Source organism: Flavobacterium sp., assembly GCF_027484945.1.
Classification (GTDB): Bacteria; Bacteroidota; Bacteroidia; order Flavobacteriales; family Flavobacteriaceae; genus Flavobacterium.
The window spans coordinates 1-51,013 of record NZ_JAIXRZ010000033.1 but is presented as its reverse complement, the minus strand read 5'-3'; the positions used below and the strand labels follow the sequence as shown (position 1 = coordinate 51,013).

At 38.1% G+C, this 51,013-nt stretch carries 45 protein-coding genes; 21 read left to right on the top strand and 24 right to left on the bottom strand.

Features of this window, described 5'->3' with window-relative positions; all coding sequences use genetic code 11:
- The 3 genes from Q0039_RS05560 to Q0039_RS05550 form a co-directional block, all read left to right on the top strand.
- Positions 1–1,888 (top strand): gliding motility-associated C-terminal domain-containing protein (locus Q0039_RS05560; protein WP_297510347.1); only part of this gene is annotated, 1,888 nt, incomplete at its 5' end.
- A gap of 32 nt (positions 1,889–1,920) precedes the next feature.
- Entirely contained in the window at positions 1,921–2,844 is a 924-nt protein-coding gene (locus tag Q0039_RS05555; protein ID WP_297510344.1) for a type IX secretion system membrane protein PorP/SprF, read from the top strand.
- A gap of 22 nt (positions 2,845–2,866) precedes the next feature.
- On the top strand, positions 2,867–4,735 hold the full coding sequence (locus tag Q0039_RS05550; RefSeq protein WP_297510341.1) for an OmpA family protein: 1,869 nt from the start codon (positions 2,867–2,869) through the stop codon (positions 4,733–4,735).
- A gap of 214 nt (positions 4,736–4,949) precedes the next feature.
- On the opposite strand, the gene Q0039_RS05545 is transcribed toward Q0039_RS05550, so the two are convergent.
- The 3 genes from Q0039_RS05545 to Q0039_RS05535 form a co-directional block, all read right to left on the bottom strand.
- The gene (locus tag Q0039_RS05545) at positions 4,950–5,357 is read right to left on the bottom strand and encodes a hypothetical protein (RefSeq protein WP_297510338.1); all 408 of its coding nucleotides are present in this window, start codon (positions 5,355–5,357) and stop codon (positions 4,950–4,952) included.
- Between the two features lie 113 nt (positions 5,358–5,470).
- A complete protein-coding gene (gene pheS / locus Q0039_RS05540) occupies positions 5,471–6,490 on the bottom strand; it encodes a phenylalanine--tRNA ligase subunit alpha (RefSeq protein ID WP_297510335.1) in 1,020 nt (339 codons plus the stop codon).
- Positions 6,491–6,645: 155 nt separating this feature from the next.
- Positions 6,646–7,002 (bottom strand): hypothetical protein, encoded by a 357-nt coding sequence (locus Q0039_RS05535; RefSeq protein ID WP_297510332.1) that lies wholly within the window; start codon positions 7,000–7,002, stop codon positions 6,646–6,648.
- A gap of 101 nt (positions 7,003–7,103) precedes the next feature.
- On the opposite strand from Q0039_RS05535, the gene Q0039_RS05530 reads away from it, so the two are divergent.
- Positions 7,104–7,604, top strand: a complete 501-nt coding sequence (locus Q0039_RS05530; RefSeq protein WP_297510329.1) for a CvpA family protein — start codon at positions 7,104–7,106, stop codon at positions 7,602–7,604.
- Here Q0039_RS05530 and Q0039_RS05525 read toward each other — a convergent pair.
- The 8 genes from Q0039_RS05525 to Q0039_RS05490 form a co-directional block, all read right to left on the bottom strand.
- On the bottom strand, positions 7,601–8,350 hold the full coding sequence (locus tag Q0039_RS05525) for a tetratricopeptide repeat protein (protein ID WP_297510326.1): 750 nt from the start codon (positions 8,348–8,350) through the stop codon (positions 7,601–7,603). The genes Q0039_RS05530 and Q0039_RS05525 overlap by 4 nt on opposite strands.
- On the bottom strand, positions 8,347–10,098 hold the full coding sequence (locus Q0039_RS05520) for a BatD family protein (protein WP_297510323.1): 1,752 nt from the start codon (positions 10,096–10,098) through the stop codon (positions 8,347–8,349). Before Q0039_RS05520 ends, Q0039_RS05525 begins: the two co-directional genes overlap by 4 nt.
- Positions 10,099–10,112: 14 nt before the next feature.
- On the bottom strand, positions 10,113–10,847 hold the full coding sequence (locus tag Q0039_RS05515) for a tetratricopeptide repeat protein (protein WP_297510320.1): 735 nt from the start codon (positions 10,845–10,847) through the stop codon (positions 10,113–10,115).
- Positions 10,834–11,880, bottom strand: a complete 1,047-nt coding sequence (locus Q0039_RS05510; RefSeq protein WP_297510315.1) for a VWA domain-containing protein — start codon at positions 11,878–11,880, stop codon at positions 10,834–10,836. Before Q0039_RS05510 ends, Q0039_RS05515 begins: the two co-directional genes overlap by 14 nt.
- 1 nt (position 11,881) lies before the next feature.
- A complete protein-coding gene (locus Q0039_RS05505; RefSeq protein ID WP_297510312.1) occupies positions 11,882–12,883 on the bottom strand; it encodes a VWA domain-containing protein in 1,002 nt (333 codons plus the stop codon).
- Positions 12,876–14,543: a hypothetical protein gene (locus tag Q0039_RS05500; RefSeq protein WP_297510308.1), complete on the bottom strand. Its 1,668-nt coding sequence runs from the start codon at positions 14,541–14,543 to the stop codon at positions 12,876–12,878. The genes Q0039_RS05505 and Q0039_RS05500 overlap by 8 nt, the downstream gene beginning before the upstream one ends.
- Positions 14,544–15,413, bottom strand: a complete 870-nt coding sequence (locus Q0039_RS05495; protein WP_297510305.1) for a DUF58 domain-containing protein — start codon at positions 15,411–15,413, stop codon at positions 14,544–14,546.
- Between the two features lie 97 nt (positions 15,414–15,510).
- A complete protein-coding gene (locus tag Q0039_RS05490) occupies positions 15,511–16,515 on the bottom strand; it encodes a MoxR family ATPase (protein WP_297510303.1) in 1,005 nt (334 codons plus the stop codon).
- 163 nt (positions 16,516–16,678) lie between these two features.
- On the opposite strand from Q0039_RS05490, the gene Q0039_RS05485 reads away from it, so the two are divergent.
- Genes Q0039_RS05485 through Q0039_RS05465 form a run of 5 tightly spaced genes read left to right on the top strand, consistent with a single transcriptional unit; the run spans position 16,679 to position 20,614 of the window.
- Positions 16,679–17,548 carry an aldo/keto reductase gene (locus Q0039_RS05485; protein WP_297510301.1) on the top strand — a complete coding sequence of 290 codons (870 nt, stop codon included), beginning with the start codon at positions 16,679–16,681 and terminating at the stop codon, positions 17,546–17,548.
- A 51-nt stretch (positions 17,549–17,599) separates the two neighbouring features.
- Positions 17,600–18,748, top strand: coding sequence for an ATP-binding protein (locus Q0039_RS05480; RefSeq protein ID WP_297510299.1), 1,149 nt, complete (start codon positions 17,600–17,602; stop codon positions 18,746–18,748).
- Positions 18,745–19,485 carry a metallophosphoesterase family protein gene (locus Q0039_RS05475; protein ID WP_297510297.1) on the top strand — a complete coding sequence of 247 codons (741 nt, stop codon included), beginning with the start codon at positions 18,745–18,747 and terminating at the stop codon, positions 19,483–19,485. The genes Q0039_RS05480 and Q0039_RS05475 overlap by 4 nt, the downstream gene beginning before the upstream one ends.
- A 58-nt stretch (positions 19,486–19,543) precedes the next feature.
- Positions 19,544–20,038, top strand: coding sequence for a DUF6646 family protein (locus tag Q0039_RS05470; protein WP_297510295.1), 495 nt, complete (start codon positions 19,544–19,546; stop codon positions 20,036–20,038).
- A 3-nt stretch (positions 20,039–20,041) separates the two neighbouring features.
- Entirely contained in the window at positions 20,042–20,614 is a 573-nt protein-coding gene (locus Q0039_RS05465) for an alkylphosphonate utilization protein (RefSeq protein WP_297510293.1), read from the top strand.
- Positions 20,615–20,700: 86 nt separating this feature from the next.
- Here Q0039_RS05465 and Q0039_RS05460 read toward each other — a convergent pair whose 3' ends face one another.
- The 3 genes from Q0039_RS05460 to Q0039_RS05450 form a co-directional block, all read right to left on the bottom strand.
- Positions 20,701–22,254: an aldehyde dehydrogenase family protein gene (locus tag Q0039_RS05460; RefSeq protein WP_297510291.1), complete on the bottom strand. Its 1,554-nt coding sequence runs from the start codon at positions 22,252–22,254 to the stop codon at positions 20,701–20,703.
- Positions 22,255–22,309: 55 nt separating this feature from the next.
- Positions 22,310–22,843: a 3-hydroxyanthranilate 3,4-dioxygenase gene (locus Q0039_RS05455; RefSeq protein ID WP_297510289.1), complete on the bottom strand. Its 534-nt coding sequence runs from the start codon at positions 22,841–22,843 to the stop codon at positions 22,310–22,312.
- Between the two features lie 62 nt (positions 22,844–22,905).
- The gene (locus Q0039_RS05450; protein WP_297510287.1) at positions 22,906–24,012 is read right to left on the bottom strand and encodes an endonuclease/exonuclease/phosphatase family protein; all 1,107 of its coding nucleotides are present in this window, start codon (positions 24,010–24,012) and stop codon (positions 22,906–22,908) included.
- A 136-nt stretch (positions 24,013–24,148) separates the two neighbouring features.
- On the opposite strand from Q0039_RS05450, the gene Q0039_RS05445 reads away from it, so the two are divergent.
- Genes Q0039_RS05445 through Q0039_RS05435 form a run of 3 tightly spaced genes read left to right on the top strand, consistent with a single transcriptional unit; the run spans position 24,149 to position 28,855 of the window.
- Entirely contained in the window at positions 24,149–27,019 is a 2,871-nt protein-coding gene (locus Q0039_RS05445) for a TonB-dependent receptor (protein ID WP_297510286.1), read from the top strand.
- A 17-nt stretch (positions 27,020–27,036) separates the two neighbouring features.
- Positions 27,037–28,407: a DUF5689 domain-containing protein gene (locus Q0039_RS05440; protein WP_297510284.1), complete on the top strand. Its 1,371-nt coding sequence runs from the start codon at positions 27,037–27,039 to the stop codon at positions 28,405–28,407.
- Position 28,408: 1 nt separating this feature from the next.
- On the top strand, positions 28,409–28,855 hold the full coding sequence (locus Q0039_RS05435; protein ID WP_297510282.1) for a lipocalin family protein: 447 nt from the start codon (positions 28,409–28,411) through the stop codon (positions 28,853–28,855).
- Positions 28,856–28,905: 50 nt separating this feature from the next.
- On the opposite strand, the gene Q0039_RS05430 is transcribed toward Q0039_RS05435, so the two are convergent.
- From Q0039_RS05430 to Q0039_RS05395, 8 genes are all read right to left on the bottom strand, one after another.
- Positions 28,906–29,901, bottom strand: a complete 996-nt coding sequence (locus tag Q0039_RS05430) for an NAD(P)H-dependent glycerol-3-phosphate dehydrogenase (protein ID WP_297510280.1) — start codon at positions 29,899–29,901, stop codon at positions 28,906–28,908.
- A gap of 233 nt (positions 29,902–30,134) precedes the next feature.
- Complete coding sequence (locus tag Q0039_RS05425) at positions 30,135–31,298, bottom strand: iron-containing alcohol dehydrogenase (RefSeq protein WP_297510278.1); 1,164 nt, start codon at positions 31,296–31,298, stop codon at positions 30,135–30,137.
- Positions 31,299–31,681: 383 nt separating this feature from the next.
- Positions 31,682–32,260: a nicotinate (nicotinamide) nucleotide adenylyltransferase gene (nadD, locus tag Q0039_RS05420; protein ID WP_297510276.1), complete on the bottom strand. Its 579-nt coding sequence runs from the start codon at positions 32,258–32,260 to the stop codon at positions 31,682–31,684.
- Positions 32,261–32,338: 78 nt separating this feature from the next.
- Complete coding sequence (gene gmk, locus Q0039_RS05415) at positions 32,339–32,917, bottom strand: guanylate kinase (protein ID WP_297510274.1); 579 nt, start codon at positions 32,915–32,917, stop codon at positions 32,339–32,341.
- A 10-nt stretch (positions 32,918–32,927) separates the two neighbouring features.
- Positions 32,928–33,617 (bottom strand): hypothetical protein, encoded by a 690-nt coding sequence (locus tag Q0039_RS05410; RefSeq protein WP_297510272.1) that lies wholly within the window; start codon positions 33,615–33,617, stop codon positions 32,928–32,930.
- Complete coding sequence (locus tag Q0039_RS05405) at positions 33,618–34,478, bottom strand: YicC/YloC family endoribonuclease (RefSeq protein WP_297510269.1); 861 nt, start codon at positions 34,476–34,478, stop codon at positions 33,618–33,620. It abuts the gene before it with no gap.
- A gap of 306 nt (positions 34,479–34,784) precedes the next feature.
- Entirely contained in the window at positions 34,785–35,660 is an 876-nt protein-coding gene (locus Q0039_RS05400) for a DMT family transporter (protein WP_297510267.1), read from the bottom strand.
- Positions 35,657–36,007 (bottom strand): ArsC/Spx/MgsR family protein, encoded by a 351-nt coding sequence (locus tag Q0039_RS05395; protein WP_297510261.1) that lies wholly within the window; start codon positions 36,005–36,007, stop codon positions 35,657–35,659. Before Q0039_RS05395 ends, Q0039_RS05400 begins: the two co-directional genes overlap by 4 nt.
- Before the next feature lie 292 nt (positions 36,008–36,299).
- Here Q0039_RS05395 and Q0039_RS05390 point away from each other — a divergent pair, with 292 nt between their 5' ends.
- Complete coding sequence (locus tag Q0039_RS05390) at positions 36,300–37,442, top strand: cystathionine gamma-synthase (protein WP_297510256.1); 1,143 nt, start codon at positions 36,300–36,302, stop codon at positions 37,440–37,442.
- Between the two features lie 68 nt (positions 37,443–37,510).
- Here the strand turns inward: Q0039_RS05390 and Q0039_RS05385 are convergent, their stop codons facing one another.
- The gene (locus Q0039_RS05385) at positions 37,511–38,299 is read right to left on the bottom strand and encodes a glutamate dehydrogenase (RefSeq protein WP_297510253.1); all 789 of its coding nucleotides are present in this window, start codon (positions 38,297–38,299) and stop codon (positions 37,511–37,513) included.
- A 254-nt stretch (positions 38,300–38,553) separates the two neighbouring features.
- Between Q0039_RS05385 and gdhA the strand changes: the two genes are divergently transcribed.
- The 6 genes from gdhA (at position 38,554) to Q0039_RS05355 (ending at position 47,993) form a co-directional block, all read left to right on the top strand.
- A complete protein-coding gene (gdhA, locus tag Q0039_RS05380) occupies positions 38,554–39,897 on the top strand; it encodes an NADP-specific glutamate dehydrogenase (RefSeq protein WP_297510250.1) in 1,344 nt (447 codons plus the stop codon).
- Positions 39,898–40,010: 113 nt separating this feature from the next.
- Positions 40,011–42,326, top strand: a complete 2,316-nt coding sequence (locus Q0039_RS05375) for a two-component regulator propeller domain-containing protein (protein ID WP_297510247.1) — start codon at positions 40,011–40,013, stop codon at positions 42,324–42,326.
- A 3-nt stretch (positions 42,327–42,329) separates the two neighbouring features.
- Entirely contained in the window at positions 42,330–43,043 is a 714-nt protein-coding gene (recO, locus tag Q0039_RS05370; RefSeq protein WP_297510244.1) for a DNA repair protein RecO, read from the top strand.
- Positions 43,044–43,425: 382 nt separating this feature from the next.
- Positions 43,426–46,827, top strand: coding sequence for an isoleucine--tRNA ligase (gene ileS, locus Q0039_RS05365; RefSeq protein WP_297510239.1), 3,402 nt, complete (start codon positions 43,426–43,428; stop codon positions 46,825–46,827).
- Between the two features lie 8 nt (positions 46,828–46,835).
- A complete protein-coding gene (locus tag Q0039_RS05360) occupies positions 46,836–47,216 on the top strand; it encodes a TraR/DksA C4-type zinc finger protein (protein ID WP_297510236.1) in 381 nt (126 codons plus the stop codon).
- Between the two features lie 105 nt (positions 47,217–47,321).
- Complete coding sequence (locus Q0039_RS05355; protein WP_297510234.1) at positions 47,322–47,993, top strand: lipoprotein signal peptidase; 672 nt, start codon at positions 47,322–47,324, stop codon at positions 47,991–47,993.
- On the opposite strand, the gene Q0039_RS05350 is transcribed toward Q0039_RS05355, so the two are convergent.
- A complete protein-coding gene (locus Q0039_RS05350; RefSeq protein ID WP_297510231.1) occupies positions 47,978–48,544 on the bottom strand; it encodes a 5-formyltetrahydrofolate cyclo-ligase in 567 nt (188 codons plus the stop codon). The two genes, Q0039_RS05355 and Q0039_RS05350, sit on opposite strands and share 16 nt — an antisense overlap.
- A gap of 268 nt (positions 48,545–48,812) precedes the next feature.
- Between Q0039_RS05350 and uvrC the strand changes: the two genes are divergently transcribed.
- Positions 48,813–50,615 carry an excinuclease ABC subunit UvrC gene (uvrC, locus tag Q0039_RS05345; protein WP_297510228.1) on the top strand — a complete coding sequence of 601 codons (1,803 nt, stop codon included), beginning with the start codon at positions 48,813–48,815 and terminating at the stop codon, positions 50,613–50,615.
- 73 nt (positions 50,616–50,688) lie between these two features.
- The coding region (locus tag Q0039_RS05340) for a patatin-like phospholipase family protein (protein WP_297510350.1) at positions 50,689–51,013 on the top strand (325 nt) is incomplete at its 3' end.

Below are 51,013 nucleotides of genomic sequence, written 5' to 3'. Positions count from 1 at the left end.
GACAGTTCCATCAGGCGCTACAGATCCAGGCAATGTCGCTTCATTTGCAACTCAAATTGTAGGAACGTATAGTGTAGTAATTACGAATACAGCTTCTGGATGTTCAAGTAATGCTGCAAATGGAACAGTTACTGTGAATCCAAATCCAACGGTGACAGTAAATAGTTCAACTATTTGTCAAGGCCAATCGGCAACAGTTACTGCTTCACCGGGAACTAGCGTAAACTACACTTATGTATGGACAGTTCCATCGGGCGCTACAGATCCAGGCAATGTTGCTTCATTTGCCACTCAAATTGCTGGAACGTATAGTGTGGTAATTACAGATACTGCTTCTGGATGTACAAGTAACGCGGCAAACGGAACGGTAACTGTGAATCAAAATCCTTCGGTTACAGTAAACAGCTCAACCGTTTGTCAAGGCCAATCAGCTACTGTAACGGCAACACCTGATACTACAGGTTCTTATACGTATGTTTGGACAGTTCCAACAGGCGTAACCAATCCAGGCAATGTTGATTCATTTACAACAACGATTGCAGGAACGTATAGTGTTATTATTACCAATACAATTTCAGGTTGTACAAGTACAAGCGCTAGTGGCAATGTAACTGTAAATCCAAATCCAACAGTTACTATATCGAATGTTTCTACTTGTAATGGAACCAATGCAACAGTTACTGCTTCACCGGGAACTAGTGGAAACTACACTTATGTATGGACGGTTCCATCGGGCGCTACAGATCCAGGCAATGTAGCTTCATTTGCCACTCAAATTGCTGGAACGTACAGTGTAGTTATTACAGATACTGCTTCTGGATGTTCAAGTAATGCGGCAAACGGAACGGTAACTGTGAATCAAAATCCAACGGTAACCGTAAATAGTTCAACGGTTTGTCAAGGCCAATCGGCTACTATAACTGCAACTCCGGGTACAAGTGGAACTTTCAGCTATGTTTGGACAGTTCCAAACGGTGTAACTAATCCGGGCAATGTAGCTTCGTTTACAACGACAGCTGCGGGTACTTACAGCGTTGTAATTACCAATACGGTTTCGGGTTGTACAAGTACAAGTTCAAGCGGTAATGTAACTGTAAATGCGGCTCCAACAGTTAGCGTTTCCAATGTTTCGATATGTAATGGAACCAATGCAACGGTTACTGCAACTTCAGGAGCAACAGGAACCTATACCTATGTATGGACGGTTCCATCGGGTGCAGCAAATCCAGGCAATGTAGATTCATTTACTACTACTGTTGCTGGAACGTATAGTGTAGTAATTACAGATACTGCTTCAGGATGTTCAAGTTCAAGTGCTTCAGGTTCAGTTGTATTCACTCCATCATTTAGTTTTGATATCGAATCAGGTTGTCAAGGAAATAATTACATGTTAGAAGTAAAACCAATAAATGGTACATTTGACATCGCTACGGCGCAATTCAATTGGGAAATTATCAATGGAACAATTGCTACGCCTGTGGGAACTAATGATGCGACATTCAATGTTACTGACTATTTAAATTCTACACCTTTGGTTGAGAGTTTGCCTTTAACATTTGGTGTAACGGTAACAAATCAAGATGGATGTACACAATACAATACAGTTGTTTTAACTTCAATTTATTGTGGTGTTCAAAAAGGGATTTCACCAAATGGTGACGGCTTAAATGATTACTTTAATTTAGAACAAATGAATGTGAAAAATTTAGGTATCTTTAACCGATTTGGCACAAAAGTGTACAACAAATCTGGGTATACTAACCAATGGATAGGTCAATCCGATGACAATAATGAATTGCCCGACGGAACCTATTTTTACGTAATCGAATTTAATGATAATCAACCTACCAAAACAGGTTGGATTTACATCAACAGAGAGGTGAAATAACAAACAAATAATAAATGATAAATTTCTAAACAATGAAAAAATTATATTTCCTAACCGCTTTTGCTTTCCTGACGTTTTTGGATGTTAGCGCGCAACAAGACCCCAACTACACTCAGTACATGTACAACATGAGTGTGATTAATCCCGCTTATGCCGGCTCTAAAGAATCGATGTCCGGAGGTTTGTTATACAGAAAGCAATGGGTTAACATTGAAGGTTCACCAGAAACCGCAACATTTTTCTTACACACTCCAGCGGGTAAAAATGTTGGATTAGGATTGTCTGCCATCAATGATAAAATTGGTCCAGTTGAGGAAACTAACGTATATGGAGATTTCTCTTATACTTTAAATTTAGGTGGTGAAAATCGTTTGGCCTTTGGTTTAAAAGGAGGTGCTACATTTCACAAAGTAGGATTATATTCTGATATTGGAAATGGTAATGTTCCTGACCCTAACGACCCTGCTTTTAGTCAAAATACCAATCGAACATTTTTAAATATTGGTACAGGGGTATTTTATTACACCAATAAATATTACGTTGCATTATCTATTCCAAATATGTTAAAATCTAAATATTTGGATTTCAATGGTAGACAATTTGGTACCGAAACAATGCACTACTTTTTAACAGGAGGATATGTGTTTGATTTAACAGATAATGTAAAATTCAAACCATTTGCAATGGTGAAAACGGCCTTTAACGCTCCAGTTTCATTTGATTTGTCTACTAACTTTTTGTTTTATCAGAAATTTGAAATTGGCGCTACTTATCGAAAAGAAGATTCTTTTGGCGCAATGGTTAACTATGCAATTACGCCCAATCTAAGAATTGGTTATGCTTACGATCAAGTTGTATCTGATTTGAAAGTAACTACTCCATCTTCACACGAGGTATTTTTATTATTTGACTTGAACTTCCCGAAAAAAGTTTCGCAGTCTCCACGTTATTTCTAATCTAATTAAACCCAATTTCACAATGAGAAATCTATATATAGCATTAAGTTTTGCAGCGATAAGCAGTTCCATTTGTGCGCAAAATAATGATACAAAGGCGGCTGATAAATTGTATAATCGTTTTGAATATGTAAAAGCAGCAGCTGAGTATCAAAAATTAGTTGATAATGGGAAAGCTGATGGTTATGTTTATAAACAATTAGCAGACATTTATTTCAATATGTTCAACACAGCAGAGGCAACTAAATGGTATGCGCGCGCTGTTGAAACCGATCAAGACGCAGAAACCTATTACCGTTATGCACAAATGTTGAAAGCTAATGGGAAATATGAAGATGCCAACAAACAAATGGCTAAGTTTGCTTCATTAGCTCCAAATGATCAGCGAGCAAAGACATTTAAAGAAAACCCTAACTATGTTCCTAAGATTTTAGGAAAACGTGTAGAATATACTGTAGACAACACAACGTTAAGTTCTGACAAATCTGAATTTGCCGCTGTTTTATATACTAATGATGTTTATTTTACAAGTGCACGCAATGGTGCACGCAAAAACTATGGTTGGACAGACGAGCCATTTCTAGACGTTTACAAATCCGTTCGTTCTGACAACGGGACTCTGGCTGAACCAACATTGGTAGCAGAAATAAATACTAAATTCCATGACGGTCCAGTTACAATAAGTGCCGATGGAAACACGATGTATTTTAGTTCGGATTCTTTCCGTGAAAAATCATTTGAAAAAGATAAATCAAACCATTTGAAATTGAGTAGAAATAATTTGTTTATTGCTACAAAGACCGGAGAAACTTGGGGGAATATCAAATCTTTACCTTTCAACAGTAAAGAATATTCTACTAGCAATCCATCGCTAAGCCGTGATGGTAAAACTTTATATTTTTCATCAAACATGCCCGGAAGTATAGGTGGTGTTGATATCTGGAAGGTGGCTGTTAATGCAGATGGGACATTCGGTACTCCTGAAAATTTAGGTGCAAATGTAAATACAGAAGGCAACGAAAGTTTCCCATTTATTGCAGATGATAATACAACATTATATTTTGCTTCTAGCGGAAAACAAGGTTTAGGTGGTTATGATGTATACATGATTGATTTGGCAAAAGGTACTGCTGCCGAAAATATGGGCAAACCAATCAATACCGAAAAAGATGATTTTGCTTTTACATTCAACAAAGACAAAAACACCGGATTTTTATCAAGTAACCGTAATGGAAATGACGATATTTTATCTGTAACACCAATTTGTGGTGTAGATGTTATGGTTGTGGTAACCAATGCAAAAACGGGAGAAATTCTAGCAAATGCTAAAGTTGCAATTTTAGACGATAAAAATAATGTAATTGCTACCGAAATTTCTAATGATAAAGGTGAGGTTTCGTATCGTGTAGAATGTGATAAAACCTATACAATTCAAGCTTCTAAAGATGGATTTGAAGGAAATGCATTTCCTGTTGGGAAAAGCAAAGGACCAAAAACCAACGTAAAAGCACCACTTAACCCAATAGAAGTTATTATTACTGAAACCGAAGTTATTTTAAATCCGATTTTCTTCGAATTTGATAAAAGCAATATTACACAGCAAGGCGCTTTTGAGTTAGACAAATTGGTTCAAGTGATGGTAAATAATCCGAATATGGTTATTTTGGCTAAATCACACACGGACCGTAGAGGAGGTGATAAGTATAACATGATTTTATCTGAGCGTCGTGCACAAGCCACGGTTCAATACATTATCTCTAAAGGTATAGATGCATCGCGTATTTCTGGAAAAGGAATGGGTGAAACAGAACCAAAAGTCGTTTGTGATAAATGTACTCAAGAAGAACACGCACAAAACCGTCGTTCAGAATTCTTGATCGTGAAAAAATAAACAAAAAGACGAATAGTTAAAAAGACAGCTCATAAAGCTGTCTTTTTTGTTTTTAGAAGCTGTTGATGTAAATTCAAGGAAATGCAAGTAACAAAAACAAACGCGCTTAAAACGGCTTAAATTAAGTTTTTTGTTAGCCCTTTGGATTAAAAAAGTTCAATTGGTTATCAACGGTATCTAATTGTTTACAGCCAAAGGTTGTCAGCAGGTTCAATTATTTCACTACCACACCCCGTTTCCATAGAATAGGCACTTCTTCGGTGGCCTTTTCATTAATAGTGTTTTTACGGAATATGAATTTTTTATCATACAGCGTATTCCCAATAAAATAGGTCACCATAAATTCATTATTCAAGGCCAAAACACTTTTTTCTACTAGCTCTATTTTTACAGCAGAAATTGCAGGAATTGTAACATAGGCATGGCGTAAAATTGAAGTTTTTTTCATTTCACCATCAAGGGTTCCAAATGCTTTTGATACGACCATTACACTTTCTAAATCATAGTCGGAATCATTAATTAAAAAGACATACCAAACCATATCCATAAACTCGTCATTCCACTCTTGAACTGCTGCCAAGAATACATTTTCAACTTTAGGGATTGTAATATCTGCTTTCATCTGCTTTAATTCTTCGATTGAATTCAAAGGAAATCATCGAAGAGGGAGGGTAATTGGTTTAATTCTATTTTACTGTAAAAAAACCGCAATCCTATCAAGACGCGGTTTTCTATTTATATACTCGATTTAAATTGCGTTAAAAACCGGACATCATTTTCATAAAACATGCGAATATCGCTTATTTGATACAACAACATCGCAATGCGTTCTATTCCCATACCAAAAGCAAAGCCATTATATTCATCGGGGTTTATTCCACAATTTTTCAAAACATTAGGATCCACCATACCACAACCCATAATCTCCAACCAACCGGTTCCTTTGGTAATACGGTAATCGGTTTCGGTTTTTAAACCCCAATAGATATCAACTTCTGCACTTGGTTCTGTAAATGGAAAATACGAAGGGCGAAGGCGAATTTTTGATTTTCCAAACATTTCTTTAGTGAAATACAAAAGGGTCTGTTTTAAATCGGCAAATGAAACATCTTTGTCAATATACAACCCTTCTACTTGATGAAAAATACAATGGGATCGCGAAGAAACCGCTTCGTTTCGGAAAACGCGACCCGGCGAAATGGTTCGAATGGGAGGCTTGTTGTTTTCCATATAACGTACTTGAACCGAAGAAGTGTGGGTGCGCAACAATACATCGGGATTTGTTTGAATAAAAAATGTATCCTGCATATCACGCGCCGGATGGTATTCAGGCAGGTTTAATGCCGTGAAATTATGCCAATCATCTTCGATTTCAGGCCCCTCAGACACATTAAAACCGATGGTAGAAAAAATATCAATAATTTGATTTTTTACTAATGAAATAGGGTGTCGCGATCCTATAGGGAAGGGTTCTCCGGGACGAGTTAAGTCGCCATACAATCCTTTGGACTCTTCTTTGGACTCCAATTCTTCTTGAATGGCACGTACCTTTTCTTCAGCAACCGTTTTTAGGGTATTGATGACCTGTCCAAAATCCTTCTTTTGGTCATTGGGAATATTTTTAAACTCATTAAATAGTTCTTTTAATAATCCTTTACTTCCTAAATATTTGATGCGAAATGCTTCCAACGCTTCTTTGCTCTTGTCGTTAAAAGCTTCAGCCTCTTTAATATGTTGCTTTATCTTATCAATCATCGTCATTCAATTGAGGTACAAAAATAGAAGTTTTCCGTTATAATTATGTCTATTCTGATGGGTTTTCACTTGATTTATTTGTAAGCCAAAAGTATTTTTCATTGGCTTTTTTTGATCAAGAAGCATTCACAAATGGAACGGTAGCGATTTAAATATTAATCAATCAGTCCATTTTCTAAAAAATAGCCTACTACGGCTTCTTTCATTAATACGGTTTGTTCTCCCGCTTTTAAGGGAGGTAGAGCTTCTTTTGCTTTGTAATGGGGCCACCCGTCACGGTCAACATATTCAAATTCGTAATAACCATAGGGCATTAATAAACGGCAAATAGCAATATGCATTAAGTTTACTTTATCATCCTTTTGGAAGGTTTGGTTAATTTTTCCCAATTCTTGAATCCCAATCAAATAGATAATTGAATCCAAATCCAATGGGTCTCCTTCTGCAAAACGATCTGAAAGTAATTTAACCACGGTATCCCATCGGGACTTTAATTGTTCGTCTCTTGACAAAGTATTTGGTTTTAAATGAAAGCTAATCCGTACGACACTTTTAGCAAGGGACAAAGATACTAACTTATATTTTCTCCTATATTTGCCAAAAAATAAAAATCATGATTGTATTTGATCTTTTGGTATTAGCTGCCCTCCTTTTTTCAATGTTTAAAGGGTACAAAAACGGAATTTTAAAGGAAATTGCGGGCATTTTAGGTTTTTATATTGGTGTATATGTTGCCGTCAAGTTCGGTCCAATAATCAATGAAATGCTCGGAATTACCGCGGTATCTTCAAAAATGTTGACCCTGGTGGTGCTTTTTATTGTTATTTTGATTGGAGTAAATATTACTGTAAAGTTAGGCTCTAAATTTTTAGATTTATCCAAAATAGGCCCCTTAAACAACACATTTGGCGCTTCATTTGCCGGGTTACGCACCTTTTTAATGTTGGGCTTTTTTTTCAGTTTATTTTTAAAAGCGAATGAAAAAGTATCTATTTTAACCCCAGAACAAGTTAATTCTTCCAATGTTATCCAACCCATTCAGTCCACAACGATGGAAATGGTCCCTGTAGTTAAAAATCTATTTGATACAGTTAAAAAAGAAATTGGCGCCTAAGGATTCAGTTCTTTTACCGCATTCAATTCAATCCAACCTGTTTGCTCGTCGGTTAATTTGACTAATAACCATTGTCCGCTTTTTTCAGTAATATAAACTTTGGCTCCTTCGCGAAGTTTCAATAAGGAACCAGATTGATAAGTTGGTAATCTGTGAACACTTGTATTATCTTTAAATACAATCGCAGGATGCTCATTTCGAATATAATTTCGTTGAAAAAATCCAGCAAAAACACTTATTAAAAGTATAAGTACTCCACCGCTCATCAATGCAAAATAAATCCGTTTACGTTGGGTATTCTTTGTTAAATAATACCCTACAAAAAAGAGTAGTACCAAACCTGAAAAAACCACTGATAGGATTGCCCACGACTCATAATGTAATGCTTCTGTGAGGTTGACCATTATTTTTTCAAATCCAACTGAAGGTAAATTGGGAGTAGCGTCTAACGATCGTTTACGTGCAAAATCTAAATTATTGGCAATAGCATCGTCGGTTGGATCCAGTAGATGCGCTTTTTCAAAGGCATATATTGCGGGAGCTATTTGATGTAAATGGTAGTAACAATTTCCTAAATTAAAATGTAATCCAGCCGATTCTTTACCCGACACTAGTATCGCTTCATAGATTTGCGCTGCGCCTGCATAATCTTTTTGGGCATAGCGTTGATTCCCCATTTCTAAGGTTGGTTGGGCTTTTAAGGAAATAACTAGTCCAAAGCATACAACTAAAATCAACTTTTTCATGCCATTTGTTTTTCTAGTTCGGTAATCAATTTTACAGCCGTTTCATAATCATTTTGGATAACGCTAGCCGATGAGGGAGCATACCGCGCAACTTCACAATTTTCGATTAACATAATAAAATCAGCAACTGTACTTGCATCAGCACCTTTTTCATTCATTATTTGTTGAATGGTCTCTTTACGCATCTCTGCAGTTTCAATTCGCAATTTGGCCTTCAGAAAATTATGCAATGCTTTTTCCAAAGCCACATAAAATGCAGCTTTGTCGGATTTATTTTTATCGGCTTCCAATAAGTATTTTTTTGCCAATGCCGAATTTTTACGAATCTGATTGCCCACGATATCTGCCGCATTTTCTTCCATACGTTTTCGAATATATACTGCCATTGGAATCCCTAATAGCGGTAAAAATAAGAGTAGAAAATACAATCTGGAGCCTAAAAAATCTGCAGTTCCAATATCCTTTAATTTGGTATCCGTTTTTAATGGCGCAAAAGTGGGTGCTTTTGCAACCTCGCGGTTATTTTTTCTTTGGCCTTTAGCCTGCAATCCAGGACCATCATTAACCGTTAGTAGAATATCGGGTAATGTAATGGTTTTATACGTTTTGGTTTTTAAATCAAAATAACTAAACGACAATTTTTTGATGGAGAATATGCCTTGTTCTTGAGGAACAATCGTATAACGGTCGGCTATTGTCCCGGTCATACCTTTAAAAGGGGTAACTACATTTTCAATATGTTCTGGATCATAGACTTCTAAATTCGAGGGTAATTCTAAGGCGGGTAATCGGAATAACTTTAAATTTCCTTCCCCCGTTATTTTTAGCGCCAAATCAAATGATTCTCCAAACTTGATGGTATTTTTTTTCGTTAGTGCTTGAAATGAAAATTGACCCACTGCACCCGAAAAGTTTTTCGGTTTGTTGGCTTCAGGAAGGGGTTTTACTTGTATTGTTTTTCCACTCGAAGTGAGGCGCCGTACATCGTCGGTTGTGATCACTTCTCCAAAAATAGTCATGCGTCCAGTTGGTATCCTACAATCTACTTCTAATATGTACGGGTCAATTACTAATTTACCCGCCTTTTGAGGATAAACCACTGCCTTTTTGAGAATAACAGACAAACAACGGTTTCCTTTAAAGACCGTAGTTTCGGGTTCAAACATTGAAATTTCAATATCTTGACTCCAAAAATCGTTGTAGCGCGGTTTCTGTATATCGCGCGCATCACTAATTTCAGTATTAAAATTAAAGTAAAGTTTCTGAACCACTTGTACGGGTTCATTCACATAGGGATTGCTGTTGGATACTTCCGTTACTAAATAAAGGGCACTGTTTTTTGCTACGGGAGCGGTATTGGGATCATTACGTGGATCAATCGCATTGGTAACCTGTACCTTTATTGGATTGGTTCGGTAAATTCGATTATTGATCTCAATCGCTGCCGATTTAATTGTTAAAGTCCCTTTTTTTTCAGGAATTAAAAAATAGGTGTAGGTTTTATTAAAGCTCCCTCTACCATTTACCCACAATTCTCGGATGGATTGCGAGGGTCCCGAAAAAATTTGAAAACCACTGGATTCAAAGTCGGGCGGAACAAAATTATCGCCGTCTTCGTTCATTGTAAATTCGACTCGAACCCTTTCATTTAAGGCCACGGTCGATTTACTCACAGTCGCTTCAAACTTAATTTGAGCCGAAAGTGAAAAAGAAATCCAACAACAACATACGGTTAAAAAGCGTATCATAATTTTAATTCCTGCTACCAATCTTTTTCCGGTTTGCCCGGAGCAGTTTGGGCATTTTTATCTTTTCGTTTTAACTGCACCTTTTTTTCTTCGTTATTGACCGCATCCAATAAATTATCGATCCGTTGTTTATTTTGTCCACTTGGGCGGGGTTGAGGATCGGGTTGTTTATTTGACCCTCCATTGTTTTTGGGATTATTTTCAGGTTTCTTTTTTTGATCTTCTTGATCTCCTTTATTTTGGTCTGGACGTTGATTTTTCTCTTTTTGTTTGCTTTTATCATCCTTTTTCTTACCTCCATCTTCAGGTGGTGGATTTTCTTTATTTTTCTTTTTTGCTAACGCATAATTATAGCGCGTCTGTTCATCTTTAGGATTATTACGCAATGCGCTTTTATAGGCTTGCTCAGCTAAATCGTATTTTTTTTCCAACATTAATGCGTTACCTAAATTGTGATACGCTTTGTGTTTTTCGGTTTTAGATTTGGCTTCTTTTGCCGCTTTTACAAATTTAAACTTTGCTTCACCGGGTTGATTTTGTTTATAAATCGAGGTCCCTAAATTATAAGTTGCACGGGCATTATTTTTCCCGTTTTTGGAAACTGAAATGCGGAAATTTGCTTCAGCTTCAGCATATTTCTTATCGCTATATGCAGCGTTCCCTTCCGACAAATGCTTATCGCGTTCCTGGGCCGATAACCCAGAAAAAAACAGGAGTAGTAACATCCAAAAGGTATTAACGCGCTTCATTTTTTTCATTAAATAAATTCAATTTACGAATCCATTGTGTTTTTCGTTCCGACAGCATCAGATCCAAAAACAAAAAGGCAAAACCAAAGCCCAAAAACCATTGAAATTGAGATTGATAATCTGCCATCATCGCCGAACCATATTCGGTTTTTTCAGTAGTAGCCATCGTGTTTTTTATATAATCTAAAACGGCTTTTGTTGCGTTTCCATCTACATAACCTCCTTTTCCTGTTTGCGCCACTTCGGTTAAGGTTTTGGCATCACGCTTGGTAATGACAACTTGATTGTTTTTATCGCGAAGGTATTTTTCAACCCCATTTTCATTAATTTTTATGGGACCGCCATTTTCAGTTCCAATACCGACCGTAATGATCCGCATTTTTACATCGTCAGCAAGTTCTGCTGCTTCAACGGCATTATTACTATGGTCTTCTCCATCGGATAAAATAATTAATAATTTATTGGTCTTATCTTTTTTAGAAAAATACCGACTGGCCGCCATTTGTATTGCTTGGTCTATGGAAGTTCCTTGTGCAGAAATCATTTCTGGGGACATACTTTGTAAGAACATTTTTGCAACACCATAGTCAGATGTCATCGGTAAAACCGGAAATGCACTCCCCGAGTAGGCAATTATTCCAATTCGGTCACCCTCTAAACGATTAATAACTTGCGAAACGATTTGTTTGCTTTTCTCCAATCGATTGGGAGCGACATCGGTTGCCAACATACTTTTGGAAATATCTACAGCAAACACAATGTCAATTCCACGGCTTTTAACTTTATCAACCCGCGTTCCAATTTTTGGATTGACCAATGCAATGATTAAACAACTTAAACCCAACAAGGACAGTATGAATTTTAAAGTTGATTTAAATGGAGTCCGGTCTGGGCTCAAATAAGAAATCATTTCGGGATTCCCAAATTCCTTTACTTTTCGTCTACGCCAAAAATAGCTGTATAGCCCTAGCGCTCCAAAAATAGGGAGAAGCAACAATCCATAGAAATAAATTTTTTCTTCTAATTCAAACATGCTATATAATGGATCGGTAAAGGGTTTGTCGCAATAGTAATTCTACCACTAGTAAAACCAAGCCTAATACTACAAAAGGACGGTATTTTTCATCAAAATCATAGTATTTTAATTCTTCAATTTCGGTGGTTTCCATTTGATTAATTTCATCATAAATCTGTTCCAATCGACTATTCGAGGTCGCTCGAAAATACCTACCTCCTGTTTTTTTGGCAATAGATTTCATCAAATTTTCATCAATTACAACCTTCATATTTTGATAAATTAAGGTCCCATTTGGACTCATTTCTACAGGAAAAGGTGCCATGCCATTGCTTCCTAATCCTACGGTATAAACTTTTATTCCATATTCACGAGCTAAATCAGCTGCCGTTTCGGGCTCGATAAATCCGGCATTATTTACCCCATCGGTTAATAAAATAATCACTCGGCTTTTAGCTTTACTTTCTTTTAATCGATTGATCGCCGTTGCTAAACCCATGCCAATTCCTGTCCCATCTTGAACTGTTGGGTCATATTGGAGTTCGCTGATTGCTTGTTTTATTAATGCTTTGTCTGTTGTTACGGGAATTTTGGTATAGGCTTCACCTGCATAGACGACTAGTCCGATTCGGTCATTTGGACGGTTATCAACAAATCGATCGGCTACAATTTTCAGTGCCTCCATACGCGTTGGGTTTAAATCTTTGGCCAACATACTACTGGATAAATCGATCGCCATTACAATATCAATTCCACGAGTGGTTTTGGTTTGATTACTAATATCTACGGTTCGCGGTCGTGCTAACGCAATGATGATTAGACTTAAGGCCAAAAGACGAAGTACAATTAAATAGGGTTTCAATCGTGCGCGCCAACTGAGATTGGATTCCAAGCCGTTCAACGAACTCATGGTTAGAGTGGTCGAATACTTTTTACGCTTGCGGTAAAGCCATAATCCAGCTATTGGCAACAAAACCAATAGTAGTAAAAACGCTGGATGTAAAAAACTGACTTTATCCATTCAAATTAAAAATTTGTAGTTTAATTGAACTAAGAATACGGCGCAAGATTTTTTTCCCATAAGGATCACCCTCTTCAAAACTTACGGCAACTTGTTGTAATCCGCCGTTTTGATTGAAAAGAATAATTTCATAATACCTGCGATGAGTCGCACCATTTTCTTTGTTCTCAACCGTCATAGTTCCATGAACGCGGGTTCCTTTTATTCCATCGGCAATTTCAAATTCACCATCCGATTTGTATAAGATGTTGCGCGCACCTTCTGTCTCCCATGATTTTGTTATACCCTCTAACACTTTGTCATAATCTATTTGAGGGGCTGTAGTGTCGGGTTTCGCAGCTGGTGATTTATAATAATTAGTGGCAACATTTACATATAAAGGATCATGGAGGGAACCGCTACTAAACATTCGCATTGCTTTGATTACCGCATAGGTGTTTTTAGGCAATTGTTCGTTTTCAACGCGCGTTAACACTTCAGGGGTTTCCAATTCTACATTGGGATCACCATATTCACTCTTTACCCATGTTCCTTCATACAATTCGCGAGTTGGATTGCCCAAAACAACATCTTTAACATTTTGATATCCAAAAATGGAAATAACGATACCCATGATTAACGCAAAACAACCAATTCCAATCAACGAACCGTAAAGAATTCGCTGCTCTCGTCTCTTTTTTTCCTGTTTTTGACGCGCTAATTCGCGTTGATGTGCATTCCAAGCGTCTAACTCATTGGTCACTTCTGTAGGTTCGGGCAATGCTTCGTGAATGGTAACAATGGCATTAGCAATTTGGGTTTTATCGGCCTCTACTTCCGAAAGCATGGGTTGCTCTTTAGCAAATTTCACTAAATCAGCCTGCCGCAATACACGTTCCAAATTCTGTAAAGTAGCTGCCGAAAGTTGTAGCCGTTTTTGCTGCACCACTTCTTGAAGCGTATGGATTAACTCTGAAGTTGTGCGTTCCATAGCGGGGACTTCTATTTCTTCTTCAATGTAGGTGCGAACAATAGTGGTTAATTGCGAATAAAAATATTTGATTTCTCCCCTTTCAACTAAACTTTGTGCATCTAAATCCATTAACAACTGAGCTGCTTTTTCAATAGGTTTTAGCGGTGTTAATGGGATCGTTTTTTCTTCGCGATTTGATTTTTTACGCAAGCCAATATAGATAGCCAATAGGGCGATAATTAGTAAAACCAAGCTTAACCAAAACCATGGGATTGAAAACTGATTTTCAGAGGGGGTAATGGACTTGATATCATACATTTTTTGTTTTAACGTATCAACCTTTACATTGGCAACTTCAATCTGTAAAGGATTTGAATACACCATGTTTTGATTGATTTTAACCGGTAATTTAGGAAGCGTATAGGTGCCCGAATCAAACTGGGTTACCCCGTATTTTTTGATTAATTCCCAACGGTCATTTTTCTTAATTGTGTCGACGGGGTAAGACGCTAATACTTCAAGACTCCCAAAAGTTTTACCTTTTGGAAAAACGACCTTATCTTTTTGACGCACTTCTGTTTTTAAAGCGATTTCAAATTCGGAGCCTATTTTTTTCTTTAATGAATCTACAGTAGCAGTCACTTTTTGTGCTTGAGCCAATAGGCCAAAGAAAAATACAACAAACCCTATGTATCCTTTGTAATTCATTTATCCTCGCGCTTTAAAATAACCCAAAAGACGGGTTACATAACTTTCATCTAATCGGGTTTGAACGGTTCCCGCGCCGCATTTTAAAAAGACTTCCCGAAAAAACTTTACCCGATTGGCATAATTGCTTTCATACGCTTTGCGAACTTGAATCGAATGCGTGTCAACGACTAGCTGGGTTCCGGTTTCTGCATCGATCATTTCTAGTATTCCTACATCGGGTAAGCGTTCCTCACGATGATCATATACCCGAAATCCAGTCAAATCATGTTTTTTACTGGCGATTTTCAAACTTTTTTCATAATCATCTTCCGTAATAAAATCGGATATCACAAAAACAATCGCCTTTTTTTTCTGAGTAGCCGAAATGAATTGTAGGGCTTGACCGATATTTGTTTTCTTACTTTTGGGCTTGTACTCGATGAGTTCGCGAATGATTCGCAAAACATGTGATTTTCCTTTCTTCGGTGGAATATACAATTCGATTTGATCCGTAAACAAAACTAAACCAATTTTATCGTTGTTTTGTGTGGCCGAAAAAGCTAATGTTGCCGCTATTTCGGTTATCAATTCTTTTTTTAGTTGTTTTTGGGTTCCAAAATTTTCTGAACTTGAAATATCCACCACCAGCAACATCGTTAATTCACGTTCCTCCTCAAATACTTTAACATAAGGCTCGTTGTATCGCGCTGTAACATTCCAATCGATAGCCCGAACATCATCGCCAAATTGGTACTGACGCACTTCAGAAAATGTCATCCCACGGCCTTTAAATGACGTATGGTATTCGCCCGAGAAGATATGATCGCTCAATCTTCGGGTTTTGATTTCAATTTTCCGAACCTTTTTTAAAATTTCTTTGGTATCCATGGATTTGGAGTCGTAAGTCAATGAAGTTGTACGTCAGAAGTTTCAATTACGATATGTAGACTAAACTGCTAACGGTTACTTCAAAAGGTCAACTGATTTATGGCACTTCAATTTCGTTCACAATTTTGTTGATGATGTCTACCGAACTAATGTTTTCTGCTTCGGCCTCATACGTTACACCAATTCGATGGCGGAGTACATCGTGAACAACCGCGCGAACATCTTCTGGAATTACATAGCCACGACGTTTGATAAAGGCATAGCATTTGGCTGCAGTAGCCAAATTAATACTTCCACGAGGTGATGCTCCAAATTCAATTAAGGGTTTTAAGCTTTCTAACCGGTATTTTTCAGGATAACGCGTTGCAAATACGATATCGAGAATGTATTTCTCGATTTTTTCATCCATGTATACTTCTCGCATAACTTCTTGTGCGCGCAAAATTTGTTCGATTGAAACAACTGGTCGAACATCTTCTGTGGTTCCGTTTAGATTTTGACGGATTACCAAGCGCTCTTCATCCATTTTTGGATAGTCAATCACCGTTTTCAACATAAAACGATCTACCTGTGCCTCTGGCAGTGGGTAGGTACCTTCTTGTTCGATTGGATTTTGGGTAGCTAACACCAAAAAAGGTCTGTCTAGCTTGAAGGTCGTTTCTCCAATGGTTACTTGTTTTTCTTGCATCGCTTCTAGTAATGCAGATTGCACTTTGGCAGGAGCTCGATTAATCTCATCGGCCAATACGAAGTTTGCAAAAACAGGCCCTTTTTTGATTGTGAATTCGTTTTGTTTGATATTATAAATCATTGTTCCTACCACATCGGCTGGAAGTAAATCGGGTGTAAACTGAATACGGCTAAACGAACCTTGAACGGCTTTTGAAAGGGTATTTATGGCTAAGGTTTTAGCTAATCCGGGCACGCCTTCCAACAAAATATGCCCTTGACCAAGTAAGCCAATCATCAAACGTTCCACCATGTGTTTTTGACCCACAATCACTTTGTTCATCTCCATTGAAAGCAAATCGATGAAGGCACTTTCTCGCGCAATTTTTTCATTAATTGCTCGAATATCAAAAGACCCAGTATTATCTTCCATAAATCCTATTTTTTTTGCGAATATAAACTATAAATTTTAACCTTTCAAAGTTGAAAATTTAATCTCCAGGCCGATGTTAACAGACCGTTAAAGTTGCCTCATTATTCGGTATTTAAGGCGGTTTTATCATTTTATTTTCGTAATTTTAAGATTTTAAGTTACCATGGAAAATATCCACCTTTCTCCAATTATCGCCGGAACCATGAATTGGGGCGCTTGGGATAAAAAGTATACTACTTCTGAAATGGCTGCGTTAATCTGCGTTTGCGTCGAAAATACGATTACCTCTTTCGATCATGCCGATATCTATGGTGGATATACTACTGAAGCAGAATTTGGGCGTGGTTTTAAATCGAGTGATATTGCGCGCGATCAAATTCAACTGATATCCAAATGTGGAATTCAACATACCCAAGGCCGTCCCAATACTTTAAAACATTACGATTATTCCAAAGACTATATCATTTGGAGCGTTGAAAATTCATTAAAAAACCTTCAAACCGATTATTTAGATGTTCTCTTGTTGCATCGACCGAGCCCACTAATGCAAGCCACCGAAATTGCAGCAGCAGTGGATCAATTAAAAACACAAGGCAAAATTCGCTCTTTTGGGTTGTCAAATTTTACCAGCTCTCAAACGGCATTAATTTGCCAACAAACGGAGGTACATTACAATCAAATTCAATTTTCAGCGACTCATTTCCAACCCATGTTGGATGGTAGTTTGGATTTTATGCAATTGCATTCCATTAAGCCAATGGCTTGGAATCCCTTAGGAACAGTTTATAGAGAAGATATTGAGCAAACCCGTCGTTTAAAAGAAACGTTGACACAACTGGAAGCGAAATATAGTGTAACGGCCGATCTACTGTTGTTGGCTTGGGTTTTAAAACACCCTGCTAGCGTTATTCCTGTTGCCGGTACTGCCGCTATAACACGCATTCGACAATTGATGAAGGCTGTGGAATTGCCCTTGACCGATTTGGATTGGTTTGCCATTTGGACAGCGAGTATGGGGAATAAGGTGCCTTGATTAGTGACTAGTAATTAGTGACTAGTAATTAGTGTTCAGTAATTTAGTTTAATGATAAACAAACGACTTTTAATTCGGAATTTACTGGCTCACAATGATGAGTGTAGTTTCTATGACAAAAAGCGACAGTTGAACTTACACACTAAAGAGGGCAAAGCAAAGTTTTTAAAACATATTTGCGCATTGTCTAATTCTAATCCTTCTAATAATTCATATATCGTCGTTGGGGTTGAGGACGAATCCAATGAAATTGTTGGAGACGATTTTTTTGATGATAGTCATATACAAAATTTGGTCAATGCTTTTTTAGAAAATCCACCAAAGATTCAATATGAGAATGTTCCCTTTCCCAATTTACCCAAAGAACGCGTAGTGGGTTTAGTAACCATCCGGCCAAAATCAAAACCTTCATTCTTTAAAAAGAATATACATACAATCCCAGCACAAACGAGTTTTATTCGTGTAGGGAGCAATTCCATTCCTTCCGAATATAAAATTCCATATTCAAAACAAAATTTAGAAACGGTGTTGCGTATTGAGAATAATTCCCGAAACAGTATTGCACACACCTTGGACAGTGTGATTGATTTTGTAAACAACCGCCATAAAGATATGCCTTCAAAATATAAAGTCTTTAGGGAGTTATTTGTAATCTGTTGGTCAGGTATAACCAAGAAAATACGTGATAAACAATTTTTTTCGCGAGTAGACATTGAATTGGTCAACGAGCAAATCAAATTATTCTATTCGGCTCAAGATGTAGTCACGATTAGTTTCGACGAGAGTTCGTTTACAATCACAGAGTATGTACCCTTGGGATTAAACGATAAAACCAGTTATTACCCTTTAGAAGAACAAAAGCTGACGTTTTTTGATAACGGGTATTATAAAATTGAAACTCAAATGCTTTTTGAGCCACCTCAATATAACCGCAAAATGCTATTTCATATATACAATGCCGGTTTATCTTTGTTGGCGAAAATGCAAAAAGAGATAGCCCTTACAGATCGGGAAAAAAAGGACTTGGAAAATTTACCCTACACCTTAATGCTCTGTTTTTTCAACGGATTTGAAGAAGCTAAACAGAAATTAATAGAAGCGAAGCCTTTATTGAAGCAAACCCAACGGTCAGAAGTATATACCAACTTTAAAGAAGCCATGCGGGTGTTGCGCAAAGTAAAATATAATAAAGATTCATGAGTAGAACGTTAGTTATTGGCGATATTCACGGCGGTGTACGCGCCTTACATCAGGTTTTAGAACGCGCGGCGATACAACCTCACGACACCTTGATTTTCTTGGGGGACTATGTAGACGGCTGGAGCGAATCGCCTGAAGTTTTGGATTTTCTAATCGAATTACAACACCACCAACATTGTATTTTTCTGCGTGGTAACCACGATGAATTACTATTGGATTGGCTGGAATCTCGGAATGAAAATATAGACGAAAGGATGTGGTTTAAACACGGGGGAAAAGCTACTGTTCTAGCTTATGAAAGGATAAGTGATTCGATAAAAAAAGAGCATATTTTGTTTCTAAAAAACCTGCGAAATTATTATTTAGACGAACATAATCGTTTGTTTATTCATGCGGGGTTTACCAACTTGAATGGGGTTCAATATGAGCACTATCCGCGTATGTTTTATTGGGACCGTACGTTATGGGAAACAGCTTTGGCTTTACCCGATACACTGCCTCCTGAGAGCCTATTTTATCCAAGACGATTGAAGCTCTACGCCGAAATCTATATCGGGCATACACCCGTCACCAAAATAGGACAAACCGTTCCCCTGCATAAAGCAGGTATTTGGAATGTGGATACGGGTGCTGCGTTTTCCGGACCATTGACTGTTTTGGATGTAGCAACAAAAACCTATTGGCAGAGCGAGCCTCTAACGCAACTGTATCCTACGGAAAAAGGTAGAAATGAATAGGATTTTGCCTTCAAAAGGTTGTATTTCTTATCTTTGTTTAAAATTCAATATTCAGACTATGAAGCAAATTGTTTTAGGCACTGCCTTATTTTTAAGCTTTTTTATTCAAGCACAGGCATTCAAAGGAAAAGGAGATCTAAAAGGCCAAATTGGTGCTACTTTTCAAGATGCGGCTAATGGAATAGCTGTAACTGCTGATTATGGTGTTGGTGAAAATATTTCGGTTGGATTGATGGCTAGTTATTTACTTAATGCAAATCGCTATTTAATTGCGAAACCTCGTTTTGAAGACCGTTCAGATATCCGTTTGCGATTTAATGCTAATATTGGAAATGTATTTAAATTAGATCCTAACTGGGATGTTTATCCCGGGTTGAGTTTAGGGTTCCGTAATTTTGGTGGACATCTTGGCGCTCGTTATTTCTTCACCAATGGATTTGGTTTGTATACGGAATTCAGTGTTCCACTATCCCGCTATGATACCGATGTAAATGGTTATGAGCATTACAACAATCAATTTATGCTCAATATTGGAGCTTCTTTTACCTTATAGATAATGACACCAATTGAAAAAAAGCTATACGACCGGAGTGGCTCCGTTTGTGAAATTAGTCGCGATACAGAAGATTTAGTTGTTTATACCGTAGTTCCGAAAACTATTGAAAGTTTAGAAAACAGCATTTTGATTTCTAAAAAATTAAAAGACCAAATCGAAAATCCTGAAACAACCGATCCCAACGATTGGCGAGGATTAAGTGATAGTATGTGGAGCGAACATTTACCGGTGCAAATTGTATCCTGGCGGATGCTAGCCCGTTTAAAAAATTTCGATTTACGCGATATGATGTATTTCGATGATGATTCGTTAGCATGGGCAAAAGCCACTGGAGATGGCGAGGAAGACGAAAGCAAAATCATTCACAAGGATTGCAATGGAAATATCCTTAACGATGGCGATTCGGTGGTGTTAATCAAAGATTTAGATGTAAAAGGAGCAAACTTTACCGCCAAACGCGGTGCGGCGGTTCACAATATCAAATTGGTCTGGGACAATGCCGATCAAATTGAAGGTCGGGTCGAAGGGCAACACATTGTGATTCTTACCCAATATGTGAAGAAAACAAAATAATACTTTTCAATAAATAAAAAAAGCGTCCTACGAAATAGGACGCTTTTCTTTTCTATTGCTTATTTCTTCTTTTCTCCAAAAAGAAATTATAAATCAAACTTAATTCCTTGCGCCAAGGGCAAACTGGTCGAATAGTTGATCGTGTTTGTTTGACGACGCATATAGACTTTCCAAGCATCGGAACCCGATTCACGGCCACCTCCGGTTTCTTTTTCACCTCCAAAAGCACCTCCAATTTCAGCGCCCGAAGTACCGATGTTTACATTGGCAATACCACAGTCAGAACCCGCTTGCGACAAGAATGCTTCGGCTTCACGTAAATTGTTGGTCATAATTGCTGAGGATAATCCTTGGGCAACGCCGTTTTGAATGGCAATCGCATCGTTAACATCTCCACTATATTTAAGCAAATACAACACCGGAGCAAAAGTTTCATGTTGCACAATGGCAAATTCATTTTTGGCTTCAGCTATCGCGGGTTTTACATAACAACCACTTTCATAACCGGCACCCGAAAGTACGCCGCCTTCAACCAAAATTTTACCACCTTCAGCCACCACTTGTTCCAATGCTTTATTGTATAAATCAACAGCATGGGTATCAATAAGCGGTCCAACATGATTGTTTTGATCCAGCGGATTCCCAATGCGAAGCTGACCGTAAGCAGCAACTAAAGCATCTTTAACTTTATCATAAATACTTTCGTGAATGATTAATCGACGGGTTGAGGTACAACGTTGACCTGCAGTACCTACAGCGCCAAAAACAGCTCCAATAACGGTCATTTTTATATCGGCATCGGGCGTAACAATGATGGCATTGTTCCCACCTAATTCTAATAAAGAACGCCCCAAACGAGCCGCTACTTCTTGCGCCACAATTTTACCCATACGCGTGGATCCAGTAGCGGAGACTAATGGTACACGGGTGTCGCGGTTTAACAATTGACCAATTGTGTAATCGCCATTGATTAAACATGAAATGCCTTCAGGTAAGTTGTTTTCTCTCAAAACTTCAGCAATAATATTTTGACAGGCTACACCACATAAAGGGGTTTTTTCAGACGGCTTCCAAATACATACATCACCACAAATCCATGCCAAAGCTGTATTCCACGACCAAACGGCTACAGGGAAATTAAATGCTGAAATAATTCCAACTACCCCTAGTGGATGGTATTGCTCGTACATTCGGTGTGAAGGACGTTCAGAGTGCATGGTTAAGCCGTGTAATTGACGCGATAAACCTACGGCAAAATCACAGATATCAATCATTTCCTGAACTTCGCCTAATCCTTCTTGGTAGGATTTACCCATTTCATAGGAAACTAATTTTCCTAGCGGCTCTTTGTATTGACGTAATTTTTCTCCAAATTGACGAACGATTTCTCCGCGTTTAGGAGCTGGCATTAAACGGAAGGTTTTAAAGGCTTCAGTTGCTGCATGGATTGCCTTTTCATAATCTGCTTCAGTTGAGGCTTTTACTTTGGCAATCAATTGACCGTCTACCGGCGAATAACTTTCAATCAATGCTCCCCCCGAAAACCAATTACTTCCTGTTGAAGTTCCTTCATTTACGGCTTTGATTCCTAATATTTCTAAGGCTTCGGTCATTCCGAATTGTTGTGCAATTGTTGACATAAATTTTGGTTTGTTTGTTGGGCGCAAAATTAAGCGATTCTAATGGAAAAAAAAGCTATTTTACAAAATTTGAATTTACAGGCATTTCATAACCGCATTGCGAACATGTGCGAAGTTTTTCAGAGTTGTAAAAAGTAGTAAAATGGGAGAGAAAGTCGTGTTCAATATCGTTTAATTCAAAATAAACCTCATGCAATTTATGGTTACAGTTGTTGCAAAACCATAGGAGTCCGTCTTGATATCCTTGTTTTTCTCGTTTACGTTCAATAACCAAGCCAATAGAGCCCTCAGTCCGCACGGGGGAATGAGGTATTTTTGCAGGAAGTAAAAATAGATCACCCGGACCCAAAGGCATTGCTTTTTTTTCGCCGTCCTCTTGAATATAAACGGTAATTGTTCCTTCCAATTGGTAGAATAATTCTTCGGTTTCATTATAATGGAAGTCATTTCGGGCATTTGGTCCACCTACAATCATGACGATGTAATCTCCAGAATCAACATATAAATTTTTATTGGCTACAGGAGGTTGAAGCAAATGCTTGTTGTCTTCAATCCATTCCGATAAGTTAAAAGGTTTTGCAGTTGCCATAGGACAAAATTTAGAAATTGAAAGGTACAAAATAAAAAAGTCAGCTGTTGCCGACTCTTCATTTATTTTACTTCCCGAACGAGGTATATATACACTGGAAAGTGATCACTATAGCCAATCTCGGTGAGACTGTGACGTAATGGATAACCCTTGTATTGTCCAAAATTTTGTATCATGTAGGGCTTGTTATAAATCCCTGCTTTCCAATATTGGAATTTTTTATAATCCTTATCGATAAATCCCTCCGAAACTAAGATTTGATCAAAAATATCCCCTGCATCCCGGTGAAATAAAGTAGCGTTCCCTTTATAAAACATTTCTTCAAAGGGATTGTAAATGCCTTTTTCTTTAACCTCTTCTTTTTTGCGTTTGGCTCCTATACCTTCTTTTACACTTTTGTTGTATGTGCCGTCATTAAGGTCGCCCATGGAAATGATTTTCGCCTTGGGATTGATAGCAAACAAAGAATCCATAATCTTTCGATTCAATATACCTGCTGCCTCTCGAAATGGTGCACTTTTTTTTTCGCCACCTGAACGCGAAGGCCAGTGGTTGACAATAATACTGACTTCTTCCCCATCTAACAAGCCCGTAACCAATAACTGATCCCGGGTATAAACTCGATCCGATGATTTATCGGTCTCAATTTTGTCATCTGATTCCTCCTTGTCTTTATCCTTATCTTTATCCCCTTTACCCTCCATACTTCGGTAAATATATAAGGGTATATTTACATAACTAGTTGGTTTAAAATGTTTCTTTTGATACAAAAGTGCCACGTCAATACCGCGTTTGTCAGGAGAGTCGAAATGGACAATACCATAGTCTTCTTTAGCTAACAAAGGTTGCTTGACTAGATCTTCTAATACGCCCCGGTTTTCAATTTCACATCCTCCAATAATTACAGGACTATTGTTCCGCTGATCCCCGGTTCCGATTTCTGAAAGAACCCGTGAAAGATTGTGTAATTTTTGTTGATATTTTCTATGCGTCCAATTTTGGGCACCATTAGGCAACCATTCTTCATCATTATTTTCTTGGTTAATCGTGTCAAACAGATTTTCGAAATTATAAAACGCAACCGTATGAAGTTCAAACTTTCCTTGAGCAAATAGCGTGGTTGTTGCTAAAATGGCAAAAACCAACGTAATATTTTTAATTTTTCTCATTATAAACCTTTTTAATTAAAGTAAAGCTTGCGCAAACTTATCGTCAAAAGTAAATATTATAATGAAAAAATGTACCTTTGTAGGCTGTTAAGTTTATCTTAACTTTTTTTATATCGAAATTAACATTGTTTTATTTATGAAAAAATTTGTATATGTTACTTTACTACTCCTACAAAGCTGGGCTATTGTGGCTCAAACGGGTACTGGAGTTAAGGGTAAAGTAGTGGAAGCGAAGACGAACAAGGCCTTGCAGAACGTCATTGTTTCTATTCAGAATACCAACTTTACCCAAGTGACTAATCGTGAGGGAGAGTTTGTTTTCAAAGATTTAAATTCTGGACCTGTGCTTTTAAAAGTGAGCAGTACTGGATTTAAAGATCAACTCCTTAATTTGGAAGTATCTAAAGGCCAAATAACCGATATAGGATTGATCATTTTGGAAGAGGATGTAACCTTGGAGCAACAAATCAACTTGATTACCATTTTGGAAAACGACTTGAATGATGATAACAGTGGTTCCGAAAATACGGCTGGTTTATTGCAAGCTACCCGGGATACGTATCAACAAGCTGCCGCTTTTAATTGGGGTCAGGCACGTTTTCGCATCCGCGGATTAGATAACGAATATGCAACCACCATGATTAATGGAGTGGTAATGAATAAATTATTGGATAATCGTCCACAATGGGGTAATTGGGGAGGTCTTAACGATGCTACCCGCAACCAAGAATTCACGATGGGTTCTGCACCTTCAGATTATACATTTGGTGGTATTTTGGGAACCCAAGAAATTAACACGCGCGCCTCAATTTACCGAAAAGGTACCCGAATATCTTATGCAGGGACCAATACTAATTACAATTGGCGTGCAATGGCCACCCATGCTTCAGGGATGAATACTAATGGTTGGGCGTTTGTTATTTCGGCTTCTCGACGTTGGGCACAAGAAGCCTATTTTGAAGGCACTGATTATTCTGCGAATTCCCTTTTTGCTAGTATTGAAAAACGTATCAACGACAATCATAGTTTAAATTTAACGGCCATTTATGCGCAAAATCGTCGTGGCCGTAATTCCTCCAATACGAATGAAATCAACAGCATCGCCGGATTGAACTACAACTCGTTTTGGGGATGGCAAGATGGAGAAAAAAGAAATTCCAGAGATCGCGAAGTGGATGAGCCTATACTAATGCTTACACATTATTGGAAAATTAACGACAAAACGCGTTTAACATCCAATATGATGTATCAATTTGGTAAAATAGGAAACTCGCGTTTGGATTTTGTTAATACTGCCAATCCCGATCCAACCTACTATCAAAATTTACCTAGTTACTTTACTTCATTATATGAAAATAATCCATCAGTAGTTCCTGCTTCGGCTTACCAACCCGGTGGTTTAGGAGGTATATTTAATCCAAATCTAGTAGGCGCCATGGACGCCCCGTTTTTGACCCAGCGCCAAATCGATTGGAATGCGATGTATCGTGCTAATACCACTCCAATTTTGGATGCTAATGGAAATGAAATCGGCCGTCAAGCCGCCGAAAGCAAATACGTTTTATATGAAGATCGTGCCGACGACAATTTAATTGTAGCCAACTCCATCTTAAGTTCTCAACTTTCGGACAACATTGTGATGAATGCCGGTGCAAGTTATAGCCGTTTAAAATCGTCAAACTTCCAAATGTTGACCGATTTATTAGGAGGGTCGCACTTTCTAGATGTGGATCCATTTCAATCGGGAACCGCACAACAACCCGACTTGAATAATCCCAATCGTCGTGTTGGTGAAGGAGAAAAATATGGGTACAACTACAACCTATTCGCAGACCATATTGATGCTTTTTCACAATTTAAGTTTACTTATAAAAAAGTTGATTTCTATTTGGCTCAGTCTTTCAGCCGTAAAACGTATCAAAGAGAAGGATTATATCGAAATGGAATTTATGCCAATTCGTCTTTTGGTAAAAGTGATAAAGTTGATTTTGATAATTTTGGTTTCAAAGGAGGTCTTACCTATAAAATTACAGGAAAACATTTCGTAACTGTTAACAGTTTATACATGTCCAAAGCACCCTCTATGCGTAATGTATTCTTTAATGCACGTTTGAGTAATACACCGATTCGTAATTTGGAAAGTGAGAATGTATCAAATGTAGATTTAAGTTATGTAATTAAAACCCCTACGTTTAAAGCGCGTTTGACCGCCTATTATGCCAATATTAAAAATGCAACCGAAACTTCTTTCTTCTTTGCCGAAGGCGCTTTTGAAGATAATGATGGTGATGGTGGAGATGCGTTCGTAGCAGAGATTGTAACAGGATTAGATAAATTGAATATCGGTGCTGAATTAGGGCTGGAATACCAAATCACTTCAACGATCAAAGGTACTTTAGCCGCTTCTTATGGTCAGTTCACTTACAATAGCAATCCTAATGTGGTGTTGAATGATGATTCGCGCGCTGCAAATGGACTCTCTACTTTGGTTAACTTGGGAGAATCTAAATTAAAAAACTACCGTCAACCCGGAATCCCAAATCAAGCATATGCTGTAGGATTAGAGTATCGCGATCCTAAATTCTGGTGGGTAGGGGCTAATGTCAACTACTTGGCCGACACGTATTTGGATGTCTCTTCGGTATTACGAACCAACAGTTTCTTACGCAATCCACAAGATGCAAATGGATTCCAGTTTCCAGAAGCAACTCAAGAGCGTGTGGATCAGTTGTTGAAACAAGAGAAGTTTGACCCATATACTTTAGTAAATTTAACCGGAGGTAAATCATGGAGAATTTCTGGTAAAAACCCCGTTACTTTAGGCTTGTTTGCCACTTTAAATAATATTTTTGATGTACGGTATAAAACCGGCGGATTTGAGCAAGCGCGTAACGCTAACTTCCGTGAGTTAAATCAAGATGTATCGAGCGGCACACCAGCATTTGCTCCCCGCTACTTCTATGGTTTTGGACGCACCTATTTTTTCAACGTATACATTAATTTTTAAAAAAATAATCGAACAATATGAAAACATCTTTTTTTAAACCCCTTCTTGCGCTAACGCTTATAGCAAGTACTTTTATCGGTTGTGTTAACGACGACGATTATGATACTCCACAGGTAAACTGTATTGAAACTACCTTAGTTAAAAATAAAGAGGTTTCTCAAATTACTGCTGGGTCTACAGTAGCTCAATATACACAAGATGATGTAATTGAAGCTTACGTAGTTTCTTCCGATAAAGGCGGTAACTTTTACAAATCGATTTCATTCCAAACAATCCCTACAACTGCCAACCCTGTTCCTTCAGCGTTTAGTGTACCTGTAGATGTAACTTCTACGTTTATTACGTTTGAACCTGGTCGTAAAGTATTGATCAAAATGAAAGATTTATATACGGACGTGAGTAACGGAGGCCGTCGTTTCGGAGGTTTGTTTGTAAATTCAACCGGAACAGCGTCTGTTGGACGTTTGGCTCCTGCTTTATACCGTTCGGTTTTAAACAAATCTTGTACGATTGTTCCCGAGAATCAATTAGCAAGAACCCTTACCATTCCTCAATTATTAAATGATGCTAATATCAATACTTTGGTTGATTTAAATAATGTACAATTCTCAAATCAGGCCATTACAACAACGTATTATGATGCCAACAATGATTTAGGAGGGGCTACCAACCACTTGTTGGTCGATGCGGATGGAAATACTGTGATTTTCCGAACCAGTAGCTTTGCTAATTTTGCTTCGCGTCCGGTTGCTTCTGGTCGTGGAAAAGTTCGAGGAATTTTAACGAAATTTGGTTCTGACTATCAGTTTATTGCTCGAACCGAAGACGATATCGAATTGACAGGGCCTCGTTTGGTGCCCATTTTCTCTGAAAATTTCGAAGGAATTGCCAATACTGGAAATAACCAATTCGTTGCCTTACCCGGATGGAGCAATGTATCCATGAACGGAGGAAACGAAAAATGGGAAGCTCGTATCTTCAGTGGAAATAAATACGCACAGTTTTCTCCTTTTGGTTTAACGCCTGCCGAGAATAATGTGGATACTCGCTTAATTACTCCTGGAATTAACTTAGCGGGAACAACAGGCGCTTTCTTACGCTTCGGTTCAAAAATCGGTTTTGCTAACGGAGAAGCGGTAACCGTATGGGTTTCGACCAACTATAATGGTTCGGGATTAGTAGCGGATGTAAATGCTGCTACATGGACACAACTACCTGCAACCTTTGCTGCACAAACCACAAGTTTCCCTACCAATTTTACAAGCTCAGGAAATGTTGATTTGTCTGCTTACACTGGAACAGTATACATTTCTTTCCGTTATGTAGGAGGTACTAATAATATTACATCGACGTACCAAATTGACAACATTGAAGTCATTGCACAATAAGATGAAGAAGTTTGTATTCCTTTTACTAGTACTTCCACTGCTTAATACAGCTTGTGGTGAAGATGATGAAACCTTTGTGCAACAAAATTACCTCGTCGGGAAATGGGAAATAACCAAAACCGGCTCCATGAATGCTCAAGGCGCGATCAATTATAGCAATTATGTGAATGATGCTAATTGTGATAAAGACAATTACATTTTTAATAGTGACCTTACGTTTCAAAAAAATGATTTTGTAAACTTAGGAACCTGTACAAACCAATCAATTACAGGAACGTATAATCGTTTATCAACCAAACTAACCTTGCGTTATACTGAAAATGTAGGAGGCACTCCTCAGGTGGTTAACCAAACCTTTACAATCGTGTCACTCACTTATACAGAAATAGTAGTGGCCTATACTAATAGTGTTAACCAATTGGTATATTTAAAAATGTCAAAGGTGTAATCTATCCTTTAAATTAAAAAAAATGAGGCTCAATTTTGAGCCTCATTTTTTTAATCTAGTTTTTCTGTCAATTTTTTAAAGGTACTTTTTGCATCTTTACCTTCATACAAAATTGCATAGACTGCATTAATGATAGGGGTATTCGCTTTATACTCTTGATTCAATTTATAGGCGCTTTTAACCGCATAATACCCTTCAGCTACCATACTCATTTCCATCATCGCCGATTTAACCGTATAGCCTTTACCAATCATGTTTCCAAACATACGATTACGTGAAAATACCGAATACCCGGTTACTAATAAATCCCCTAAGTAGGCCGAGTTATTAATATTACGCTTCATACGGTGCACTTTTCGAATGAATTTCTTCATTTCCCGAATGGCATTACTCATAATTACCGATTGAAAATTATCGCCATAGCCCAAACCATGTGCGATACCCGCAGCAATCGCATAGATGTTTTTTAGCATTGCAGCATATTCAGTGCCTATAATATCGTCAGAAGTTTTTGTTTTTATATAATTCCCAGCCAACAGTTTTGCCATTACCTTTGCTTTCTTCGTGTCGCCACATGCAATCGTTAAATAAGACAATCGTTCCAAAGCAACCTCCTCTGCATGACATGGACCCGTAATCACTCCAATATTTTCATAAGGAATGTTATAGGTTTTATGGAAATGTTCACCCACAATTAAAAAGGTCTCCGGCACTATTCCTTTAATTGCAGAGAAGATAATTTTGTTGTCTAGATTCACGGTCAACTTTTCCAATTCTTGGCTTAAAAACGCCGAAGGAATTGCAAAAATAATATAATCAGCATAGGCTACAGCCTCATTTATGTCTTGGGTTAACCGCAATTTATTGATGTCAAATTCAACCGAACTTAAGTAATTGGGGTTGTGCTTGTAGGCCTTTAGATGATCAATTGCCGATGCATTGCGCATATACCAAGCAATCTCATTGAGATTGACACATAACATTTTTACAATCGCTGTGGCCCAACTCCCGCCACCGATAACGGCTACTTTTGGATAATTTTGCATGTTTGTTGGTTTGGAATTTCAAAAATACGCTATTTCTCGCTTTTGCCCAAAGAATGACCGAATCCTAGCCAAAAAACTTTAACATTTACTTTAACACGGATTCCCACAATTTGGGAACAATTTCAACGTTTCTTAAGTAAGGTTAGATTAGTTCGTTAATTTTTTGTTTTGGTTTGAAAAAAAGGCGTTCTGTACTAAACGGAACGCCTTTTTAATTTAGTTCTTTCAGTAAATTAATAACTAAGAGCTACAATTTCGCGCACTTTTTCTGGTGTTATATTTTGCCGTTCGCCCAATGCCAACCAACCCCGATCTTCGAAACGTTTCACAATTAGCTCTGCAGTACCCACACTATTTTCGACATTTTCTGAAATACGGGTTTTCATACCCATTGTTTGGTAAAATTCAACGGTTTTTTCAATCGCTGCTAGCGCAATTTCCTCTTTCGTTCCGGTTAAACCCCAGATACGTTGACCGTATTGCGCTAATTTTTCTTTCTTTGTATCAAACATAACCCGGTAGAGATTCGGACCGATTATTGCCAATGTTCGCGCATGGTCGATTTCATACAGTGCTGTTAACTCGTGGCCAATCATGTGGGTGGCCCAATCGGAAGGGACCCCTTTCTGAATCAAACCGTTTAAGGCCATCGTAGCCGACCATACAAAATTGGTGGCCAATTTATAATCACTAGGGTTTTCAACAACCGAGGGACCAATTTCTATTAAGGTTTGTAAAATACTTTCCGCAATGCGGTCTTGTAGCAATGCATCATGGGAGTAGGTTATATACTGTTCCAACACATGAGTAAAGGCGTCGACCACTCCATTTTGTAATTGCCGTTTGGGCAAAGAAACGATTACTGTTGGGTCAACAATAGAAAATTTTGGAAACAATCCACTTCCGCCTAAGGTTAATTTTTCTTGGGTGGCCTCAATGGTAACTACTGCTCCTGAATTCATTTCAGAACCCGTTGCGGGCAAGGTCAATACCGTTCCAAAAGGAATACAAACGGATGGATCTTTGAATAATATTCGTTGTTTTAAAATTTCAATGGCATCTCCAGGATAATTCACAGCTCCCGAAATAAATTTTACGCCATCAATTACACTCCCACCACCTACAGCTAATACAAAACCTACATTTTCTTTACGGATTATTTCAACTGCTTTCATCAAGGTTTCATAGCGTGGATTGGGTTCGATTCCACCAAACTCTAAAAGTTCAAAGTCTGCTAAAGCTGCTTTTACTTGGTCATAAACGCCATTTTTAAAGATACTTCCACCTCCATAAGCCAAAAGCACTTTGGTGTTTTTAGGAGTTAAATTTGCCAGTTTGGCAATTTGTCCTTGGCCGAAGATATAATTTACGGGATTGTATAATTCAAAATTTGTCATTGATGTAACTATTTAGAAATGCAAAAGTAAAGCTTACCATAGAAATCGAATGGTAAGGGAATGTTAAGTTTGCCGTTTCCTTTTATCCATATTTTATGAATAAAAGAGGTGGGAGCTATTTATTCGAATATTTCAGACTTTATTTTTATTTATGAAACGATGTAAAATAAACAGCCCAAATCCAATTAAATAAAAGACAGATAAATAGTCCGGTGTTGCTTTGTTCATTAGTCGAAAAAGCAATTGAATTAGTACTCCAACAAATAAAATAATTAATGCAATTAGTCGTAATTCAATAAGCAAAAGTGAATAAAATGATTTTTTTTCAGCGTTTTGTTTTGGATTATTTAATGATGATTTCATGGTTTAATATTGTATATGCATTAGCGATAAAATAAATTTTGATCGAGATAGTGCCACACTTTTTCAGGTAAAAGTGGTCGTACATTTTTTTTATTTGCGATTCCTTCTCGTATCGCTGTTGAAGAGATTTCCACCACGGGTGCCTTAATTTTACTCACCTGCGCCTGTTGTATCAATTCAGGTAAACCTTCGCCATCCGCGATACGTGGATAGACATAAATTGCATGGTGTTCCAAGATGTACTCGTAATTTTTCCATTTGTGTAGCGAATTCAAATTGTCTTCGCCCATGATCAATGAAAATTCGTACGTTGGAAATTTCTCCTGCAAATGCACCAAAGTGTTTACCGTATAATTGGGTTGCGGCAACTTAAATTCAATATCGGAGGGTTTAATTTTAGGATAATCCTCAGTTGCCAAATGCACCATATGCAAACGTTGGTAGTCGTCTAGTAAGGTACGTTTCTCTTTGTGGGGATTATGCGGTGTCACCACCATCCAAATTTGATCCAAATCGGAATACTCCGCCAAGTGATTGGCAATAATCATATGCCCTACATGAATAGGGTTAAAGGTTCCGAAGTATAATCCTATTTTCATTTGTTTTGAATTATAAATGATAAATTATAAATGAGATTTGTATAATATTTATAATTTAAAATATCAAATTTAAAATAGTTAAACCCTTCCTGCAATGAACTCCCTCACCAGCTCCACTGCATCCTGTTTCGCTGTCTCCAAATCATAATTCTTAATAATCGTATCAAACTGTGGTGCTGTAGCCAATTCCACATGGGCTTTGGCAATTCGCATATTGATTTTATCATCGCTTTCGGTAGAGCGTTCTTTCAAACGGCGTTTGAGTTCGTCTACACTTGGAGGTTTTACAAATACCGCCAGTGTTTCGTTGGGGAATTTCTTTTTAATCCGTAATCCCCCCGCAACGTCAATGTCAAAAATTACATTTTTACCCAACGCCCAAATGCGTTCTACTTCACTTTTTAAGGTGCCGTAAAAGTTGTCACGGTACACTTCCTCCCATTCTACAAAATCTTCTGCTTTGATGTGTTTTTTAAACGCTTCAATACTGATGAAATAGTAATCTTTGCCGTGAACTTCTTCACCTCTTGGGGCACGCGTAGTGCAGGAGACCGAGAATTCTAAATTCAATTCTGGAATACCTAATAGATGGCGAACTATAGTGGTTTTTCCCGATCCCGAAGGAGCTGAGAAAACAATTAATTTTCCTGTAGACATGTGCGTTGTGTTATTTTTTTATAGGCAAATTCCCATAGGTTAGGGTATAACCTTCTTTACTTTTTCTAAATTTAATTTGGAGTTCCTCCCCTTCAACCAATCCCCAATCGACCAATAAATCTCCATTAATGAATAAGACCGCGATGTTAGTCGTTGAATCCTTTCGAAGCGTACTCAACCATTGTACATCTTCTCGAAAGCGCTTCTTTGAACCCGAATACGTGTTCCAGTTTTGAATAATATAGTAATGGGCCACTGGAAGATCTGCTTTTGTGATTCGTTGTCCATGTACATCGACCATCAAGTTTAAATAGTCATCCAAGGTCTCGCCATTGGCAATATCATCGTATAGGCAAGGCTTGTAATTGTTTTCAAAGGATGCAAAGGCTTGTGTCATTTGGACCCCGCTGCATTCCTCCGTGCCTTGATAACAATACCGAGTGCCCTTTTGGTCAAAAAGCTTCATCTCTGAACTAAATCCCAACAACAAATTACGGTAGATCGAGGCACTGTCGCCGACTTTCTCTACGGTCAAAAAATAGGTTGGTTCATCCGGTAAAACGTCTTTGAAATAGGTATTCACTTCGGCTTTCGATTGCACCTGCGGATTTTTTAACCCTACCAAAGTTTTCATCATTGGTCCACAAGAAGTAAGTCCGAAAAGCCCTAAAAAAGCACAAACCAACCGAAAATTTACCATCTATAAAACGTTTAAAACCTGTTCTTTGATTTTTTCCAATTCGTCTTTCATCATTACCACGCATTTTTGCATTTCTGAATGGTTTGATTTTGAACCCATGGTATTAATTTCACGGCCCATTTCTTGGGTAATAAAACCTAACTTTCGACCGTTGGCTTCTGAGCCCGCTAAGGTTTCCATAAAATAATTCAAATGATTATCTAAACGAACCCGCTCTTCAGTTATGTCATATTTTTCAAGATAATAAATCAATTCTTGTTCGAAGCGATTGGGATCTACCGCTACCTCCAATTCGTCTAGTGCAGTTCGCAAACGCGTTTTTACAGTTTCGATACGCGCGCTGTCAAACGAAATTGCTTCATGCATCAAATTGCGGATGTTGGAAATGCGTTGAGTAAACTCCCGTTCAAGCGCCATTCCTTCGTCGGTACGAAAATTAATCATGTTTTGCAAGGCTTCATCGATAACCGACTGTATGTGTTTCCATTCGGTTTCATCCAGATCGTCGCGTTCGGTTTTTAGTGCATCGGGCATCCGAACAGCCATTTTCATTAATTCCGTGGGATCGGCCTCAGGAATTATGGTAAGCATTTGAGCGATATATCCTTTGACAATCGGACCATTGATTTTAGAAGTTGTTTCTTCTCCTGTAATTTCTATAAACAAAGAAAAGTCTACTTTCCCACGTTCTAACCGTTGGGATAGCAAATTGCGCAATCCCAATTCCATTTCCCGATATAAAGAGGGCATCCGAGTATTTACGTCTAGGCCCTTGCTATTAAGGGATTTAATTTCAACAGTAATTTTTTTGGTTGGCAATTGCAAAGAAGCTTTCCCAAATCCGGTCATCGATTGTATCATACTAATGTAAAAAGGAGTTCAAAGATAGTTATTTTTTTTGGCCCCTGTCAAGCCACCGCGCTATCCGCTAAATCTCCCGAAGATTCGGGAGGATACCGCTTCTATCGCTGGGGCAATCAAACAACGACAATTTGAGAATGGTTGTTCTATCGCATTCACGGGTATAGTTTTAAACCCTTTCCACTCCACTGAAAACTGTGACTACTAACTAACGACCAACAACTAACCACTAGTCACTAATCACTAATCACTAGTCACTAATTACTAGTCACTAGTCACTAGTCACTAATCACTAATCACTTAGCGCTACTTCTTCGTCACCAAATACACTCCTGTAAAAATCAACGCTGCGGAAGTCAATTTTACACCATTCAAATCGTCTTTGCCCAAACTTACAGCAAAAACCGTTGCAAACAAAGGTTGTAGGTAGATGAAGACCGCTACTGTAGTAGGTTTTAGTTCCCGCATCGAAATCAAATTCAACAAATAGGTCAAAAAAGTAGAAAATACAACTACAAAACCAATTTTCCAAAGAATGTCGTGGTCTAATGTAGCCCATGCTATAGCCTGAAATTCACTCCACCCAAAGGGTAGCACCATCAAAAATCCAAAAGTGTAAATCCATTTCACAAAAGTGAAGGCATTGTATTTATCCATAAGTTTTTTGACGATGATGAGGTAGAAGCCATAGGAAACGGCATTCACAAAAACCAAAAGATTTCCTAAAAAAGCATTGGAAGCATTTACCACCGATTTTCCATATAAAATTAGCGTTACCGTACCTACAAGACCAAGTCCAATGCCTAAAACTTTCTCTTTTTTCATGCGTTCTTTCATGAGTAGGGCCGAGAGTATTAAAACAATCATTGGCGTGGTGACCATTAAGACCGCACCCATAATAGGCGAAGTATAACTCAGCCCTTTAAAAAACGTAAGCATATTAAATGCCACTCCAAACAAAGCGGCTGCTACGATACGCGGAAAATCGTTTAATGCAATTTTTTCTTTGGGTCCGAAAAATGAAAGTAACCAAAACAATAGCACCGAACCCCCTACGCGCAAAACGATAAAGCCAAAGGGTTCGACATATTTTGGCATCACATCTTTGGCAAGGGTAAACGTAACGCCATAGATTATGGAAACTAAGGTTGCCGCAATTAGTGCCCAGCTACGTTTACTCATGATAAACTGTGTATTGCTTGTGCGACCACTTTTGGACTGTTTCCAATAAAAATCTGGTCATCTCGAATAATCACCGGTCGGTTTAAAAAGGTGTAGTGCTCCAAAAGGTATCGTTTAAAGTCGGCTTCACTTAAGTTTTCGTCTTTCAGCCCCATTTCTTTATACAACTTTGCCCGTTTACTAAATAAAACTTCATACGATCCCGAAAGGGCATGGATTTCCTCCAATTGCCTTAACGTTAAGGGTGCTTCTTTGATATCTTGAAATACAAAACCCGCTGTATTCGGCAACGATTTTAGGATGCGTTTACAAGTATCACAAGTTTTGAGGTAGTATATTTTTCGCATGCAAAAAAGTTTTTGTAAAAGTAGTTATTCTATGGCAGATTTCAGTATTCAGGGAGCAGTATTCAGGGAGCAGTGTTCAGTGTTCAGTATTCAGTGTTCAGTGAGCAGTGTTCAGTATTCAGTATTCAGTATTCAGTGAGCAGTGTTCAGTTTTCAGTATTCAGTGAAAAGTAAATTTAACGACTAAAAGCCAATAGCTAACGTCTAACAACAATTCCCTCTTTGGGATTAGGGCTATGAAGCTTTCGAATCAACCAAATTTCCTACCTTTGCAGGTATAGATTTTTTTCTTATGAAATTTAATACAAAAGTAATTCACGGTGGTCAGCACCATGAAGAGGTTACCGGATCTGTGATGACGCCGGTTTTTCAAACGTCTACGTATGCGCAAGTAAGCCCAGGTAAACCCGTAGGCGATTACGAATACAGCCGTGCAGCAAACCCTACACGTCAAGCGCTGGAAGATGCTTTAGCGTCAATTGAAAACGGTGCGCGCGGTCTAGCCTTTGCATCGGGTCTAGCGGCAACCGATTGTTTGTTGCGTTTGTTCAAAGCCGGTGACGAAATTATAGCCATGGACGATTTGTATGGGGGAACGTATCGTCTGTTTACACGATTATATAAGGATAGCGGTATAAAGTTTCACTTTGTAGATATGAACGATTTAGAATCGTTCCAAGCCTTAATTAACGAAAACACCAAATTGGTTTGGGTTGAAACACCTACCAATCCGTTGATGAAATTGGCAGATATTGCTGCTATTGCTAAAATCACAAAACAGCACCAAATTTTATTTGCCGTTGATAATACCTTTGCTACTCCATATTTACAAAAACCCCTAGAATTAGGCGCAGATATCGTAATGCATTCTGCAACAAAATATCTAGGCGGTCACAGTGATGTTATTGCGGGCGCTTTGGTTATTAAAGACAAAACATTAGGCGACGAGTTGCATTTTAAACAATTTGCAACGGGTGGAACTTTAGGACCTATGGACAGTTATTTGGTGTTACGCGGAATCAAAACCTTGCATTTGCGTGTGCAACGCCATTGTGAAAACGGTATGAAAGTAGCCGAGTTTTTGAGTAATCATCCAGCGGTAGATAAAGTGTTTTATCCGGGATTACCCGATCATCCGCATCATTCTATTGCTAAGAAACAAATGAGTGGCTTTGGGGGCATGGTTTCGTTTACTTTTAAATCGGGTAAAGGAGAAGATGCGATCGCCTTTTTGGAGAAAGTAAAAGTATTCACTTTAGCTGAGTCCTTAGGAGGTGTTGAATCATTGGCCAATCATCCGGCTTTGATGACTCACGCTTCAATCCCAGAAGATAAACGTAAAGAAGGTGGTATTTCTGACGATCTTGTCCGTTTGAGTGTAGGGGTTGAAGATATAGACGATTTGATAGCCGATTTAGAACAAGCCTTTCGTTAATTTAAATCATAATAAAAATAAAGCTCCGAATTTCGGAGCTTTATTTTTATTGGAATGAATAAAATATTCTATTGTAAATAATAAATATAACCAAAATTAAGCATTAGGTTCCAGTCGTTAGCTCTATTTTCAGTATAAATACGAGGGTCCGGACTTAAACCATCCACCCAGTTTGAAAAATAGTATTGCCAACGGAGCTCCACCATCAAGTCAGACATTTCATTAAGTTTATAACGCGTTCCTAGACTCGAAACTACGGACCAAGTTGTTCCTCCACGTGTGTCAAACGCACCAATATATTTAATAGGTGTAACAGTTGGTAATTCACCTAAGCCTTCACCTAAGGTTGAATAGGCTGTTGGTTTGAAAAAACAAAACTGAGCTCCCATACCAATAAATGGCGCCCAAGCTCCATTAGTAGCGGTAAAATCACGAATACTTAACGGGTAAAATTCCAATTGCATTCCGATATTCGTAACAGCTGTACTTCCACGCATTCCACGTAATTGATTCGCTATTAAAGAATTTTTCTTTGCATCTACCCATTGACCAAAATGCTGCAATTGGGTTTTATTGTAGGACAACTCGCTTCGAAGTTTGAAGTGATCGTTAAAATAGGTTTCAGGAGTATAACAATTACATTCCGCTCGGTAAGAAAAGTTTAAGTAGTGAATTAAACCTATAGAATATCCGGTATTTCCGGCATTAGTAGAAAAGTCATGGCGCTCACCATAATCCGATTGAAAAGCAACCGGACCTGTGATTGCCCCAATTTCATGGGAAAACCCAAATTGTGCTGCCAAACGGGAGCTAAATCCCAACAACAACAACGAGGTCATTACAAAATACTTAGACATTCTTATACAAGATTTTTCAATTCCCGACAAATATATAAAAACATCATTCACTTGGAAAACAATTTAAAAAAATACTTCTATACTTACGTAAAAAAGCATAAAATATTGTAAACCTTCACCAAAAGCGCGCGCTCAAGAAGTTCAATGGCTTCCTAAAAATTATGTGAATTAAAAAAAAACAGCCCATTATTTTAATAAAATGTATATTTGTCGCAGTATTAACGAAAACGTTTTCTTTAACAAACTATAATTTTATGTCACAAGCAATCAACAATTTCTTAGCAGAAGTTGCCAAAAGAAATGCGAATGAGCCTGAATTTATGCAGGCGGTAAAGGAAGTGGCGGAGACCGTAATTCCTTTTATTGAAAAGAATTCAAAATACCAAAACAAAATGCTTTTGGAACGAATGGTTGAGCCCGAGCGCGTAATTATGTTCCGAGTATGTTGGATAGACGACCAAGGAAACACCCAAGTAAACCGCGGGTACCGTATTCAAATGAATTCTGCGATTGGTCCTTACAAAGGAGGAATTCGCTTCCATCCTTCGGTTAATTTAAGCATCCTTAAATTTCTTGCATTTGAGCAAGTGTTTAAAAACAGTTTAACAACACTTCCAATGGGTGGAGGAAAAGGAGGTTCAGATTTTGATCCAAAAGGTAAATCAGACAACGAAATTATGCGTTTTTGCCAAGCTTTTATGACAGAACTTTCGCGACATATTGGTGCCGATACAGATGTTCCTGCTGGAGATATTGGTGTAGGTGGTCGTGAAGTTGGGTATATGTTTGGTCAATATAAAAAATTACGCAACGAGTTTACGGGAGTATTAACTGGCAAAGGAATTACGTTTGGAGGGTCATTAATTCGTCCTGAAGCTACAGGTTATGGTGATGTATATTTTGCACAAAACATGTTGGCTACCCGTGGCGAAAGTTTCCAAGGGAAAACCGTTGTGGTTTCGGGTTCAGGTAACGTTGCGCAATATGCAATTGAAAAAGCTACACAATTAGGAGGTAAGGTAGTTACGGCATCTGATTCTTCAGGATATATTTATGATGCTGACGGTATCGATGCAGAGAAATTAGCTTTTATCATGGACATTAAAAATGTTCGTTATGGACGAATTAATGAGTACGTAGCTAAATATCCAAATGCTACTTTTGTGGCTGGTAAACGTCCATGGGAAGTAAAATGTGATATTGCATTACCCTGCGCTACCCAAAATGAATTAAACGGTGAAGAAGCAAAACAATTGATTGCAAACGGATGTATTTGCGTAGCGGAAGGGGCAAATATGCCTTCTACACCAGAAGCTATTGAAGCATTTACTGCAGCAAAAATATTATTTGCACCGGGTAAAGCTTCCAATGCAGGAGGTGTTGCAACTTCAGGGTTGGAAATGTCCCAAAACTCATTGCGATTAAGTTGGACTCGCGAAGAGGTAGACCAGCGTTTACACAAAATCATGAGTGATATTCATGAAGCTTGTGTTAAGTATGGTAAAGATGAAACGGGTTATGTTGATTATGTTCGTGGAGCTAATATTGCCGGTTTCGTTAAAGTTGCCGATGCGATGTTAGGTCAAGGTGTAGTATAAGCAATCTCGCCTTAATAAATATAAACCTTCTCTCCAATCGAGAGAAGGTTTTTTTATGTCATCCATATGTTTTTGCGTAATATTGCGTTACGGATTAGAACTTGATTTTGCGAATGAAAAAATTAATGCTTTTCTTCATAATTATTGCCCAATCGGCGTTGGCTCAAACCAACCGTTTGTGGCAAGGGTATTTCTCATTCAATAAACTTTCAGCAATTACTCAAAGAGAAACAACCGTATATGCAGCTTCAGAAAATGCAATTTTCTTTCAAAAACCTTCCGATGGTTTTTTAGAAACAATTACCACTATCAATGGTCTAAAAGCAGAAAATATTTCGGCAATTCATTATAGCGAAGCGTATCAAGTTCTTTTGGTTGGAAACGAAAATGGACTTTTATTAGTCGTCAACAAAGAGGGTAGTGTATCCGTAAAAAACGGAATACTTACTGAAGTGCCAGTGCCTTCATCGGTTAAAAAAATTAATCATTTTACGGAAGATAATGGGAAGGTTTACATTGCAACCGATTACGGGATTTCAGTGTTTAATTTGAATCAGATGGAGTTTGGCGACAGCTATTATATTGGTGATGGAGGCGCACAAATTAAGGTGATACAAACTATGGTTTACGACAATACTATTTATGCAGTATTGAACAATTTCCGGATTAAAAAAGCCGGAGTTTCGAATCCTTTTTTGATTGATTATGCCCAATGGACGTATCACGATTCTGGGTTTTGGTACGGAGCGCAAGCATTTCAAAACCAATCCGTTTTTTATAACGCAGATGGGAATGTATACCGTTGGAATGGAACGGGATATTCCCTTCTTTTTTCAGCGGGAATTGTACCGGTTGATTTTCGAACAACTGCAGCGTATGTTGTTGTCACGTCATCACAAAATGTTAAGATAGCCAATGCTTCGGGGACTTTAGTTTTAAATTACAATGCGTCCAGTTATCCCGATACAGCGGTCACTTTTAATGCGGCAACGGTAATTGATGAAACGGTTTACATTGCAACAAACGAAGTTGGATTGATACAGTTTCCTTTGTCATCCCCTTCCAATGTAACCGTGCTGAAACCGGATGGACCCGAGTTAAATCAGCCTTTTCGACTGAAAAAAACCACAGATAAGTTATTTGTAACCTACGGTAAATTTGACTTCACTTACAACCCTTACAACCCCAATCCACCCTATCAGCCGTATTTATTTCCTATAAATTATTTTGATAACCAACAGGGATGGAACACGCTTACAACCGATGCGCTTCTGGATGCGCGTAGTTTAAATAATGTCTTAATCAACCCCAAAAATGATAAAGAAATCTTTGTAAGTTCTTATTTTTCTGGAATACTTAAGTTGGAAGATCTTGTTGCAACTACATTGTATACGAATACCAATACCGGTACAAACGGACTAGAATCTTTAGCACCGGGAGTAAATGACGTCCGAATAAATGGATCGGCATTTGATTCTAAAGGCAATCTTTGGGTGACCAATGCCTATGTGACCAAAGGAATTAAAGTGTTCAAGTCTACAGGGCAATGGCAATCGTTTGATTTAACGACAGCCATGACCGAACCGCAATTTGAACGGTATGCACAGATGGCAATCGATAAAAATGACACCAAGTGGATTCCAACCTTTCGCGCTAATGGTTTAGTTGCGTTTAATGAAAATTACAGCAATAAATTTATTTTAATCAAATCTGGAACGGAGGGTAACTTACCTAGTTTGGATGTACGTTGTGTAGCTATTGACAACCGAAACCAAGTTTGGATTGGAACAGCGCGCGGTTTGCGGACCATCTCCTCTGTAGATACATTTATTACAGCAGATGAAATTCAATCCAAACCGATAATTATCAATGAGGTTATCAATGGGGTTGAACTCGCACAAGAGCTGTTTTATGAGCAGGTTATTTTGGATATTTGTTTAGACGGAGCGAATCGTAAATGGGTCTCTATTGCCGATTCTGGAGTGTATTTGGTGTCTTCCAATGGTCAACAAACCCTGTTTCATTTTACCAAAGAAAATTCTCCATTGCCCAGTAATAATGTGCTTGATGTTGAAATTGATAGTGTTACCGGTGAAGTCTTTTTTGCCACCGAAAAAGGATTGGTTTCCTACAAAGGAACGGCCACTAAACCTAGTGATGACTTGGCTTCCGTTTATGTTTATCCCAATCCGGTGCGACCAGAATTTACAGGCACAGTGAAGATCGCGGGATTAACCGATAAAGCAATTATTAAAATTACAGATATTGAAGGAAATCTTGTATATGAAACTACTGCTGCCGGAGGAACAATTGAATGGGATACAACAGCTTTTGGTAGATACCGCGTAGCTTCTGGCGTGTATATGATTTTTATTTCTGCCGAAGACGGCTTAGATACTGCAGTTCGAAAAGTCATGATTATCCGCTAGACTATGCTTGTCAAAACCAAAGCATTTGTTTTATCCGCTTTAAAGTATCAGGAAAAGAGTCTGATTGTGAAATGTTTTACATACAGTGACGGACTCAAATCCTATTTTGTTCCGAATGCGTATTCGGGTAAAAAATCCAATCAAAAGATTGCCTATTTTCAGCCTTTAACATTGCTTGAAATCGAAGCCGTTCATAAAAACAAAGGAACACTTGAGCATTTTCGGGAAATTAAATTAGCAGCGGCCTATCAGACTATTCCGATGGATATAGTCAAGAGCACGATTGTTATTTTTCTCTCCGAAATACTCCATCATAGTATCCGCGAAGAAGCGAAAAACACATCCCTTTTTGATTTAATCGAGTCGGCATTACTTTGGCTCGATGCCCATGATGAAATTGCTAATTTTCATTTAATACTTTTGCTAGAAGTGACTAAATACCTCGGATTTTATCCCGAAAGCAGTCTGTCCACAGATCCTTTTTTTGAACTTACAGAAGGTATTTTTGTGCCAATTCAAGGAGTAACCTGCCTAAATGAATATGAAACAATGCTTTGGCGAAAACTTATGGAACAAAAAATCGAAAATCCAGGCAAAGTATTCACCTCTCCGGAGCGCGCTATTTTACTTAAAATTTTAATGGATTTCTACACCATTCATTTGGAGGGGTTTAAAAAACCAAAATCACTCGAAGTTCTTCGGGAAGTATTTGCTTAGGGTAGTCAACAGTATTCAGTATTCAGTAATCAGCATTCAGTAATCAGTAAACAGTATTCAGCATTCAGTCACAAGTTACTAATCACTAGTCACTAGTTACCAATCACTAGTCAACAGTATTCAGTAATCAGTATTCCGCTTTCAGTATTCAGCATTCAGTAATCAGTCAACAGTAATCAGTCAACAGTATTCAGTCACTAGTCGCCATTCACTAATCACTAATCACTAGTTACTAATCACCAATCACTAGTCACTCTTATTTTTCGTATTTTCTACAATCGCAACTTAAATAATTCCTAAAAGTAAGCGCAGTTTCGCCTAATTTGTGCCCTCGTAAAGCAATTTTCATTACTTTCGCAATCGGATTCAAGAAAACGACAAAATGAGTACAAAATTTACTGAATACAAAGGACTTGACCTGCCTGTTGTGGCAGCTGAGGTACTTAAGTTTTGGAAAGAAAAGAACGTCTTTGAACAAAGTGTCACTTCACGAGAAGGAGCTCCACCCTATGTGTTTTTTGAAGGGCCACCTTCTGCAAACGGTTTGCCTGGAATTCATCACGTAATGGCACGTGCGATTAAAGATATTTTTTGTCGTTATAAAACCCAAAAAGGCTATCAAGTAAAACGAAAAGCAGGTTGGGATACGCATGGTTTACCCGTAGAATTAGGTACTGAAAAGGAATTAGGTATTACCAAAGAAGCTATCGGAAAAACGATTTCGGTAACAGCATATAACGAAGCGTGTAAACGCACCGTGATGCGCTATACAGACGTTTGGAACGATTTAACCGAAAAAATGGGCTACTGGGTCGATATGAACGATCCCTATGTAACGTATAAGTCCAAATATATGGAGTCGGTTTGGTGGCTGTTGCATCAAATCTACACTAAGAATTTATTGTATAAAGGATACACTATTCAACCCTATTCACCCAAAGCAGGAACGGGTTTGTCTTCGCACGAAGTGAACCAGCCTGGAACTTATCGCGATGTAACCGATACTACAATTGTCGCACAATTCAAAGCGGTAGCCGAAAGTTTGCCTGCCTTTTTACAAGAATTTGGCGATATTCACTTTTTGGCATGGACCACTACACCTTGGACATTACCATCGAATACGGCTTTGACGGTCGGACCTAAAATTGACTATGTTTTAGTAAAGTCATTTAACCAATATACGTTCGAACCCATCCAAGTAATTTTAGCGAAACCTTTATTGGGTAAAGTGTTTGGTGGAAAATATACAGTTGCTGAAAGTGACGCTGATTTTTTCAACTATAAATCGGATGATAAAAAGATTCCTTATGCAGTAATCGCTGAAGCAAAAGGAGCCGATTTGGTAGGGATTCGCTACGAACAGTTATTACCGTATGTGTTGCCGTATCAATCGCCGGAAAATGCATTCCGAGTGATTGCGGGTGATTTCGTGACTACCGAAGATGGTACCGGTATCGTGCATACTGCACCAACTTTTGGAGCAGATGATGCTAAAGTTGCCAAAGAAGCCACACCCGAAGTTCCACCAATGTTGGTTTTGGACGAAGCAGGTAATCCTGTTCCACTCGTGGATTTACAAGGGCGTTTCATTCAAGGTTTGGGAGATTTATCAGGCAAATATGTTAAGAATGAATACTATAATGAAGGAGAAGCGCCCGAGAAATCGGTAGATGTTGAAATCGCTATTCGTTTAAAAGAAGAAAACAAAGCCTTTAAGGTCGAGAAATACGTACACAGTTATCCACACTGTTGGCGCACAGACAAACCGATTCTCTACTATCCATTAGATTCCTGGTTTATCAAAATTACGGAAGTAAAAGACCGAATGTTTGATCTAAACGATACTATCAATTGGAAACCCAAAGCTACTGGAGACGGACGTTTTGGAAATTGGTTAAAAAATGCCAACGACTGGAACTTATCGCGGTCTCGTTATTGGGGTATTCCATTGCCGATTTGGCGAACAGAAGATAAAACGGAAGAAATTTGTATTGGTTCGATTGAACAATTGTACAATGCGATTGAAAAAGCGGTGGCTGCGGGTCTAATGACCGAGAATCCCTACCGTGGCTTTGAAATTGGGAACATGGACGAAGCCAACTATGATTTGGTGGACTTACATAAAAACATCGTAGATAATATCGTGTTGGTTGCTCCATCTGGTAAAGCCATGAAACGCGAATCCGACTTGATTGACGTTTGGTTTGATTCCGGTGCGATGCCGTATGCACAATGGCATTATCCGTTTGAAAATAAAGCGATGATTGACAATAATGAGGCTTTTCCTGCCGATTTTATCGCTGAAGGCGTTGATCAAACGCGCGGATGGTTTTATACATTACACGCTATTGGAACCTTGGTTTTTGACAAAATCGCATACAAAAATGTAGTTTCCAACGGTTTGGTACTGGATAAAAATGGACAGAAAATGTCTAAACGCTTGGGCAATGCTGTTGATCCTTTTGAAACCTTAAGCGAATATGGTCCTGATGCAACCCGTTGGTACATGATTTCCAATGCAAATCCATGGGATAATTTAAAATTTGACATTGAAGGAGTAGCTGAAGTTCGCCGTAAGTTTTTCGGGACGCTATACAATACCTATTCATTCTTTGCTTTATATGCGAATATTGATGGGTTTACCAATCAAGAAGTTGAAGTTCCATTAAACGAACGACCTGAAATTGACCGTTGGATACTATCAGAGCTGCATACCTTAATTCAAACCGTAGACGAGGCCTATGCCGATTATGAACCGACTAAAGCAACACGTGCTATTGCAGATTTTGTCCAAGAAAATCTAAGTAATTGGTATGTCCGTTTGTGTCGTCGTCGTTTTTGGAAGGGGGAATATGGAACCGACAAAATTGCCGCCTATCAGACCCTGTATACGTGTCTGTTAACCGTTGCTAAATTATCGGCTCCTGTAGCACCTTTCTTTATGGATCAGTTGTACCGCGACTTGGTCAATGCAACGGGAACCCCTGAATTTACTAGCGTTCACTTGGCAAATTTTCCGGAATTTGTTGAAAAATTTGTTGATAAATCACTGGAACGTAAAATGTTAAAAGCACAGACTATTTCATCTCTGGTATTGTCCTTACGCAAAAAAGAGATGATTAAAGTGCGTCAACCTTTACAAAGAGTAATGATTCCAGTACTTGATCCGACATTTAAAGCCGAAATTGAAGCGGTTTCCGACTTAATTAAGTCGGAAGTTAATGTCAAAGAAGTAGAGTTACTAGATGATGTTGCAGGAGTGCTAGTAAAACAAATTAAACCGAATTTTAAGGCACTTGGCCCTCGATTTGGAAAAGACATGGGTCTGATTTCCAAAGCAATACAAAATTTCACTCCCGAGCAAATCAATTCGATTGAAAGTAAGGGAGAATTAGATATTGAAATATCCGGAAAAAGTATAACTTTAACATCCCAAGACGTAGAGATTTCCTCTCAAGATATCCCGGGTTGGTTGGTAGCTAATGCAAACGGCATTACTGTTGCATTAGACATCACCTTAACGGACGCATTAGTAGAAGAGGGAATTGCACGCGAATTGGTAAACCGTATCCAAAATATCCGTAAAGACTCCGGGTTTGAAGTAACCGACAAAATTAAAGTAGCGTTACAGCGCAACGGAGCTTTGGAAAAGGCTATTCGAAATAATGAAAAATATGTATGTTCGGAAACCTTAACCGAAGAATTAATTTTTATGGACGTATTGGCAAACGGTTCAGAAATTGAGTTCGATGATATAAAAACTAGAATATTAATCTCAAAATAGGAATAATTATGGTTGAAGAAAAATTGAGATATTCAGACGCTGATTTAGCGGAATTCAAAGAGATTATCTTAAAGAAAATTGAAAAAGCACAGACTGATCTTGAATTGATCAAAAGTGCGTATATGAATGATTTAAACAACGGAACAGACGACACTTCGCCTACATTTAAAGCATTTGAAGAAGGAAGTGAAACCATGAGTAAGGAAGCCAACTCACAATTGGCAATTCGTCAAGAGAAATTCATTCGCGATTTGAAAAACGCCTTGTTTCGTGTTGAAAACAAAACCTATGGTATCTGTAAAGTGACGGGGAAATTGATTTCCAAAGAACGCTTGAAAATCGTACCCCACGCTACCATGAGTATCGAAGCAAAAAACATGCAACGCTAAGTTGTTTATCGATTAGTAAACGCTCCTTTAAGGGGCGTTTTACTTAAAAAAACCTATTTTTGCCCACATAAAAATAATTCAAACCTCCATCAATAGCACAGCCGTATGAAATTAAGAAATGCAGCGCTAATCATTTTCCTTTTATTGGCCATTGACCAATTTTCTAAGCTATACATCAAAACCAATTTTATGCTTCAAGAAAAATATGATGTATTCAGTTGGTTTAAAATTTATTTTATCGAGAATGAAGGAATGGCATGGGGCACTGTAATTCCAGGGGCCTATGGAAAGTTAATCTTGACGGTATTTCGAATAGTAGCTGTAGGAGTTATCGCTTACTGGTTGTGGGATGCGATCAAAAAAAATAAAAACAATTTATTAATTACTGCCATCAGTTTAATTTTTGCTGGTGCACTTGGTAACATTGTAGATTCTGTTTTTTATGGAGTCGTTTTTGACGACAGTATAAACCATTTGGCTACTTTCTTTTCCGATCAACCCTACGGAACATTATTTCACGGTAAAGTTGTGGATATGTTTTATTTTCCGATTATTGAAAACTATAGTTTACCCTCATGGATTCCGTTAATCGGTGGCAAAGAATTTACCTTTTTTAATGCAGTTTTTAATATAGCCGATATGGCTATTTCAACAGGTGTAGGGATATTAATTGTGTTTAACAAACGCGCTTTTGCTCATACACCGGAACCTGCCAATGTGTCTATCAAATCTTGGGATGACGATCATCACGATGCACCTTCTCAAGAAAACGAATAAATTTCTTCCGGCGTTACACAATAATCCAATCGAACGTCTGCTTGAGTTGCATCTGAAATTTCGGAAACGGCATCAAATATGGATAAGCCAATTTTAATGGTGTCAGGACGACACTTCATTAAAAAGCGATCGTAGAACCCTTTCCCATAACCTACACGACATCCTTTTTTGTCAAACGCTAATAATGGTATAAAAACAACATCCAATTTGTTTTCGGGCACTAGCAAACCCTCAACGGGCTCGGGAATACCATAACTGTTTTTACGTAATTGGGTGTTTTCTGTAAGTAAATAATGGGTAAGAGTGCCCAACTCAAAATTGCTTTTTGAAATGACGACCTCTTTGTCTTTCCCTAAAAGAATAGGTAAAATAAACTCGGTCTGAACTTCTTTTTGTTCGGTAATCGTTAAAAACAAATGGTAATATACGTGCTCCCAAATGGGCATATTTACCAATTGATTTGCAATTTGTAAGCTTTTAAACGCTAGTTCTTCATCATTAAGCTCTTGGCGTTTTATTTTATACGCTTTTCGCAATTCCTTTTTTAACATCAATTATCACTTCAATTCATGTGTAAAGGTAATTAATGTAATGCTAATTTTTATCGCGTAAGTAGTAGCGTTTATTCAATACTGCTGAAATTAAAGCCAATAATTAAAAAAATTCAACTAAAAATGGAACTCAATCCTTTATGAGTTTTACCGGCGAAAATTAACGTATGGGGTTTTTTACTTTTGAATTTTAACAACAGGAGGTTAAAAATCATTCTTTGGAGTGTATTGCGGGTTTCTTCTGTGTATTTTTGTAAAAAAGATTTCGATGGCTGTGCCCACTGCATTAGAGTTGCAAATTCAAACGTTACCCGACAATCCTGGGGTATATCAATATTTTGATAGCGAAGGGAAAATTTTGTATGTGGGAAAAGCAAAGAATCTAAAAAAAAGGGTAGCCTCCTATTTTAACAAAGTGCATGATAATGCGAAAACCAATTTATTGGTTCGAAAAATCCATGAAATAAGACATATTGTAGTAGCCACAGAGGCCGATGCGTTATTGCTGGAAAATAATTTAATTAAAAAATTACAACCACGGTATAATGTATTATTGAAAGACGACAAGAGTTATCCATGGATTTGTATTAAACGCGAACCTTTTCCGCGCGTGTTTCCGACGCGAAAAATGATCAAAGACGGCTCAGATTACTATGGGCCTTATACCAATTTTAAAGTGGTTCAGGCTATTTTGGAAATGATTAAAGAGTTATATCCGTTACGCACCTGTTCATTAGATTTAAAACCTGCCAATATCAAAAGTGGTAAATTTAAGGTGTGTTTAGAATACCATATTGGCAATTGCAAAGGCCCCTGTGAAGGAATGGAATCAGAACAGCATTATTTGGAACAAGTTGCAGCTATCCGTGAAATATTAAAAGGGAATTTCAAAGACAGTTTGCGTGATTTCAAAAAGAAAATGCACGATTTTGCCACGGCGATGCATTTTGAAGAGGCCCAGAAAATGAAAGAAAAAATCGAGGCTTTAGAAAACTATCAAGCGCGATCTACGATAATAAATCCCAAGATTTCAAATATTGATGTATTTTCCATTGTTTCAGATGAAAGTATGGCTTTTGTCAATTTTTTACAAATCGCTCATGGTGCAATTGTGCGTTCACATACCTTAGAACTGAAAAAGAAATTGGATGAGTCCGATGAAGAATTATTGTTGCTTGCAGTGATTGAATTGCGCGAACGCTTTCATTTGACTTCTAAAGAAATTGTAGTGCCGTTTATGTTGGATTTAGGGGATAAAATTAAGGTCACCGTGCCACAATTAGGCGATAAAAAGCAAATTTTAGAGCTCTCCCAACGCAATGCAAAATACCAACGATTGGAACAATTAAAACAAATTCAGATTGTCGATCCAGAACGGCATACCAATCGAATTATGGCTCAAATGCAAAAAGATTTACGCCTATCGGTTGAGCCCCGACATATCGAATGTTTTGACAATTCAAATATCCAAGGAACCCATCCGGTTTCGGCATGTGTAGTATTTAAAGACGGAAAGCCCAGCAAAAAAGATTACCGCCATTTTAATGTCAAAACCGTTGAAGGGCCAAATGATTTTGCAACAATGGAAGAAGTAGTTTACCGGCGTTACAAAAGGTTGCTAGACGAACATCAACCCTTACCCCAATTAATTATCATTGACGGAGGCAAAGGGCAGTTATCAGCGGCATTAAAAAGTTTAGAGGAATTAAACTTACGGGGTAAAATCGCTATTATCGGCATTGCTAAACGTTTGGAAGAGTTGTTTTATCCAGGTGATTCAATTCCTTTATATTTGGATAAAAAATCAGAAACCTTAAAGGTTATCCAGCATTTGCGCAACGAAGCACACCGTTTTGGGATTACTTTCCATCGGGATAAACGAAGTAAATCGGCATTGCAATCAAGTATGGAGACCATTCCGGGTATAGGTGAAAAGACAATGCAAGCGTTACTAAAGTATTTTAAAAGTGTTAAAAGACTAAAAATTGCTTCCGAAAGTGAAATTTCTAACGTGATAGGACCTTCAAAAGCCAAAAAAATTTACGAATTTTACAAGGAAAATCAGAACTAACTCCAATTTGAAAGTAGTAGGTACATCCCGCGTTTATTTTAGAATTCCATTGGGGAGTTTATGGGCTTTATTCATTTGGTTTTTGCCTGGTTTGCTATTTGCACAAGAGGCTCCTAAGCGACCTAAAATCGGATTGGTATTGAGTGGCGGGGGTGCCAAAGGGTTTGCCCACATAGGTGTATTACGTGTTTTGGAAGAGACCGGTGTTAAAATTGATTATATCGGAGGAACCAGCATGGGCGCGGTTGTAGGGGGGTTATATGCAACGGGCTACAATGCCCAGCAAATCGATTCTATTTTTCACGATACAAATTTCAACGAACTTTTAAGTGATTTTATTCCGAGAAGTTCGAAGAGTTTTTACGAGAAGCGAAACGATGAAATGTATGCACTTACGT

Excerpts from the sequence above, each read along its gene's own strand:
- Q0039_RS05465 (WP_297510293.1), top strand. The coding sequence starts at position 20,042 with ATGACACCAATTGAAAAAAAGCTATACGACCGGAGTGGCTCCGTTTGT.
- Q0039_RS05500 (WP_297510308.1), bottom strand. The coding sequence starts at position 14,543 with ATGAATTACAAAGGATACATAGGGTTTGTTGTATTTTTCTTTGGCCTA.
- Q0039_RS05450 (WP_297510287.1), bottom strand. The coding sequence starts at position 24,012 with ATGAGAAAAATTAAAAATATTACGTTGGTTTTTGCCATTTTAGCAACA.
- Q0039_RS05390 (WP_297510256.1), top strand. The coding sequence starts at position 36,300 with ATGAAATTTAATACAAAAGTAATTCACGGTGGTCAGCACCATGAAGAG.
- Q0039_RS05355 (WP_297510234.1), top strand. The coding sequence starts at position 47,322 with ATGAAATTAAGAAATGCAGCGCTAATCATTTTCCTTTTATTGGCCATT.
- Q0039_RS05550 (WP_297510341.1), top strand. The coding sequence starts at position 2,867 with ATGAGAAATCTATATATAGCATTAAGTTTTGCAGCGATAAGCAGTTCC.
- Q0039_RS05460 (WP_297510291.1), bottom strand. The coding sequence starts at position 22,254 with ATGTCAACAATTGCACAACAATTCGGAATGACCGAAGCCTTAGAAATA.
- nadD (WP_297510276.1), bottom strand. The coding sequence starts at position 32,260 with ATGAAAATAGGATTATACTTCGGAACCTTTAACCCTATTCATGTAGGG.
- Q0039_RS05520 (WP_297510323.1), bottom strand. The coding sequence starts at position 10,098 with ATGATACGCTTTTTAACCGTATGTTGTTGTTGGATTTCTTTTTCACTT.
- Q0039_RS05495 (WP_297510305.1), bottom strand. The coding sequence starts at position 15,413 with ATGGATACCAAAGAAATTTTAAAAAAGGTTCGGAAAATTGAAATCAAA.
- Q0039_RS05505 (WP_297510312.1), bottom strand. The coding sequence starts at position 12,883 with ATGGATAAAGTCAGTTTTTTACATCCAGCGTTTTTACTACTATTGGTT.
- Q0039_RS05440 (WP_297510284.1), top strand. The coding sequence starts at position 27,037 with ATGAAAACATCTTTTTTTAAACCCCTTCTTGCGCTAACGCTTATAGCA.
- gdhA (WP_297510250.1), top strand. The coding sequence starts at position 38,554 with ATGTCACAAGCAATCAACAATTTCTTAGCAGAAGTTGCCAAAAGAAAT.
- Q0039_RS05515 (WP_297510320.1), bottom strand. The coding sequence starts at position 10,847 with ATGAAGCGCGTTAATACCTTTTGGATGTTACTACTCCTGTTTTTTTCT.
- pheS (WP_297510335.1), bottom strand. The coding sequence starts at position 6,490 with ATGATTGATAAGATAAAGCAACATATTAAAGAGGCTGAAGCTTTTAAC.
- Q0039_RS05475 (WP_297510297.1), top strand. The coding sequence starts at position 18,745 with ATGAGTAGAACGTTAGTTATTGGCGATATTCACGGCGGTGTACGCGCC.
- ileS (WP_297510239.1), top strand. The coding sequence starts at position 43,426 with ATGAGTACAAAATTTACTGAATACAAAGGACTTGACCTGCCTGTTGTG.
- Q0039_RS05485 (WP_297510301.1), top strand. The coding sequence starts at position 16,679 with ATGGAAAATATCCACCTTTCTCCAATTATCGCCGGAACCATGAATTGG.
- Q0039_RS05480 (WP_297510299.1), top strand. The coding sequence starts at position 17,600 with ATGATAAACAAACGACTTTTAATTCGGAATTTACTGGCTCACAATGAT.
- Q0039_RS05430 (WP_297510280.1), bottom strand. The coding sequence starts at position 29,901 with ATGCAAAATTATCCAAAAGTAGCCGTTATCGGTGGCGGGAGTTGGGCC.
- Q0039_RS05530 (WP_297510329.1), top strand. The coding sequence starts at position 7,104 with ATGATTGTATTTGATCTTTTGGTATTAGCTGCCCTCCTTTTTTCAATG.
- Q0039_RS05455 (WP_297510289.1), bottom strand. The coding sequence starts at position 22,843 with ATGGCAACTGCAAAACCTTTTAACTTATCGGAATGGATTGAAGACAAC.
- Q0039_RS05425 (WP_297510278.1), bottom strand. The coding sequence starts at position 31,298 with ATGACAAATTTTGAATTATACAATCCCGTAAATTATATCTTCGGCCAA.
- Q0039_RS05375 (WP_297510247.1), top strand. The coding sequence starts at position 40,011 with ATGAAAAAATTAATGCTTTTCTTCATAATTATTGCCCAATCGGCGTTG.
- gmk (WP_297510274.1), bottom strand. The coding sequence starts at position 32,917 with ATGTCTACAGGAAAATTAATTGTTTTCTCAGCTCCTTCGGGATCGGGA.
- Q0039_RS05410 (WP_297510272.1), bottom strand. The coding sequence starts at position 33,617 with ATGGTAAATTTTCGGTTGGTTTGTGCTTTTTTAGGGCTTTTCGGACTT.
- Q0039_RS05405 (WP_297510269.1), bottom strand. The coding sequence starts at position 34,478 with ATGATACAATCGATGACCGGATTTGGGAAAGCTTCTTTGCAATTGCCA.
- Q0039_RS05525 (WP_297510326.1), bottom strand. The coding sequence starts at position 8,350 with ATGAAAAAGTTGATTTTAGTTGTATGCTTTGGACTAGTTATTTCCTTA.
- uvrC (WP_297510228.1), top strand. The coding sequence starts at position 48,813 with ATGGCTGTGCCCACTGCATTAGAGTTGCAAATTCAAACGTTACCCGAC.
- Q0039_RS05400 (WP_297510267.1), bottom strand. The coding sequence starts at position 35,660 with ATGAGTAAACGTAGCTGGGCACTAATTGCGGCAACCTTAGTTTCCATA.
- Q0039_RS05545 (WP_297510338.1), bottom strand. The coding sequence starts at position 5,357 with ATGAAAGCAGATATTACAATCCCTAAAGTTGAAAATGTATTCTTGGCA.
- Q0039_RS05435 (WP_297510282.1), top strand. The coding sequence starts at position 28,409 with ATGAAGAAGTTTGTATTCCTTTTACTAGTACTTCCACTGCTTAATACA.
- Q0039_RS05385 (WP_297510253.1), bottom strand. The coding sequence starts at position 38,299 with ATGTCTAAGTATTTTGTAATGACCTCGTTGTTGTTGTTGGGATTTAGC.
- Q0039_RS05445 (WP_297510286.1), top strand. The coding sequence starts at position 24,149 with ATGAAAAAATTTGTATATGTTACTTTACTACTCCTACAAAGCTGGGCT.
- Q0039_RS05555 (WP_297510344.1), top strand. The coding sequence starts at position 1,921 with ATGAAAAAATTATATTTCCTAACCGCTTTTGCTTTCCTGACGTTTTTG.
- Q0039_RS05490 (WP_297510303.1), bottom strand. The coding sequence starts at position 16,515 with ATGGAAGATAATACTGGGTCTTTTGATATTCGAGCAATTAATGAAAAA.
- recO (WP_297510244.1), top strand. The coding sequence starts at position 42,330 with ATGCTTGTCAAAACCAAAGCATTTGTTTTATCCGCTTTAAAGTATCAG.
- Q0039_RS05470 (WP_297510295.1), top strand. The coding sequence starts at position 19,544 with ATGAAGCAAATTGTTTTAGGCACTGCCTTATTTTTAAGCTTTTTTATT.
- Q0039_RS05360 (WP_297510236.1), top strand. The coding sequence starts at position 46,836 with ATGGTTGAAGAAAAATTGAGATATTCAGACGCTGATTTAGCGGAATTC.
- Q0039_RS05510 (WP_297510315.1), bottom strand. The coding sequence starts at position 11,880 with ATGTTTGAATTAGAAGAAAAAATTTATTTCTATGGATTGTTGCTTCTC.
- Q0039_RS05350 (WP_297510231.1), bottom strand. The coding sequence starts at position 48,544 with ATGTTAAAAAAGGAATTGCGAAAAGCGTATAAAATAAAACGCCAAGAG.
- Q0039_RS05395 (WP_297510261.1), bottom strand. The coding sequence starts at position 36,007 with ATGCGAAAAATATACTACCTCAAAACTTGTGATACTTGTAAACGCATC.